Annotated in this window: 55 protein-coding genes; 26 read left to right on the top strand and 29 right to left on the bottom strand. The window is 46.1% G+C overall.

Annotated features, from left to right (window positions below; translation table 11 throughout):
- The first annotated feature begins 333 nt into the window (after positions 1–333).
- Complete coding sequence (locus tag KNP67_RS13880) at positions 334–942, top strand: helix-turn-helix domain-containing protein (RefSeq protein ID WP_214756839.1); 609 nt, start codon at positions 334–336, stop codon at positions 940–942.
- A gap of 77 nt (positions 943–1,019) precedes the next feature.
- Here KNP67_RS13880 and KNP67_RS13885 read toward each other — a convergent pair whose 3' ends face one another.
- The 3 genes from KNP67_RS13885 to KNP67_RS13895 all read right to left on the bottom strand — a co-directional run bounded on the left by KNP67_RS13885 (position 1,020) and on the right by KNP67_RS13895 (position 2,803).
- Positions 1,020–1,961 (bottom strand): DNA/RNA non-specific endonuclease, encoded by a 942-nt coding sequence (locus KNP67_RS13885; protein ID WP_214756841.1) that lies wholly within the window; start codon positions 1,959–1,961, stop codon positions 1,020–1,022.
- A gap of 56 nt (positions 1,962–2,017) precedes the next feature.
- The gene (locus KNP67_RS13890) at positions 2,018–2,398 is read right to left on the bottom strand and encodes a hypothetical protein (RefSeq protein WP_214756843.1); all 381 of its coding nucleotides are present in this window, start codon (positions 2,396–2,398) and stop codon (positions 2,018–2,020) included.
- Positions 2,399–2,521: 123 nt separating this feature from the next.
- Positions 2,522–2,803: a hypothetical protein gene (locus tag KNP67_RS13895; RefSeq protein WP_214686260.1), complete on the bottom strand. Its 282-nt coding sequence runs from the start codon at positions 2,801–2,803 to the stop codon at positions 2,522–2,524.
- A gap of 144 nt (positions 2,804–2,947) precedes the next feature.
- On the opposite strand from KNP67_RS13895, the gene KNP67_RS13900 reads away from it, so the two are divergent.
- From KNP67_RS13900 to mphN, 3 genes are all read left to right on the top strand, one after another.
- Positions 2,948–3,790, top strand: a complete 843-nt coding sequence (locus KNP67_RS13900; RefSeq protein WP_214756844.1) for a ComEC/Rec2 family competence protein — start codon at positions 2,948–2,950, stop codon at positions 3,788–3,790.
- Positions 3,787–4,011, top strand: coding sequence for a DUF3006 domain-containing protein (locus KNP67_RS13905; protein ID WP_214756845.1), 225 nt, complete (start codon positions 3,787–3,789; stop codon positions 4,009–4,011). The genes KNP67_RS13900 and KNP67_RS13905 overlap by 4 nt, the downstream gene beginning before the upstream one ends.
- A gap of 538 nt (positions 4,012–4,549) precedes the next feature.
- A complete protein-coding gene (gene mphN / locus KNP67_RS13910) occupies positions 4,550–5,440 on the top strand; it encodes a macrolide 2'-phosphotransferase MphN (RefSeq protein ID WP_214756846.1) in 891 nt (296 codons plus the stop codon).
- 65 nt (positions 5,441–5,505) lie between these two features.
- Here mphN and KNP67_RS13915 read toward each other — a convergent pair whose 3' ends face one another.
- The 19 genes from KNP67_RS13915 to KNP67_RS14005 all read right to left on the bottom strand — a co-directional run bounded on the left by KNP67_RS13915 (position 5,506) and on the right by KNP67_RS14005 (position 22,142).
- A complete protein-coding gene (locus tag KNP67_RS13915; protein ID WP_214756847.1) occupies positions 5,506–6,942 on the bottom strand; it encodes an ImmA/IrrE family metallo-endopeptidase in 1,437 nt (478 codons plus the stop codon).
- A gap of 4 nt (positions 6,943–6,946) precedes the next feature.
- Entirely contained in the window at positions 6,947–7,234 is a 288-nt protein-coding gene (locus tag KNP67_RS13920; protein WP_214756848.1) for a hypothetical protein, read from the bottom strand.
- Between the two features lie 5 nt (positions 7,235–7,239).
- The gene (locus tag KNP67_RS13925) at positions 7,240–7,689 is read right to left on the bottom strand and encodes a hypothetical protein (protein ID WP_214756849.1); all 450 of its coding nucleotides are present in this window, start codon (positions 7,687–7,689) and stop codon (positions 7,240–7,242) included.
- Between the two features lie 9 nt (positions 7,690–7,698).
- Positions 7,699–8,853: a MobP2 family relaxase gene (gene mobP2 / locus KNP67_RS13930; protein WP_214756851.1), complete on the bottom strand. Its 1,155-nt coding sequence runs from the start codon at positions 8,851–8,853 to the stop codon at positions 7,699–7,701.
- On the bottom strand, positions 8,846–9,097 hold the full coding sequence (locus KNP67_RS13935) for a hypothetical protein (RefSeq protein WP_029596487.1): 252 nt from the start codon (positions 9,095–9,097) through the stop codon (positions 8,846–8,848). The genes mobP2 and KNP67_RS13935 overlap by 8 nt, the downstream gene beginning before the upstream one ends.
- Positions 9,098–9,289: 192 nt before the next feature.
- Positions 9,290–10,129, bottom strand: coding sequence for a hypothetical protein (locus tag KNP67_RS13940; RefSeq protein ID WP_214756852.1), 840 nt, complete (start codon positions 10,127–10,129; stop codon positions 9,290–9,292).
- Positions 10,130–10,708 carry a hypothetical protein gene (locus KNP67_RS13945; protein ID WP_214756853.1) on the bottom strand — a complete coding sequence of 193 codons (579 nt, stop codon included), beginning with the start codon at positions 10,706–10,708 and terminating at the stop codon, positions 10,130–10,132. It lies immediately after the preceding gene.
- A gap of 30 nt (positions 10,709–10,738) precedes the next feature.
- Entirely contained in the window at positions 10,739–11,845 is a 1,107-nt protein-coding gene (locus KNP67_RS13950) for a lysozyme family protein (protein WP_214756854.1), read from the bottom strand.
- A complete protein-coding gene (locus tag KNP67_RS13955; protein WP_214756855.1) occupies positions 11,845–13,797 on the bottom strand; it encodes a VirB4 family type IV secretion system protein in 1,953 nt (650 codons plus the stop codon). Before KNP67_RS13955 ends, KNP67_RS13950 begins: the two co-directional genes overlap by 1 nt.
- Before the next feature lie 17 nt (positions 13,798–13,814).
- Complete coding sequence (locus KNP67_RS13960; protein WP_214756856.1) at positions 13,815–14,435, bottom strand: hypothetical protein; 621 nt, start codon at positions 14,433–14,435, stop codon at positions 13,815–13,817.
- A 1-nt stretch (position 14,436) separates the two neighbouring features.
- Positions 14,437–14,736 (bottom strand): DUF5592 family protein, encoded by a 300-nt coding sequence (locus KNP67_RS13965; protein ID WP_214756857.1) that lies wholly within the window; start codon positions 14,734–14,736, stop codon positions 14,437–14,439.
- A 6-nt stretch (positions 14,737–14,742) separates the two neighbouring features.
- Complete coding sequence (locus KNP67_RS13970) at positions 14,743–16,683, bottom strand: pLS20_p028 family conjugation system transmembrane protein (RefSeq protein ID WP_353048282.1); 1,941 nt, start codon at positions 16,681–16,683, stop codon at positions 14,743–14,745.
- Between the two features lie 15 nt (positions 16,684–16,698).
- A complete protein-coding gene (locus KNP67_RS13975) occupies positions 16,699–17,115 on the bottom strand; it encodes a hypothetical protein (protein ID WP_214756859.1) in 417 nt (138 codons plus the stop codon).
- A gap of 16 nt (positions 17,116–17,131) precedes the next feature.
- The gene (locus KNP67_RS13980) at positions 17,132–17,374 is read right to left on the bottom strand and encodes a hypothetical protein (protein WP_214756860.1); all 243 of its coding nucleotides are present in this window, start codon (positions 17,372–17,374) and stop codon (positions 17,132–17,134) included.
- A gap of 16 nt (positions 17,375–17,390) precedes the next feature.
- Positions 17,391–19,754: a VirD4-like conjugal transfer protein, CD1115 family gene (locus tag KNP67_RS13985; RefSeq protein ID WP_214756861.1), complete on the bottom strand. Its 2,364-nt coding sequence runs from the start codon at positions 19,752–19,754 to the stop codon at positions 17,391–17,393.
- Between the two features lie 14 nt (positions 19,755–19,768).
- Positions 19,769–20,869 (bottom strand): hypothetical protein, encoded by a 1,101-nt coding sequence (locus tag KNP67_RS13990; RefSeq protein WP_214756862.1) that lies wholly within the window; start codon positions 20,867–20,869, stop codon positions 19,769–19,771.
- A 66-nt stretch (positions 20,870–20,935) separates the two neighbouring features.
- Complete coding sequence (locus KNP67_RS13995; protein ID WP_012390467.1) at positions 20,936–21,160, bottom strand: hypothetical protein; 225 nt, start codon at positions 21,158–21,160, stop codon at positions 20,936–20,938.
- 12 nt (positions 21,161–21,172) lie between these two features.
- Positions 21,173–21,355, bottom strand: coding sequence for a hypothetical protein (locus KNP67_RS14000; protein ID WP_051627825.1), 183 nt, complete (start codon positions 21,353–21,355; stop codon positions 21,173–21,175).
- A gap of 298 nt (positions 21,356–21,653) precedes the next feature.
- Positions 21,654–22,142 carry a helix-turn-helix domain-containing protein gene (locus tag KNP67_RS14005; protein ID WP_214756863.1) on the bottom strand — a complete coding sequence of 163 codons (489 nt, stop codon included), beginning with the start codon at positions 22,140–22,142 and terminating at the stop codon, positions 21,654–21,656.
- Between the two features lie 367 nt (positions 22,143–22,509).
- On the opposite strand from KNP67_RS14005, the gene KNP67_RS15600 reads away from it, so the two are divergent.
- From KNP67_RS15600 to KNP67_RS14025, 4 genes are all read left to right on the top strand, one after another.
- Entirely contained in the window at positions 22,510–22,701 is a 192-nt protein-coding gene (locus KNP67_RS15600; RefSeq protein ID WP_353048286.1) for a helix-turn-helix domain-containing protein, read from the top strand.
- Between the two features lie 29 nt (positions 22,702–22,730).
- On the top strand, positions 22,731–24,422 hold the full coding sequence (locus tag KNP67_RS14015; RefSeq protein WP_214756866.1) for a KAP family NTPase: 1,692 nt from the start codon (positions 22,731–22,733) through the stop codon (positions 24,420–24,422).
- Between the two features lie 255 nt (positions 24,423–24,677).
- The gene (locus KNP67_RS14020) at positions 24,678–25,703 is read left to right on the top strand and encodes a tyrosine-type recombinase/integrase (protein WP_214756867.1); all 1,026 of its coding nucleotides are present in this window, start codon (positions 24,678–24,680) and stop codon (positions 25,701–25,703) included.
- A gap of 142 nt (positions 25,704–25,845) precedes the next feature.
- Positions 25,846–26,583, top strand: coding sequence for a hypothetical protein (locus tag KNP67_RS14025; protein WP_214756868.1), 738 nt, complete (start codon positions 25,846–25,848; stop codon positions 26,581–26,583).
- Between the two features lie 28 nt (positions 26,584–26,611).
- Here the strand turns inward: KNP67_RS14025 and KNP67_RS14030 are convergent, their stop codons facing one another.
- The 3 genes from KNP67_RS14030 to KNP67_RS14040 all read right to left on the bottom strand — a co-directional run bounded on the left by KNP67_RS14030 (position 26,612) and on the right by KNP67_RS14040 (position 32,005).
- On the bottom strand, positions 26,612–27,547 hold the full coding sequence (locus tag KNP67_RS14030) for an IS30 family transposase (protein WP_214756869.1): 936 nt from the start codon (positions 27,545–27,547) through the stop codon (positions 26,612–26,614).
- Positions 27,548–29,115: 1,568 nt separating this feature from the next.
- Positions 29,116–30,249, bottom strand: coding sequence for a hypothetical protein (locus KNP67_RS14035; protein WP_214756870.1), 1,134 nt, complete (start codon positions 30,247–30,249; stop codon positions 29,116–29,118).
- Positions 30,227–32,005 (bottom strand): AAA family ATPase, encoded by a 1,779-nt coding sequence (locus KNP67_RS14040; RefSeq protein ID WP_214756871.1) that lies wholly within the window; start codon positions 32,003–32,005, stop codon positions 30,227–30,229. Before KNP67_RS14040 ends, KNP67_RS14035 begins: the two co-directional genes overlap by 23 nt.
- 293 nt (positions 32,006–32,298) lie before the next feature.
- Between KNP67_RS14040 and KNP67_RS14045 the strand changes: the two genes are divergently transcribed.
- A complete protein-coding gene (locus KNP67_RS14045) occupies positions 32,299–33,654 on the top strand; it encodes a hypothetical protein (RefSeq protein WP_214756872.1) in 1,356 nt (451 codons plus the stop codon).
- Between the two features lie 868 nt (positions 33,655–34,522).
- The gene (locus KNP67_RS14050) at positions 34,523–35,590 is read left to right on the top strand and encodes a hypothetical protein (protein ID WP_214756873.1); all 1,068 of its coding nucleotides are present in this window, start codon (positions 34,523–34,525) and stop codon (positions 35,588–35,590) included.
- Positions 35,591–36,075: 485 nt separating this feature from the next.
- Here the strand turns inward: KNP67_RS14050 and istB are convergent, their stop codons facing one another.
- Together istB and istA are read right to left on the bottom strand one after the other, a co-directional pair.
- Complete coding sequence (gene istB / locus KNP67_RS14055) at positions 36,076–36,834, bottom strand: IS21-like element helper ATPase IstB (RefSeq protein ID WP_214756875.1); 759 nt, start codon at positions 36,832–36,834, stop codon at positions 36,076–36,078.
- Positions 36,831–38,372, bottom strand: coding sequence for an IS21 family transposase (gene istA / locus KNP67_RS14060; RefSeq protein WP_214756883.1), 1,542 nt, complete (start codon positions 38,370–38,372; stop codon positions 36,831–36,833). The genes istB and istA overlap by 4 nt, the downstream gene beginning before the upstream one ends.
- A 396-nt stretch (positions 38,373–38,768) precedes the next feature.
- On the opposite strand from istA, the gene KNP67_RS14065 reads away from it, so the two are divergent.
- From KNP67_RS14065 to KNP67_RS14090, 6 genes are all read left to right on the top strand, one after another.
- On the top strand, positions 38,769–39,551 hold the full coding sequence (locus tag KNP67_RS14065; RefSeq protein ID WP_214756876.1) for a ParA family protein: 783 nt from the start codon (positions 38,769–38,771) through the stop codon (positions 39,549–39,551).
- Positions 39,548–40,237: a hypothetical protein gene (locus KNP67_RS14070; protein WP_214756877.1), complete on the top strand. Its 690-nt coding sequence runs from the start codon at positions 39,548–39,550 to the stop codon at positions 40,235–40,237. Before KNP67_RS14065 ends, KNP67_RS14070 begins: the two co-directional genes overlap by 4 nt.
- Positions 40,234–41,010, top strand: coding sequence for a ParA family protein (locus tag KNP67_RS14075; RefSeq protein WP_138858539.1), 777 nt, complete (start codon positions 40,234–40,236; stop codon positions 41,008–41,010). The genes KNP67_RS14070 and KNP67_RS14075 overlap by 4 nt, the downstream gene beginning before the upstream one ends.
- Entirely contained in the window at positions 41,007–41,810 is an 804-nt protein-coding gene (locus tag KNP67_RS14080; RefSeq protein WP_138858538.1) for a hypothetical protein, read from the top strand. The genes KNP67_RS14075 and KNP67_RS14080 overlap by 4 nt, the downstream gene beginning before the upstream one ends.
- An 86-nt stretch (positions 41,811–41,896) precedes the next feature.
- Positions 41,897–42,454: a DUF6036 family nucleotidyltransferase gene (locus KNP67_RS14085; protein WP_114167414.1), complete on the top strand. Its 558-nt coding sequence runs from the start codon at positions 41,897–41,899 to the stop codon at positions 42,452–42,454.
- A 32-nt stretch (positions 42,455–42,486) separates the two neighbouring features.
- Positions 42,487–42,837 carry a hypothetical protein gene (locus tag KNP67_RS14090; protein ID WP_138858537.1) on the top strand — a complete coding sequence of 117 codons (351 nt, stop codon included), beginning with the start codon at positions 42,487–42,489 and terminating at the stop codon, positions 42,835–42,837.
- A gap of 187 nt (positions 42,838–43,024) precedes the next feature.
- Here KNP67_RS14090 and KNP67_RS14095 read toward each other — a convergent pair whose 3' ends face one another.
- Positions 43,025–43,771, bottom strand: a complete 747-nt coding sequence (locus KNP67_RS14095) for a hypothetical protein (RefSeq protein WP_029336170.1) — start codon at positions 43,769–43,771, stop codon at positions 43,025–43,027.
- Positions 43,772–44,228: 457 nt separating this feature from the next.
- Here KNP67_RS14095 and KNP67_RS15605 point away from each other — a divergent pair, with 457 nt between their 5' ends.
- The 8 genes from KNP67_RS15605 to KNP67_RS14135 all read left to right on the top strand — a co-directional run bounded on the left by KNP67_RS15605 (position 44,229) and on the right by KNP67_RS14135 (position 50,583).
- On the top strand, positions 44,229–44,369 hold the full coding sequence (locus KNP67_RS15605) for a thioredoxin domain-containing protein (RefSeq protein WP_353048191.1): 141 nt from the start codon (positions 44,229–44,231) through the stop codon (positions 44,367–44,369).
- Positions 44,370–44,481: 112 nt separating this feature from the next.
- Entirely contained in the window at positions 44,482–44,940 is a 459-nt protein-coding gene (locus KNP67_RS14105) for a CopY/TcrY family copper transport repressor (protein ID WP_029336169.1), read from the top strand.
- Between the two features lie 45 nt (positions 44,941–44,985).
- Positions 44,986–45,201, top strand: a complete 216-nt coding sequence (locus tag KNP67_RS14110; protein WP_029336168.1) for a heavy-metal-associated domain-containing protein — start codon at positions 44,986–44,988, stop codon at positions 45,199–45,201.
- A gap of 18 nt (positions 45,202–45,219) precedes the next feature.
- Positions 45,220–47,679: a heavy metal translocating P-type ATPase gene (locus tag KNP67_RS14115; protein WP_214756879.1), complete on the top strand. Its 2,460-nt coding sequence runs from the start codon at positions 45,220–45,222 to the stop codon at positions 47,677–47,679.
- Positions 47,680–47,693: 14 nt separating this feature from the next.
- Positions 47,694–47,969 carry a glutaredoxin family protein gene (locus KNP67_RS14120; RefSeq protein ID WP_029336165.1) on the top strand — a complete coding sequence of 92 codons (276 nt, stop codon included), beginning with the start codon at positions 47,694–47,696 and terminating at the stop codon, positions 47,967–47,969.
- Positions 47,970–48,111: 142 nt separating this feature from the next.
- Positions 48,112–48,354, top strand: coding sequence for a heavy-metal-associated domain-containing protein (locus tag KNP67_RS14125; protein ID WP_214756880.1), 243 nt, complete (start codon positions 48,112–48,114; stop codon positions 48,352–48,354).
- 50 nt (positions 48,355–48,404) lie between these two features.
- Positions 48,405–49,082, top strand: a complete 678-nt coding sequence (locus KNP67_RS14130; protein ID WP_235420268.1) for a hypothetical protein — start codon at positions 48,405–48,407, stop codon at positions 49,080–49,082.
- A 79-nt stretch (positions 49,083–49,161) separates the two neighbouring features.
- Complete coding sequence (locus KNP67_RS14135) at positions 49,162–50,583, top strand: MATE family efflux transporter (RefSeq protein ID WP_214756881.1); 1,422 nt, start codon at positions 49,162–49,164, stop codon at positions 50,581–50,583.
- 228 nt (positions 50,584–50,811) lie between these two features.
- Here the strand turns inward: KNP67_RS14135 and KNP67_RS15420 are convergent, their stop codons facing one another.
- Positions 50,812–51,039, bottom strand: coding sequence for a PRD domain-containing protein (locus KNP67_RS15420; protein ID WP_270810937.1), 228 nt, complete (start codon positions 51,037–51,039; stop codon positions 50,812–50,814).
- Between the two features lie 60 nt (positions 51,040–51,099).
- Here KNP67_RS15420 and KNP67_RS14145 point away from each other — a divergent pair, with 60 nt between their 5' ends.
- Both KNP67_RS14145 and KNP67_RS14150 read left to right on the top strand, forming a co-directional pair.
- A complete protein-coding gene (locus KNP67_RS14145; RefSeq protein WP_214756882.1) occupies positions 51,100–51,249 on the top strand; it encodes an Lrp/AsnC ligand binding domain-containing protein in 150 nt (49 codons plus the stop codon).
- Positions 51,250–51,311: 62 nt separating this feature from the next.
- Positions 51,312–51,719: HTH domain-containing protein (locus KNP67_RS14150; RefSeq protein WP_353048284.1), on the top strand; the 408-nt coding region annotated here is incomplete at its 3' end.

Genomic DNA, 51,719 nt, shown 5'->3' on the forward strand with positions numbered 1-51,719 from the left:
TGCGTGAGCGTCTAACGCCTTAGGGCGAAGTCGCTCATCGCACCGCTGCCTCCCTGACGGCCCGATAACAAGAGCTGCTGGCTCACCGCCGCATCTCTATGTTCCTGGCCCTTTCTGACGGGAGGCACGGAGCGTAAGGGCAACGTCAAAAGCAAAAGCGTGGGCGCGTCTAACGCCACGCGATGTACACCATTCGGCTGAATGGTGTTTTTGTTTGGAAGTCATTCACCGATTTCTGATTAATTTGAAGTGGATTAACGTAACGGATTACTTTAATACAATGTTTATGGTATTATTTAATAAAACCATCATTGTGTTAAAGGGAGTTCTATTATGTATACGATTGACGAAGCATTTGAAATCTTATCAAAGAACAAGCTCACGACCCACAAGGAGACGGTCCGCAACTGGGTACGAAAAGGCGTGATCCAGGCAGAACCGCTCGAGTCGCGTAAAAAAGGCTATCGGATTAGTGAGGAGGCGCTCGAACAGTTCATCAAAGAACGGATGCCTGAAGGATGGGAGCTGTATCCAGAGTCGATGACAGGAGATTCACGAGATGTCGTCAAGAATGAAGAAGAGGCCCCGTATCACGTGGAAGTCGATGTAGAAGCGATTAAAGAGCGAGCCCGCGAGGAGATGTGGTACGAGCTGCTCGGCAAATTCGTCTTCGAGGACTATTTTGTCCTGAAGAAATCAGAGGTCAAGGCTGCCGTCGAGCATAAGCGCTATTCAAAAGAGTTCGAAGCCGAGGTGTGGGAACGTTGCTCGAAGCATACGTGGGGTCACGCGACACCTCGAGTCCCGTACCTGCTCGATTACTTCATGTTCGAAGGAGAGCGGATTCCCTTCAACAAAGATTTCGTGGGAAGAGAGGAACAGATCATCCACGCGTTGATTGAGAAAATTCGGCTTAATAAAGTGAATCGAAAACGTAAATGAACATAAAAAAAGACATTCTCTTAAAAATAGAGAATGTCTTTTTATACAATCATCATTGTTTTAATTTTTGGTTGAAATCATTCCCCGACCATTCCGTCGTTGTCGTTATCACGCATATAGGGGTAGAGCCAATGGTCGCTCATGATCGGCATCGTGAAACCGGCGTCTTTCGCTTCCTGGATCGTCACCTGACCGTTTCCATTCGTATCTACGCTCGAGACATCGCCTGTGGCCTCAGGTGTAGCTGCGGGTTCCGGTTCACTTTCTGTGAGGCCGAGTGCTTCGTTCACTTCATCCGGGTTCACGTTGTCGAAGGAATCGGTGACGACATTTCCTTTGACCGTATAGGTGTATTGGTAGTGTGACGGAATATGAGTTTTCGTATCCGGATAGGTGATGATCGCCTCGAAGTCGGTCGCGCCACCTGCCTTACGGATCACATCCTCCATATAAGCCTGGTCCCCGTAGCGGTTGAGCGTGCTATCCTGTGGTGTGATGTTGTAGGCGTTCGAGACGCCCCCGAGCGAGTCGGCGATGACATGACCCTCGTCGAGATCACTGTGTTCGACGCCTGGGACCTTCGCCTCGTCATGATAGTAACGGCCATCCGAGGTCACATCCTCCGAATCATCATCCTGCAAGATGATCTGATCGGCGATGACACGAATCAATTGACCATGTTCGTTCGTGAACGCCCAATACTCGCGATCTCCATATCCGATATCGACGACGACGTTCGCCTCACGGTACCCGGACAAATCCCCACCATCAACATTGATCAGTTTATAGCCGGAGAATTGATTGTTATCCGAATTTGTGACCGTTTCTTCGGCTGTTGCAGGCTCTTCTGCAGTCGTCTCCGTATTTGAGTCGTCTGTGCTCGTTTCGGTCGTCTCGACGACTTCTTCTGTTTGAGTAGCAGGCTCCTCTGCTTTCTCATTTGTAGAAGGGGTGTTTTCACTGGTACAACCGGCCATCAGCAGGATGGCCAAAGGCAAGGCTAAGTAGGTAAATTTCATTTTGTTCTCCTTATAGCATGTATATATGTAGATGAGTCAATATGATCGATGTTCAATTATATCCTCCGCATGTTTAGGATGCGCCAATCCTTCACGTTTTGTTCGTCCATATGTTGAGTGACGCGTTCGATCATTCCAAATCGTTCGCGCTGACAAAAGTTGTAGGCTTCTTCCGGTAATGGCAGTTCGACCTCAATTGTGACTTTTACTTTTTTTCTTCGTTTGTTGAATCGACCGAGCAAATGATGTTCCAGCTTCGTGATGAACGCGTCGTCGCCAACACCCTCTTCTGACTTCAGTACGCCGGTTATCTCAGTACTGATTCCATCAAGGTGGTGTTTGATTTCAAACGGTGTCGCATCCAAGTACTCGCAAAGGTGATCAAAGCGTAGTATCTCTGTACTGTGATATTGCTGGATCCATTCTTGAAGTCGCATAAGGAGAACCCCTTTTTAGTTCAAGTGTACCTCGTAGGGTTGTAATAAACAGTGACGAAGTCGTGTACAGCGTGTGTAAGGTGCCGCACATGAGACCTGTTCGATTTCATATTCTGTCCTTCCTTAAAAACGGACTTTGTTCCGGATCTTCATCTCTTCCAACTTTGCCTTTTTCACATCAGGATCAGTGGTGAACCTATAGCTGCTTCCCTCATGGATCCAGGTCTCATCAAGAATGATGCCATTCATAATGTGACGATACGGCATTGCGGTGCATAACGTGTATCCCTTCAGATAGTGTGTAGCTTCCTGAATGGAGACACACTCCTTTAATTCTACCCCGTCTTTAAAAATCAGGACCGGTTTATTCGTCTTGTTTATTGCGATTGGTTTTCGTAAATCCATTTCTCTCACTCCTCCTATCAATTACACCTTGCCTATTTATGTATACGGTCAACCACAGGAATAAGAAGCTATTTAACAAATACCGGATTATAATAAAGGTGTGTTGGATAATTTTACAATAATTATAAAGTGGAGTGATAGAAGATGAATAAATTGATCAAGATTGGGATTGCCGTTCTATTTAGTGGAGCGCTATTGGTGTCGCCATACGGGGAAGCATCAGCCGCTGCGAGCATCAAAGTCCATTACATCGATGTCGGGCAAGGGGACGCCATCTACATCAAGATGCCAAGCGGTGAGGACGTCATCATTGACGGTGGGAACAAAGGTAAAGGGGATGCCATCGTCGCCTATCTCAAAAAACAAAAAGTCGACGATATCGAAGTATTGATCTCGACGCATCCGGATGCGGATCATATCGGTGGATTGGACGAAATTTTAGATGCCTACCGTGTCGAGAACGTCTACGCACCAAAAGTGAAACACACAACCCAAGCCTACAAAGACTTCCTTCAAGCCGTGAAACGGGAAGGGAAGACCATCAAAACGGCACAGGCTGGCGTGAAACTGCCGATCAAAGGTGTCAGTGCGAAGTTTGTGGGTCCGGTCAAATCCTACTCGAACAGTGACTTGAACAACTGGAGTGCAGTCCTTCATGTCACGTACAAGAAGAACACGTTCTTGTTCACAGGGGACGCGGAACACGTTTCTGAGAAGGACATGATGGCCAAGAAGCAGACGCTCCGTGCAGATGTCTTGAAGGTGGGGCATCACGGTGCCAAGACGTCGACGAGCAGCACGTTCCTGAATACGGTCAAACCGAAGCATGCCGTCATCAGTGTCGGGAAGAACAACTACGGGCACCCGACGTCCGAAGTGGTGACGAACTTAAAACGCCAAAAAGCGAACACGCTTCGTACAGACAAAAATGGCACGATCATTATCACAGGAAACGGCTCGAGTTACGCCGTGAAGAAATCAAAATGAAGCGACGCAGAGGGATCATCGACCGGTTTGAAGGAGATCTGGCTGTCGTCGAATTCGGAGAAGTGATGGAAGACATTCCAAAGGCACGACTTCCAGACACGGTTCAACCTGGTGACGTGCTTTGGTTTTATGAAGATGGGAAAGTTGAAGTGGACGCCAAGGAACGCAAACGATTATCGAGTGATATCGATGAGTTGATGGATGAGCTTTGGGAAGATTAAAAACGAGTATCAATTATTCATGATTGTATTTTTAAAACTTACAAATCAGTATTTTTTAATAAAGACAAATCGGCAAATAATTTTTATCTAAATATAAAGCTCGATTGACATTGAATAAAAACTGATATAAAGTCAACAGCATAATATTCACTAGGAGGATTGTTAAGAATGATGCACGCCGGGAGATTACGCCACCACACTTTGAACAATGGCTAATTGAATATGTTCAAAGGCTCTGTTTTCATAAAACAGAGTAAATGGGAGTAGTCTGCACATTTTTATCAATCTTTGACGAAGAAACCACACACTTACAAACATAGCAGATTTACAACTCTTTTTGTCGTGTCCTTTTATTTTTGATAATGGACGCTTCTTGGTTGTAGCTCATTTACTCTTGATCACAGACACCATTTTGTCTGTGATTTTTTTATGACTTCATTTAGTTAAGTCTAATTAGAAAAGATTGAAATGAAAAAGTATTAAAAATGCATACATTTCACTTGCTTATCGCACAACATAAAAATTGGAGGAACAAATCATGAACGAATTTAAACGGCTTGCAAAAAATAAAGGATTAGATGTGTTAGAGAATAGCATTGTGGTAAATGAATCGGGTGTTGATTTTCAGGTTGCTTATGCAAAAGATACGCTTGGTAGCAAGTGGATACTAAGAATTCCTCGAAGATTAGATTCGATGAGGAGCGCCTTGAAAGAAAAGAGGGCACTGGAAATTATGGAAGAACATGTGAGTTTTCAAGTTCCAAATTGGTCAATTTTTGATGATGAACTAATTGCGTATAAGCAATTAGATGGTGTTCCGGTTGCAACAATTGATGTAGAGCAACAAGATTACATCTGGAGTTTTGACAAAGAGAATACACCACAATCTTACTATCAGTCATTAGGTAAAGTGTTGGCAGAACTACACACATTACCACATCGACACTTCAAAGAAATCGGTATCAAAACTCTATATGCTAGAGATTTAAACAGTTCAATGAAGATACGGATGGAGAAGGTGAGACAGAAGTATCATGTGAATTCAGAGCTATGGGAGCGTTGGCAAGAATGGTTGGCGAATGATTCGCTATGGCCATCGCATGTAGGTGTAAGCCACGGGGATTTACACCCTGGCCACATACTAATAAATAAGAATTTTGAGGTCTCTGGTTTGATAGATTGGACAGAAATTAGTATTGCGGACACATCTGTGGATTTTCTATCACATCTATTACTGTTTGGTAAGGATGGTTTGACAAAGTTACTCGATGCTTACGACAATGCAGGCGGAAGAACATGGTCAAGAATGGACGAGCATATAATTGAGTTGTTAACAACCAGCGCAATAACTGTAGCTGAATTCGCAGAGATATCTGACCTACAAGATATGCGTGAAACAGCTGCTCATATGCTTGCACAAAATGTATGAGGTAAAAATGGCAGCCTCTGAAATTGAAAAGGGTATGAATTTTTAAATCATCATACCCACGAATGTCACCAGAGTCTTTCGAGGTTAAACAATGAAATTCTTGAAAGGGACTTTTGTTCTTCATCTAACAACACGTCATGCCAGTGATTTTCAAGCGATTTCAGGACCGGTCTCTCCAAACGATTGGTTTTTTCAAGATGGTGTAAAGGATGTACGGCACTTTCCGGGATGAAGTGACCACTGACCAATGGTTGATTCGGTAATGCGATTGTATAAGCCACAAGCTGATCTTCACTGAAGTCATGATTATTGGCGATGCCGAACTGCTGAAACCCGAGACCCCTACCATGAATATACATGAGCGGCTCATCGACGCGATCCACCTTCAGGTTCGTCTCGAGGGCCGCTTTTGCGTTCAGATAGGGCTCTACTTCCTCGGGGAACACATTTTGTACGGCATGCATCTGTTCATAGAGATTGAGATCAGTATTTTTCCACCCCATGCGGTGATTCATCTGGTTGATATACTCGAGTGGACTCTGTTCCTTTTCTTGCTCCAAAGTATTCACCATCTCGAGATGAGACTCGAGATGGTCGAGGAAAGTGGCGGATGTCTGATGGACCTCCTGCAACAATTGTTCCTTGTCGAGGAGTTCCTTGTCTTTCGTCCAGCCGGCCAAGTAAGACAGTGAAAAGTCGTCTGTCGGGAATCCGAGTTGATGTGAGACGACATAGGCGACCATCTCGGCCTGGAACTCCTTCTCGGGTGCCGTGAGCGGTTGATCGCGTTCAAAATCCCGCTCCTGGTTGTGTAGCTCTGCATGAGCGAGCTCGTGGATCAGGACGCTGATATCCTCGATCGATGTGTTCCGCGGGTTCAAGGCGATCGCATGTAGTTCCGGATAGTAACAGCCCTTCGCCGTCCCGATCTCGTCGAGGGGTTCCTCCAATAGTGTCACATTCCGGGCATCCGCGAGCGTCGTCAAGGCGTCACGGATGTCTTGTTCGTTCTCGAGCCCGCCGTCCCGGTGATACCGTTTGAAGATGTCCGAGACCTCGATTCCTTTTTCACGCGCATCGGTCTGCGTGTACTCGAACACGTGACCAATCTTGAAGTACATCATCTTGCGTGACGGAATGCGTCCTTGTTTCACACCGTCTTTGACTGGCTTCGGTGCCTTGCTGAGCGGTACCCATTCGTCCTTATGCAGGGCGTACGTCACCGGGTTCGGGACGAACACTTTGATGCCACGCTCACCTTTTTGGACCTGCGCGCCTTGCTTCTCCCAGAACGGATAAGAACCGACCGCGACCGCGCCAGGGAACTGTGACTCGATTAAGACCGCGTTCCGCATCGAGTATTGATGGAACTTGCCGAGGAACTGGAGATGCTCCCGGATTTTCTCCGGACTCTCAAAGTAGCTGTCGATCTGTTTTCCCATCTGTTCGGTCAAGGCCTCGAGCTCGGCCTTTCGTTCTTCGTTCGTCTTGATGTTGGCCATCGTGTCAGACTCCTTCCTTCAACAAGTCGGTGTCAGATTCATCACTATCCGCAAATTCGTCCAGTTCACGCTCGAGTTGTGGCGACGTTTCCGGTATGTCGAGTAACAGCTGTGTCCGCTCGAAATTGACGGGAAGCAAGACGATCTCGTCTTGCGCGACGGCGGTCAAAAGTTGGTGCTCGGAAACGGACACCGGCATGTCGTATCGCTTTCCATAGATGAGGACCGTGACGGTATCCGATTGAAGCGTCAACAGTTGTCCCATCGTGAAGGGACGGTCAAGTGGTCGCATAAGATTCATCCTCTCTCGAAAGTTAATGTGTCCTTCTTCTGTTTTTGGTGTTCGATGCGTTCCTGGACGGTACGTTCCGCCGTCTCGAGAAACGTCGGTTTGAACTGGTCCGTCGTCATGATGTCCTCGATGCCCTCGGTCTGCATCAGCGCCTGCAGAAGCTCTGTCAGGATCTGCCCGTGGCGATCGGAACGGTTCGCGGCGAGTCGGATCCGCTCGAGTTCCGTCGACACCTGCTTGTTCATTAACTCCTCGATATGACTTGTAACCTGCGTGCTGATCGAGCGGGTGAGGAACTGCATGTCCCACTTCTCGTGGGCCAGTTGTCTATGCTCGTCTGCGATATGGTCGATGACCTGACCGAGGTGGCCGAAGCGTTTGTCGTCGGCGAACTCTTCCAAATACGCGACCGTCTCCGGCTTCAATCGAAGACGGATCTGTCTCAACTCTTCCATCGTCCTCCCTCACTTTCCATATTCGATGTCTCGTTCCAACTGTTCGAAAGCACGTTGATTCTTCAAGTGTTCGAACTCGTCGTTCATATGCCGCTCGATCCGGTAGAGTGATTCGTTGAATATTTTTTGTTGGTTGAATGCGCGTCGGACCGGATGTTTTGGGGCTCCTTTTTTCTCCAATATCACCTGTTCTTTTGACAAGTCGCGCATCTCTGAGAGGATGGCATTCCCCATCCGGGTGTAGAGGTCCTGTCGTTTCGTCGTCCGGTAATGCTCGGCTTTCTCCGTGTCGCCGTAGCTGCGACGATGGAACGCTACCTCCTGCTCGAGTCGCGCGTTGAAGGCTTGAAACTCTGATTTGAAGTGAATGTCGATATAACTGTCGGTCAGACGATTGAGCGATTCACGGAGCGGTTGCATCCCGTTCATGTTGTAGCGCCATTGACGTTTGTCTTCCGGCAACCGCTCATAGATGTCCTTGAACTGACGGACGAGCTCCGGATGCAGGACACGGTTCGGGAGCGTTTGGATCTTCCGGTTCCGTTTATGGGCGATCAGTTCGTCTCTTATGAACGCGTTCAGTTTCTCCTGTTCTTTCGTCCGGTCGGCGAGGGAATGGATGACCTTCGACTTCATCAGCTCGATTGATTTCGGTTTGCGTTTGCCGCGCTCGCGTATATGGCTCGTCTCGACGATGGCGACATGTACGTGAATGTTGTCGGTGTTGTAATGCACGGCACCGGTCCAGTAGGCGTGGACCATCTTTTCTTTTTGGAGCATTGCCTCGACCGCGTTCCGCGTCGCCTGGATTAATCGTTTCTCGTCGATGAGGTCGTCGTGGAGAACGCCAGTCTCGCGTAGCCAGGCGTTGTCGAACGAGATGACGTCCTGCCAGAGGATGCTCCCGTTCGCTTGCGCGTGCTTGAAAATGTCGCGGACGGTGCGACGTTTCTCGTCGTTCAATCGATTGTCCTCACGCGTGAACAGGCCGCTCGACTTCGTCTCGTCTTCCATGTAATCGTGGTACGTCTCGAACTGTTCTCGGCTATCTTTTGCGTCGGGACGATTGATGTAGTCGAGGTACGTCGTGTAACGACGCGACTTTTTTTTCGTGCCCGGTACCTTGAACTTCGACTTGATGACGACACCGGGTGTCTCACGCATCCTGCATCACCTCGTTCAACAAACGGGTCACTTCGGCGAGCTCGTCCGCACTCCGTTTCAGGTGGAGCGTGTTCGCCTCGAGCTGTCGTTCCAGTCGCTCGACCTGCGTCGATTGGATACCGTTCGCGCACCAGGAGGCGAGCAGTTCTTTCAAGTATTGTTGCCGGGAGCGATTGTGTTCCTTCGCCCATTCATCGATCTGCTTCACGATGACGGGGTCGATGTCGCGGAGTAACAGATCCATTTGCCTGACCACCTTTCTGGAGGCTGTATATTGCCAATGTCCTAAAAGTTCGTTCAAAGAGCATAAGGGAAAACTGCTATCACTTGTCGTGATAGCCCAGGCAGAGCCTGGGGTTTCCGTGATATCACCAAAAGTCCGAAAGTGGCACGAAATGTTCCAGTAAAACCAGCGATTTGGCACGAAATGTGCCACTTAAATCGATAGTTCCCGGAGCCGGACGCGCAATTTGTCGTGCTTTTCTTCGAGCGCTACGACCGACTGTTCGAGCTTTTCAAGTTCTAGTGTGAGCTCGTCACGCTTCCGGCCGAGGTCGAAAATCTCGTTCTCCTGTTCGACCTGTTCGTCGAGCGAGAGGTAGGGAAGTTCGTCTTCGAGTTCCTCTTTGTCACGGTCGAGTCGCTCGATCTGTTGCCGCTGCGCTTCGACCGACTGCTGCGCCATGTCCAACTGTTTCTCGGTCTCCGCGAGCTCATCCTCGACGAATAGTCTCGTGAAAGTTGTCTCGTCAGATGAATCGTGGCTCGCATGTTCGATGGTCCGACGGTCGGCGTAGAGTGACGTCAAAAGACTGTTCTCCCGTTCCTCAGGTGTGAGTTCATCGATTGATTGTGACTCGTCCACCCCATAGATTCGGAGGGCGAGTTGGTCGAAGTCTCTCGGCACGTCCTTCAATTCGAGCACGTATTGGTCGTTCCGTTCGTAGAGTAAATCAACTTCCTTCTCGGAATCCGGACGTGCCTTGTAGACATAGCGGAAGAGATGATCATTCGTGTTACCTGGTACTTCATCGAGCGAGAGTCGGACGCGCATCGTCCGATTTTCCGTGTCATAACTCCAGGCATGGAGCGTCACGATTTCCCCGTTCGAGAGCCGGATTAGCTCGTTGATCGGCGTTTCATTGACCGGTGATTCTTCGGCGAAGAAGAACGACGAGGTACCGAAGAAGAGGAAGCCGATGACAAAGAATACGCCGAGTCCGAGGTAGAAACGGGAGACGTTCTGGGTGAGGCGTCGTCGCGTTTGTCGCCGCATCTAGATTCCTCCTTTTGGTGTCAGGTCTTCCATCTCGGTGACAATCAAACGTCCGTCGATGGACTCGAACATCAGGGCCAACAGTTCTTGCGTCGTCTCTTCATAACCCGTCTCGGTGATCAACAGATGCTGTTCGAACCGTACGAGGCAATCTTCTCCGGAGACAGAAGGGAACACCTCAATGTCGCGGACGGTCGTCTCGAACGTGCCGACGTCGCTCCCATCAGCGGCGAAGAGTGTGGCCGCGAGTTCCTCCGACATGACGTCCTTCGACTGTCGTTTCTGGGTCGTGTAACTGTCCTTCGTGATGGTGAAGGCGTACTCGACGAAGCGCGTCGCGCGTGTCGTCAGCTCCTCCATTCGTTCCGTCTCCTTCGAAGCGACGACTTGTTCGGTGTCCGCTGACGACTCTTCAGAGGTTGCCGATTCAAGGGAAGTGACGCTCTCATTTTTCGTCTGATTCGTGTCTGAAGTACTCGTGACAGCCGTCACTTGTTGATAGAAAAAGGCGTTCGCCGCGAGTGAAATGAGAAGCAGTACCCCGAACAGGTACGCAAGGTGACGTGCGGTGAAGTTCATTCTTCTTCCTCCTTTCCATACATCCAGGATTCAAAATCCGAAGACCGGGACGGGGTCGATATGACCGGACCATTCGCTCGTCTTGATCTCGAAATGCAGATGGTTCCCGCTCGATCGGCCTGTCGTGCCGCAGTACCCGAGCGCCTGCCCAGCGTCGATCTGTTGTCCCGTCTGGACGCCGAGACGACTCAGGTGCGCGTACGCCGTGATGTAGTTGCCGTGTCGGATTTGGACGAGATTGCCGTACGGTCCGCGGTTCCCGCTATAGATGACGGTGCCGCTCTTGACCGCGTGGATCGTGTCGGACGGGGTGCAACTGAAATCGATCCCGGTGTGGTTGTCCCGTTGTCCGAAGACGACGCGCCACCCGAAACGCGATGTCACGTTGAGCGGGATGGCGAGCGGGGAACGTAACCCCGACATCAGTTCTTTCGTGATGACCCCGTCGGCGACGGCGACCGGCGCGAGGTATTTCAACACCGCGTCGACGTATTCGATGTCCCCATAACAGGCACCGTGCTGGACCGCGCTCGGACGATGACAGCGGTAGGTGCCGGTGTGTTTCACGCGTTGGTACATCATTTGGGAGAACGAGATGGCGAGCTCTTTCGAGTACCGTCCTCCGTTCTCCTGGACATACTCGATAAAGCCGCCGCCGAAGTTGTAACTCTGTAGCGTGAGCTGCACGTCACGGTTCGCCCGTTCGAAGACGGAGGCGAAATGTTCGACGCCGTAGACGATGCTCTCCTCGGGGGAGGTGATGCATCCGATGCGTCCACACTTCGATTCGCTCGCCTGCATCGGGTCGTTCCCGCGTCCGCCGCTCTCCTGCATCATGAGCGCGAGTACGAGGTTCGTCTGTTCGGTCAGTCCGTGCTTCGACAGTTCCGATTCGACCAAGCCCCGATATTTGAGCACCTGGTCGCTTACCTGTAGACCTCCTGCGGTATTGAACGGGACGTCGGTCGGTTGTTCGTTCTGGACACCCGTGAGCGTGTCGATGATTCCGACGATGAGGATGACCAGGAACAAGACGAGTGCCGCGATGCCGAGCAGGATGAGTCGCCACTTGAGTGTCGCGAGCTGCCATTTCGCTGTGACGGCGAAGCGGGCCGTCCGTTTCGCGGTCGCCCACATCAGGCACCTCCACCGAACAGCGCGAGTTCCTCGGGCGCGACGTCGACGTCAAAGATGAGGTTCTGCACGCCCGAGATGCTGAGGACGACGCGTCCCGTCTCGAGCGAGGGGATGATGCGCATCTCGGAATTTGAGAGTTGGCCATCAAACACCGTCTGGATGATTGGGATGCTCTCCGCGTCCTGTTCGCCGATGATCTTGTATTGCGTAAGCTGGAAGAGCGACTTGACGTTCTCCGCGTTCTCGGACTTCGATCCGGCCGGCACGAAGTCGGTGATCAGATGCGACACGAAGAAGATGCCGCCGAAATACTTGCGCGCCTCGCGCATGCAGCGTTGCAGATACAGGATGGCCGGTTGCGCGATGTCACGCGTGTTGATCAAGTGGTGCGCCTCATCGATGACGATGAGGTACTTGCACGCTTCTTCGGTCCGGAGCACGCCCTGGTTATAGGCTTTCAGTTGACTCGAGCCGTTGGCGATCATCCCGTCCCACAGCATATTCATCAGTGAGAACACCTGCGCCTGGAACACCTCGTCCTTGAGGCTCGTCAGGTTTCGGAGCGGGAACGAGACGATGAGCTCCTCGTCGAACCGGTCGATCGAGGAGTGTCCGTCGAAGATGTTGCCGTAGTTATGGACGAGGTTCGTGACGGCGAGCTCGATGTTCTCGAGGCGGCGCACCCGGTTCGGACTGATGGCATCCTTAATCGACGTGCGCGTGTCATCCGTGTAGAGCTCGCGACGCACGAGAGTTAAGAAGTCCGAGAACGTCGGGTACCGGTTCGCCGGATGCGTCGTGATCGGCAGTTCGCCCTGTTCGTCCCAGAGTCCGTGCCGAACGTACAAGTCCCGGAGCAGGATCTCGAACTCGTTCGTTTCTTCCTGTGTCGCCGCCGGGTTGATGTAGTGATAGAACACGGCCATCTTCGACAGATGCTGCATGAACGAGAGTGCATCGTTGGCACTGCCGTCGTTATTCGTCACCGTCTTATAGACATGGAGCGGATTGATGAGCCCGGCCGACCCGTCGAGCGCGATTTCTTTCCCGCCGAGCTGCCGCACCAGGTCGGAGAACTCGCCCGTGACGTCGAGGATGCGGATCTTGTTTCCCTTGATCGCCTGGTCGAGCACCGTCTTCTTGAGAAGTGTCGATTTCCCGGATCCCATCTTGCCGATCATGAGCGCGTTGTAGAACTTGCGTTGCTTGTCCTTGTGGAACAGGTCAAAGATGACGCTACCGTTCGTGTCAGTCGTCCCGTAATACGTGCCGGTCGCGTCCTGGAGCGACGTGAAGTGGAACGGATAGCCGCCGGCGATGGAGAGGGACGGGATCTCTTTCCCACGGCGCCGGTTCGGGAGCTTTTGTTGTTGATCATAGCTCGTGAACAGGCTCTGCCATTCCCATTCCTGTTCGTTCAGGAAGATCGTCGAACGGAAGTTTCGGGCCTCGAGCTCTTCCATCACTTCCTGCACCTTCACCTCGAGCGCGTCGAGCGTCTTCGCCTTTACATAGAGGCGGAGGTGCAGATATTTCATCGTCTCGCCCTGGGTGATCTGTTCGTAGAGCTCGTTCAGCTCCTTATACGTCTCCCGGGCGTCGATGCGGTCGATGTTGTCCTTCGCGTTCTCAAAGCGTGTGTTCTGTTCGGCCATCGATTTGTTGATGGTCTGGATGATTTCACGCTTGTCGGCCGTCCCGATGTCGAGCGTCGTCAAAACGCCCGGCATGTTCAGAATCGGTTCGAGCCAGTAGTCATAGACGAGCGACTGATATTTGTAGACATGGAGGCAAGACAGATAGCCGTCCCCGAGCCGGACGAAGTTGGCGTCGAACTTAATGCCGCCCTGTGGTTGGATCTTGGCGATGACGTCGGGATTGTAACCTTTCTCGATCTTGACGGTCTCCGGGTCCGATTGTTTGGATAACTTGTCACGCAGGCGCTGCCACATGCGCGTCACTCCTTTCTTCAGGCGTCGAGTTGCGGTTTCGTGTTCGGGTTGTTCAGCTGATAGAGCACATGGACTTTCTGGTCGAGCGTCAGCTCGCGCATCGGGTTCGAGCGGCGGAGCAGTTTATAGAGGTGTGTCTTCCGTTCGCGTAGCGTCCGCTCGTCGTCGGCATAAAAAAAGAGGAGATAATCGCGATTGGTGCGATGCTCCTCGAGGTATTCGAGCTCCTGCTTTTTCTTCAACAAGAAGGGCAGGTAGGCCGGTGTCTGATTTTGTCGAATCTGTCGTTCGATGCTGATCTTTTGCCGATCGAGACTGAGCGGCGTGTTCAGTGGTACGACCTTGAGCGGGTGCGTGTATGCCTGCAAAAGATAAGCGAGCGAGAACACGTCATGGTCTTTTTCCTCCTCATTCAGTGAATAGATGTCTTTCGAGGTGAGCTGGACCATGTCGAGATAGGTCCCGTCCCGCATCTCGAACATTTCAGTGCCGGTGATGTCGACGACCGGCATCAGTTCGGCGACCGTTGGTTTGACGACGACCTTGTCTTTGAGCTTCCGTTTCTCGACCACGTCCTGTTCGTCGAGCCAGGTGCCTGTGCGTCTCGGTTCCCTTAGCGTGTCTTCAATGAAAGCCATCTCACTCACGTCCTTTCGTCTGCGCATCGAGCGCGAGATAGGTGTCTTTGCGTTTGACGAGCGCGTAGTAGAGCGCATGGACCATCCGCTTCTGCGGGTTCGTGGCCGGCCGGAGTACCATGAACAGCCCGAAGATGATGAGGAAGACCGTGAACGGGATGTGTAGCACGGACGGGATGAACTGGAGCGTCACGAGCCGGAGCACGATGAGCCCGACGAGGAACAGGAAGTCATGCAAATAGAGCATCTTGTTGATCTTGAGCTCGGTCGTGACCTCGTTCGGGATCCGGTATTTGCGCATGGGTCATCACTCCTTTTTCTTCATGTTGTCAGGTTTCGGTGGCGAGGTCGGATAGATCCGTCGCGACTCTTCCTGGTGCCGGCTATGATGGTGCGTCTGATTCTCACGCACCTGTTCGATGACCTCGGTCTCGACGTCGAGCGCGGTCTCCTGATGGATGGTCCGGCGGGCGCGTCCTTGGCGTTTCTCTGTTGCCGAATCATTCGAATTCGTCGCAGATGACGAAGACGAGGATGAGTTGCTTGAATGTGATGCTTCATGAGGTATCGCTGACGTCGCATCGTTTCTGGCTACCAAATCGCTTTGACCGGACGCATTATCAATCGTACGAGTGACCGGTTCGATAGTCGATGAAGCATGACTCGGAGAATGCCTAGAGCTCGACTGATCGTGAATCGACTCCGGACTTTGCGTCTTCGATGACGTTGGTTGATGGTCATTTCCACGTTCAGTATTTGATTCAGGGTTCATCGCATGAATCAATTCGGGAGACGTTCGGCCCGACGCTTCGTTGACATGTGGAGAGCCATTTGCTTCCAACTCGGATTCTTGACCCTTGTTTGGTTGCGAACCATTTGTGGGTTTGTCCGAATCGATTTTTGTGCGATTGGCAGTTTGACTGACTTGACTAATCCCGTCTGAATCAATTTGTTTCTCGTTATCCGCACGCTGTGAAGCTTGGGCTACCACACTAAGCGGTGAGGCGTTATGCGGCATGGTGTTTGAATCCATCCGTGTAGTAGCGGCCTCATGGAGCGATGGCATCTTGGGTGCGCCTTGTGTGGCACGCGCGACCTTCGAGACGGCGTGGGCACCTGCCGAAGTCACGCCTTTCCCGGCGGCATAGGCGCCGAGGGCGACACCCCAGCCCCGTTTGAGCCCCGCATCAATCCCGAATAGCCGCTCGACCATGTTCGGCCCGTCAATCAATGCGACCGAGAAGGCGATGAGGGCAATCAGATAGGCGAAACCGTCCAATGACTCTGCGAGATAGGCGGTCCCGATCGTGTACAGTTTGATGGAGACGAAGATCAGGATGATCACAAGGAACGTGTTCAAAATGCTCTGGATGACCTTCTTCGTCTTTTGGCCACTGTGCAGGTCGGCCGGTGCGACGAGAATTGCCAGGACATAGTTGAAGGCAAGCTCGAACGAGAGACGCGCCAGTTTATAAGCAATGGAAAACAACGTGAAGCCCATGATCCCGAGCGTCACGAAGATGGTCAACCAGTTCGGCTGATAGCGGTAATAATACTGGTTGTTCCACTCGACGCCACTTTGATCTAGTTTGCCGAGACTTGTCTCTCTTCCATTCCATAGAATATAAGACTCAGCCAACTTGTTTCCGGTTGCCGATAAGTCGTAGTTGTTCTTGTCGAAAATCTCGTTGATCCGGATGTTATCAATTAACTCAGTCGGAATGGCATTTAATGATTCGCCTGTAGCAGCATTAAAGTTCTTCGAATCGTGCTCAATCAAATCATGTACATTTCGTTTTAAGATACTCTCAGATAATGAGGCTTCTCCGTCGTAAAGTGAATCTGTTCCGATTTCTGCGATTGCTTCATCAGAGAACTCCTGAATTCGGCTCATAGTTGGTGAAAGTAAACCTAAGATCAATAGTGTGATGAACAGGTTGATCAAAAAACTCTCACGCTCAAATTTCTTTTGGAAAATCAACAAGTATCCAGTAAACAAGAAGCTTCCTGCTAAAAGAACATACAAAAAAGGTTGAATCGTAAGAACGAATTCAACCACTTGTTCATTATTGAAGAATGTATTGGTTAATAGGATTTGATCCGTGATTGATTCAAGGCCGTCAATCAAGACTGACAGTCCTCTGACCAGAATCCATCCCATTGAGCGCAGTGCGTCATTGACCATACTACTTATTTGGAGTACATCTTCGTATTCCTGTAATTTGGTGATTAAATCGGAATCAGCCATTGAAAGACCCCCAATCTACTGAGTCCTAGTAAAGAAGTCCGCTAACTGTTGTTCGTAATTGTCCGCTGTTAACATTCCAACATTGATTTCATCTGTGACGTTTCCACCTTGAATAGAGTATAGAACGGCACCTTTTAGTTCGTCAGTGTATTCAAAGTTACCACGATCGACAAGTGTCTCGCCATCTGGCTGAAACGTATTATAGAGCGTGACTTGTTGGCTTTCTTCGTTCGCTACCTCTTTTACGAATTCAACGAACTCTTCGAATTCACCATCTTCTTCTTTTACAATCAGCAAATAATCATCCACTTCGGCTGTCATGACCTTCTCAACGTGTTCAATATCACGTTGAACCAAAGCCTCATTGGCATTTGAGCAAGCTCCAAGTAAAAACAAGCTGATTCCTAAAGTACCCACAAGTAGTTTCCTCATAACGTTTACCCCTCCGTCAGACGATTTTCCCCTTTAGTAGATCCGCAATCTTCAGGTTGACGCGGAAGTCGAACTTATCTATTAGTGTAACAGTTTTTGGGGTGTCTGAGGTGTCGTCCTGATAGACGGTCAGAAAGCCGTCGGTCGTCTGGATGTTGAGCACGTCGCCCCGTTCGAGGCGGACGCGCTGCGTCTCGATAATCCTCGCGATGACACGCAATTCGTTCTGGATTCGCTTCTCTCTCGCACTCTCGGCCATGGGTTTGGCCTCCTCTCTACGGTGTGCCTTGCTTCAGTTTCTCAAGTCGTTTCGCGATCATCGTGCTCAAAAAGCTCTTCTGGCTGTCGGTGACGTCGTAAACTCCTAGGTTCAGGTTCGTCTCGAACTCGGGGAGGGAGATCCCGCCGACTTCATGTCCTTCGAACATCGAGCGGAGGATGCTGTCCTGCAACACATCACGTACCGTCAAAGACTTGTCTTCCTGATTCGATGGCGCGTTGGTATCCACCTCGTCTTCTTTCTTCGCGAAACGGACGCGGATCTGTTCGAAGTCGAGACTGGCGTGGTGGCAGGGGATGTCGATGTCATGCAGGGAGCGGTCCGTGTCGAAGTCGTCCGCCAGGTATTCGTAACGATATTTCATCGCCGTCTTGCCACTCAGGAAGATCGGATACGACTGGATACGTCGTTTCTTCGTGTCCTGACGCTTGATGACACGGATGATGAGCATCTCGCCCTCTTTGAGTCCCATGACCTCGGTCGCTGTCATGAGCCGACGGCCGTCCACGTTCTCCGTCTTCGATTTCTTGAGCGAGAGCGTCTGCCCGGACCGCGATTTCGTGACGATGGTCGCCTCACCGAGCTTCTTCGAGATCAGTTCGGCGGTCGACTCGTCCGCGGTCAACAGATAGTGCGTGTTCCCACAGTTGCCGTCAATCGTCTTCCAATCCTCTCCGTATAGGTTCTCGAGTTGGGAATAGGCCTGGATGACGAGGTTGAAGCGCATGTTCCGACCGAGGCAGACCGTGATGATGTTGGCCATACCCTCGATCGGCGGCATGTTGCCGAACTCATCGAGTAAGAAGACGACCTGACGTTCGCATTTACCCTGTTTTGTCTGCGAGGCGACCCGGGCGAGCGCCGTGTAAACCTGTTTGATGTAGAGCGACGCGATTACGTTGAAGGTCGGGTCATAGTCCGGGACGATGAGAAACACCGCCACGGGACGCATATGGTACATCACTTCGCGGATCTGTATCATCCCACCTATTGCGTAACGGAACCGTCCACTCTCCTCGTCATGCGCTTCCAGCTTGATCGTCGAAGTGCTTGAATCGATTGTGATCTGAACGACGTCTCCAGTTTGAAGCCTCGACGTGTGATATACGATGAAGCTGCCGTCGTCGTCCGTCGTGAGCGCATGGGTCGTCCCGTCGGGGAATCTGACCGTGAGCCGTGTCAAAGGCTCACTCCGTCCGCTGATCCAGCGGTTGAATCCGATGCGTCGCATGTCGAGCGAGTTCATCGACGTCAGCTTCCCGGTCCCGTTCAACGTGAAGATGCCGAGCTTCGCATTCGTATTGGCCAAGATACTTGCTCGTGTCTGGCCACCGGAGAAGTGGAGCGTCGCGAACTGAAGCCGGGCCGGGTGGTTCTCCGGGAAGCGCTGAAAGAACTCGTCCAGTGCGGAGATTTCCTGTCCTTGTCGCGTCACCACCGTCCGTGATCCTAAATCCGAGAGCATGAGCGCGACGTTGTACATGTTGATCTTCTCCGGTGTGTCCTTCGCCTCCTCACAGAGGCCGAGGATGAGCGCCGTACATAGGTCAATCGACGAGTTGGCCCAGAACGGGTCCCGTGCCTTCGGGTCATGGTACAACATGAAGGCGACCGAACGTGCATACTGCTGGGCGAGCGAGTAGTTCTCTTCTAAAAACGCGTCAATTGTCAGCTGTAACAGGTTGTACGACATCGATTGGAGCGGGTTCATCAGGTTTAACACCTCGACCTGATAGCCGCGTTGTTCGAGCGTCTCCTTCGAAGCGGCGAAAAGCTCACCTTTCGGGTCGTTGATGATCAGGCTGGCCTGGTCACTTGCCCGGCTGTACAGATCGATCGTCGAGAAGACGAACGTCTCGCCTTTGCCGGATCGGGTCGTCCCGATGACGAGGTTGTTGACGGGCGAGTCATCGATGAACAGCTCGTTCTTGACCCGTCCGACGGGGACACCGCCCAATCCGTCATACCGTTTCTTCCGGTCGGGGACGCGACGGTACTGTTGCTTCAATTCATCGAATGAGGTGAAGCGGGCGCTCCCTTTCTGATTTTCTCGCAGATCCCGGAAGTTCAGCCATACCTTGCCGAACACGACCAGTCCGATGAACAGACTGAACGCCATCAGTCCGACCAAGACGATCGAAGAAGGAAGACGCACCTCCAAGAACAAGGTGGGTGAGAGCGTCGGAATCGTCGCCCCGGCCAACAGCCCGTCTTGTAATATCGGGGTCATGATTTGTCGAATGATGTTGTAGCCCCCGTTCAGCAGATAAAAAATCCCGACCGGAAGCACCATTAGGCAGAACAGGACGAGGAAGATCAGACGTATCGGGAATCGTGGTGACAGAGACTGAGTTCTCAATTATTTCACCTACCTTAATCTGAATAAAGAATCGTTTCTAGGTTAACTTCTTCAGCAGCGATAGCGGCTTGAATCTTCTCACGGGCCGAGGTGTCCTTGCTAGAAGTATTCTTAAGTTTTTCGTTCAGTCCGTCGATGGTGGACGTGATATCTTGATAGTTGTCGACTTTTTCTTGTACGGCAGAGTCGTTCGTTTTGGACGCCCATTCCTTCGCGGACTCAATATCTCCTAGATAGAGATAGGCGGTCACTTTCGCCGAGATGCGGAGCGCGGTCCACTCCACGTCTTTCGTATTGGCCACGGTCTCATGGTTCCGTTCCAGTACTGCGATATCGAACGCGCCCTCATCGGTGGGATGTGACGCTTGGAAGTCCTGGAGCCGTTCCAATCTCTCCTTATCGGATAGTTCGAGTCCGGCTAACTTCGTTTCGATCAGGATGGGGTCATCCGTGAGCTCGAGCGCTTTCTGGTCTTCTCGTTCTGCGAGATAGAGGTCGACCAATAGGGAATCCTCTTCCTCGGACCGGTCTTTTCGTTCCAGTAAATCGATTAGTGAGGATTCCTGACCTTGGAGCGCCTGGTCGTAAGCATCTAGCCACACCTGTTCGCCCCCGGTTACCTGCTCAGCGTGCGCCTCTTTATCGATGAACCATTGGGTGGCAGTGAACAACGATGTGAAGAGAATTCCAGCCGTGGCCGCCCCGTAGATGAGGCGGCGTTGCAGGCGGGTCAGCCGTGACTGATAGGTCGACGAGACAGTTGTGATTGGTTTAACGGACTGGCGCTTATAGTCGTCCGGTGTCTCGGCCTCGATCTCGTCGAGGAGCCACATCTTCTTCGCGTTATCCTCTTTCTTCGTCCGAATTCGTTGCACGCGGTCCTTCACTTGATGGTACAGGTTCGGATAGGTGCCTTCAGTTCCGAACGTGAACGTCCCCCGATACAGCAGTTCGTCTTTCTGGTCGAACAGCCGGAAGTCACCGGAACAGCTCGTCCCTTCCTCGCTACGCGCCTGGTGCAGGTCATGGGTTGCGATGACCGCCTCGGCGAAGGTGAGCCGTTCATAGTTCTGGATCCGTGTGTCCGGCACGTCGGTGAATCGTACAAACAGCATCTCGTTCCTCCTCTCGTTTCAAGCAACAAAAAAAGCCTTCCGATTGGAACGCCGTGTGCGTGTGCATTAGAATTTGATGTTCTGGTCGACCATCTCGGCGAGCGTGAACGCGCCCATGACGATGATCAGACCGACGGCGCCCCCGACGAGCCAGCCGACAGCCTTCGAGCGGCCCCGGTCCCCGCCGAAGATGAAGTAGAAGCCCCCGATGGCGAAGGCGATGGCCGCGGCGATGACGGCGAGTCCTTGGAAGAACTGAAGCAAGCTGAGCCCTGTCTCATTGAGTCCCATGTCGTTCCCTCCTTAGTCCTGATGCGCCGGCGACTTGAAGCTGAGCTTCGCCTCGAGCGCCTCCATGATGAGTTCCTGGTTGTCCTGGATGACTTGTTGATGCTGTTCGTCGAGCCACTCCTCATAGTCCTTCCCACGGATGCGTAAGAGTTTCTCGGCGAAGCTACGGTTCTGTTTCTGTTCTTTTGATGCCACAGTACACACTTCCTTCCCTTGATCTCTTGATGTGCAGCAGCACATCATTAAGGACAGTCGGATTCGGTGCGGTGGGTTTCTAGCCGTTCCCCCACGAACTCCGCTCCTCATGAATCTAAGGAGCTGTACAGGGTTTTTCGATGACCCGGAACGATGTGGTGACCTTGTGGCGAGTTTTAGGCGACTCTCGCCGAACCATCTGTGCGTAGATCCCGCCCACCCGGTCACTGGTGAGGGACACGCCGGTATGTGATTGGAGGAGACCATCCTTAAGGATGTGCTGCTGCGTCGATGTCGATTACTGTCGGACTCTCTTTCGTTTCTGGACGTGGATGAGCTCGTCATCCGGGTTCTTGCGCTTGGCGAGGACGTGGGCGTCATAGACGACCGTTCGGATTCGATAGTAGAGTTGCGTCAGCTGGACCGCCTCGCCGCTCGCCTTTTCAATCCCGATGAAGCCGTGCAGTTCATAGGTCTTCCCATCGAACGTGCGGACCGAATCGGCCTGCGGCAGTTCCTTGAGGTCGAAACGGCGGCGCTCGAGCTTGGTGACGGAACGCTTCGCTCCGTATCCGAAGTCGATGGCGTCCCATGGGACCGTCGCGAGCGTATGTCCGAACGCGCGGGCCAGATGATCGATGTCTGCGATCGACGGCACCGAACGGTTCTGTTCATATTGGCTGATGGCGGGCTGTGAGATTTCTCCGAGTGTCTTCTCTGATAGTTCGACCTGTGACCAGCCCGAGAGCCGGCGGTTCTCCTTCAACCACTCCCCGAATCGATACATAAGCCTTCCCCTTTCTGTAAACCAGAGCGGCGACCAAACAGATGTTTCCTTTTGTTGGTTCCAATATAGCAGGATTAAGTTTAAAAATCATCAGTTTTCTGATATGTCAGAAATTTTACAATTGACGATTCTTGTCGAATCCGCTCTACATGAAGGTTTATGGGCAACAGAAACTCAATATTATTTGAGTTGTCGCACAACTGTAAAAAAATAACGCTTTGAGTATAGAAAATAATGACAAGTATTTTGATTTCAAGAGATTGTGGTAGGGTAGAGGAGTAGAAGGGTTCGTAAAGAATAAGGAGATAAGAGAGTACTTAGATCGTGGGGTGAGTAAATGGAGTTGAATGAGGCAATTGTCGAGCGCATGAAGGAGCTCGCGGCTGAACATAATATGACGATCCATCAAATCATCCAAAAAGGTGGATTGAATCAGGCAACGATTTCTGAACTGATGAATGGACGAACAAAGCATCCTAAAGTGAGTACAATACAGAAATTTTGTGATGGATTAGACATATCTCTCAACACTTTTTTTAATAGTGATCGCTTTTTATAAATTATGTCTACAAGGAGATTGGAATATCTATGAAAGCTAATGAGCTCTTAAATGTCTTAAAAGAATTAAACACGGATATTACGTACAATAGAGTATTCATAACAGGGCCTTGGGGGATAGGAAAAAGTAAATACATTCAAGATTTCGTAGACATTCATCCTGAAGTGTCATATCTCTCTTTATTTGGAAAGAAAAACATTCAAGAAATTACTGAAGAATTATATTTAGGCATTTTAAAACACGATAAATACGGAGAAGCAAAAACGTTATCTCGAAAAATCAGAAAGTCTTTATCAAGTCTCAATATTGGACCTACAGGTGTACCTGTATCAATAGCAGTACCTTTGATTGGTGATGTTTATGAGGCTCTAAGTAAGAAACTAGAATTAGATAAGAATTTTTTTATTATTTTTGACGATCTTGAAAGAAAACACGATAATTTGGATTTAAAAGAAGTTTTCGGATTGATAGACAGGTTGTCTAAATTCAAAAATGTAAAAATCATTTTAGTAGCAGATGAAGAAAATTTTTTAGATCAAGATAATGATACATTCCAAAAATTTCATGAGAAATCTATAGATAAAATTTATAAAATTACAGCATATGCAACAGATGCTCCTCAAGCAATCTTTCAGCCACCTATATGGGAAGCCATAGGTGAAATCGAAGAAATTAAAAATATTAAGAATTTAAGAATACTCATAAAAATAAAAAATTTTATAGAAGATGTTAACAATCAAATTAGTAAGTTAGATCTTTCACTGAACGAAAACTTCTCTTTCCATGATTTATATCGCATTTGTGCAGGAATCATAATATTTGTTGTGGACTTAAACAAGTCAATGCCAAGAATTAAAGAAAACAGCAATTTAAACCCAGTTCTTATGAATTCGTATGATGACACTCAAGATGGTCATGTCAATTACATTGGCAATCAAATATTAAACCGTTCTTTTGAAAATGCTTTATTTCAAAATTTAATTAAACCCTTATTAGTTTTCTACGAAACTGGTGAATGGGATGACAATTTAACAGAGTCGACTAGGTCTATAATCAATTACAAAGAAAAGCCGGTTAATTTCTTTTCCTCAGAAGCTGAACTTCGTGAAGTGATAGAAAACAGTAAAATTAATCTTACAAATTTTGATTCAACTAAAGACCTTCATCAGTTAATTACAGAAATAAGCATAGCGATTGAATGGTCAGTAATTTTGGCGGAAGATTACGGGTTTACTAACGAAGAAATTATGATTTTCATTTCGCCGTATCTGACCGAAAGAGTAAAGGTTGAAACACCATTGAGAGAATCTAAGATTGATCATATGTCTATAGGAGTATCGAATTCAAAAAGTCAGGAGCTAATTCGTTTAATAAATAATGAAATTGAAGCAATTTATGCAGACTTAATATTTAAGAGTTTAGAGGAATGTATTGATTCAAAAAATTATCAATGGAACCTATTTGATTGTCTCATTCAAGTTTTTCATAGTTCTAAAAACAGAGAGCACTATCGAGAAGTAGTTATTGAAAGTGAATACTTCTTTCCTATTCCTGATGCTAAAATTTCCGAAGCTCATTGGACCTGGTGCCATAAGGTTAAACACACCATGAACTCGTTAAACTTAGGTGAAAATTTTAGTGATTACTTGAATGAATTAATTACTATTGAGCAAAGTCCACTTACTCGTCATCGACTAAAAATTTTACTTGGAAATTCATGAATAATAGAATGCTGATTAACTTGTAATTAATTAGCATTCTTACGAATTACTAACTTGTGATAATATAAGATTATCACAAGTTACTAGAACTAAATTTTATTCGAGACATTTAAAGTAATACATTTATATGTAATTAATTAAGCTAATTACATAAGTATTTATAATAAAAATACTTATGTATTACTTGTTTTTATTGAGTATTTTATAAAACACGTATTTTGAGTTTGAGAATATATAGTGAAAAGAGGGAGAAGCATGGATCTTGAGAAAAAGCAGCAGGCGTTCGAAGTAGCGTTGCGAGAACTGACCGGTGCGAATCCAAAATTGACCGAGGCATTAAGGAAGGACCATATCGATCTAAAAACGTTGACTGACATCGAAATCATCGAATTGTTTTGGGCGACTGAACTCTTCCCGATCTATGCGGACAAGAGCCAGCACACGCGACGCGCATATAAACTGGACCTCGAGTTCATCCTTAATTTTGTGATGACGAAGACAAACGGGTTAAAAGACCTGACCGTGCTCGACATCCATCGCTACCTATTCGAGGTGAACGAACAGTATGCCCCACGCACGGCGCAGCGGAAGAACCATATGCTCAAACGTCTCCTGACTTACCTCCACGTCAATCAGTATCATCTACATAATCTGGCCTTCCATGTGAAGAACCAACAGCGTGCGGAGATGCTCCGGCGTGAGGTCGATTTCGACGAGATCGAACGGATCGCCGAATCGTTTCGCTATACCGTCAAGCGGGCACAAAAAAAGGAGCTCATGGAGCTCCGCAATGAAACCATTGGATATTTGTTGTTAACGACCGGAATGCGTGCTTCAGAACTTCTTTCCGTAAAATTCAATAACGTGAAGCGGAATCAACATACATTCTACATTGAAGTGAAAGGAAAACGTGATAAATGGCGTCGAATCCCACTCACCGAGAAAACGAGTCATCTGATCAATCGACTACAAACACTCATGATAATTGAAGAGGAAGATTCGCCTTATATCGCTTTCAGTACCAAAAAGTCAGGAAAGGCTATGACATACGAAGCGCTACGTTTAATGACTCATAAAGCTGTGGAGTTCGTAGCAGCAGGGAATAGCAATCCCCCGCACTGGTTCCGCCGTGCGTATATCACTAAACTCCTTGCTGATGGCAATCCACTGATTGAAGTTATGCAATTAGTTGGTCACGAATCAATCAATACAACAAATCAATATTTGCAATCTTTAAACCAACTCTCAAGGTTGTCAAACTTTGAGCAACCGTTTGATTAATGAAAATTATTATTCGCATTTTTGTAAAACAGAATGTCATAGGTTAAGATAAAACTCTAATTCCCCACTCGATTATGAGTAAACTTATATCATAGAATGAAACTTAACTACATTAAGTAAATTTGATAAGGGGTCTATGAACTTGAGAAATTATTATGACGTCGCAAACAATTTAAAAGAAGTATTTAATTCAGAATCACGAAAGGAAAATACTTTAAACCTCCTCAAGGAAAATGATGATCTTTTTTGGGAATACTTAAACTTGTTACATTTGAGTGCTAACCAAATTTATCTAGATGAACAACCAGGAATGTCCTTACTAATTTTAACTACCAAGTTCGTTAATCATACCGCAACAGCTTATGAAGCACTCTTAAATTCTATGGTTGATGAGTTTTTTATATTGTTTCGTCAGAGTTGTGAAGTCAAGTGGTTAGCTCAATACTTTATAAAAAAACCTGAAAAAGAACATGCATGGCTGTCCGCTGAAAAAAACTATGTGCCCCCACGTGAAGTTCGAAAATCAATTGACGAGAATGATAGAATAAAAGAATTATACTCGTATTTAAGTAGTGGAGCACATCCCAAAACTGAATCAATTTCTCACATACTTAAAGATTACTTTGTAATTGGAGGAAATTATGATGAGAAATTCACGTATTACGCTTTTTTAATCATGGTTAAAACCATCGATGAGTTTATACTTGAGTTATTTGATATTATTTGTAAACAAAACGGGTTCAGTTTAGACGAGTTAAAAGTGAACGACTCAGAAAACCTTGAAGAAAATGAAGAGTTATTTATTTTAGCAATAGGACAATTTTCAATTCTATCTCAAAAACTAGACACATACGAAAAACTTGTGATGCAAATCGTTTAAAGATGTATTATTAGTATGTGACGGTTTGTCAAATTAAGCGCAACACTTCCTCGGTGAAGACCTCGTGTGCGGTTTTCCAGTTCAGGCACTTCCTCGGTCGCCCGTTGATCTTGGCGAGCGCGTCCGCGAGTTCGTCATGCGTGACCTTCGCGAAGTCCGTTCCTTTCGGGAAGAACTCGCGGAGGAGCCCGTTGGCGTTCTCGTTGCTCCCCCGTTGCCACGACGAGTACGGGTCGGCGAAATACACCGGCACGCCGAGCGACGCCTGAATGCGCTCGTGACCGCTGAACTCCTTGCCCCGGTCCGTCGTCGCCGTCTCGAACGTGCCGCCCGGGAAGGCGCCGTGCACCGCATGGATCGCCCCCTCCATCGAGGCCGCGGTGCGGTCGGTGATCGGCAGGGCGAGATAGAACCGGCTCTTTCGCTCGACGAACGTCGCGACGCACGCCCTCGATTTCCCTCGTCCGGAGACGACGGTGTCGAGCTCCCAATGCCCGAACGTCTCGCGTGTGCGCACCTCCCGAGGCCGGTCCGAGATGGTCAGCCCGACGTTGATGCGCCCGCGCGTCTCGACCGGCTTCCGGCGCTTGCCCTTCTGGCGGAGCACGGTCACGGGCACGTCGATTAATCCCGCATAGATCCAGCGGTAGATGGTCGAGAAGGCGATCTTCCCGTCGAAGAGCCGCCCCACGATTTGTTCCGGGGACCAGGTCGCACGCAGCCTCTCGACGATCGTCCGGCGCATACGGTCGTCGAGCTTCGTCTTGGCGCCGCAGTTCCCCTTCGACTTGGTGTATCGCTCCTGCGCGCGTTCGGCTGTGTAGCCGGGGTTCCTCCTGATCTCCCGCGAGACGGTCGAGGGCTGCCGCCCGAGCCGTCTCGCGATGGACCGGATGGACATCCCGAGCTCCAGATAGGTCTCTATTTTCACGCGTTCGGCTATGGTAAGATGGGTGTAGCTCATAGCGATTCCTCCGTCTGAATGTTTGTGTGGTAACTTCATTCTACACGAGGCCGTCGCTATGGGCTTTTTGCGTTCACGTTCAGGTGTTGCACTTAATTTTATAATTCATCATGTTTTAAAAAAATCAATGAAATATAGATTGGCAAAAATTAAGAAGTATCTAAAATTGTGGAGCCATTTTTTTAAGTTAAGTCTAAAAGATATTGACAATTTCATTTTAAATTAACACTAAAAAGTTATACACGATTATTTCATTTAAACCGACTGAACGAACTAAATTCGTATTCGAAATACCCGATCATCTCGAAATACCTAACACAAAGAAATTTGGAATTGTTGATTTTTAAGAATTTGGTATTGCAGAGACAGAGAACCACTAATGCAGACATCTGAGCCAGTCAGTTTGAAGGAAAAGGCTGTCAACTAGGATTGTATAAGATCTTATACAATCCTATCTAGAATCGCATCTGCAATTTGTACCTGTCCCTAGCTTAGAATGCACTCTTAGATTGCGAACTGAGAACAGAAGGTGGTCGAGGAGCGCTTCAGCCTTGACTATATGCCTTCTAAGATTTTCTTTGCACCAGCTCGGTGTGGAGCTAATTTTCGAAGGTGAGAAGGTCAATCGTCTTTTACTTATAAATCAGTTTTTTATTCAGTCTTAGTTCAAGATAGTATTCAATATGTTCAATCAACGTGGAAAGAGCGGACAACGTCTCCTGTTTGATGAACCTCTCGAGTTTGTTCGATCGGTGTCTCGCATATTTAATGGTCGACCGAAAGATTGAAACAATCATCGTAATCTAATCCGGCGTACTCCTTTCTTTCTCTGCTATAGTTCATATTGTTCTACCATCCCGATTATTTTCATCCCGGTCAACTTTCTTAACGTCTACTGGTTGATTCTGTTCTATCACCTTCAAAACATTTTGCTCCACGAGTGAACCCATCTTCTTCCTTTGAGCTACTCGGCATCTCGATGACAATTGAACCCCATGTCGCCTTTTCTTTTGCCGGTCCAATATTCCCTTATAGACACTGGTGATAGGCAGCGACGCGACCTTGAGTTAAATTTTCGGCTACTACCTCCACCTATTCGTTCGCATGTTTCTCGTTCAAGTTCCGAATGACGGATAGGAAGCCCAGCGCCCTTTTCATCACGTTGTTCTCGAGGATGTACGTCACGAACTTTTCCATATTGGTACCTATGGTACGCGCCCATATCCGGTTCTTCTACGGATTATGGTTGAGTATAGAGACGATGGTGGCCGGACATATGGTCGGTGTTCATTGCGAAGTGTCCGTCGATCCCTTCAGCCTTGTATCGAAGCGATTCTTCGTGATCCCGATTTTAAGGATGTCTGCAACCGATGACTCACAACGTCATAATCCTTTTTCCAATAGACTTTGAGTTACATGGTAGTCGGTGTATGTCACTATCAGATACCAAATATGGCATTTGGAGGTGCATAAATCAGAGAAGGTGAAATCTCGTAACCGTAATCAAGATTCGATAAAACTCTACTTACTAATTTTTAAACAAAGTTTCTATTTCAACTTATTTCGTACTATTTTGTCGTGTATTTTAAAATATCCAACTTTAATTTTCCATATTGTGTATTCGAGAAATCAGAAGCATTAGGATCAAATCCCAAGAAGAGGTTATATATCTCTTCTTTAGTGAATTCTTTCATTAATTCAATGTATAAAGGTGGGATATTTTCACTAGTCAAAGCTTTAGATTTAAAATAAATACCTTTTGCCACGTCTACTATATTTTCATGATTATACCTTTTAGTCAGCTCGAAAATTTTAATAGAATTAGAAATTTTCAACTCTTTATTTTGATCAATTTGCTCTTTGAATCTGAATAATATTTCTAAACTACTATCAGAAAAATCAACTGGGGGTGTTTCGAAATTGAATACAGCGTTTTCATCAAAACCCTCTATATATGGATTAATAATTCCACCGGCATAGGTACCTTTTAATGTCCTATTGCAATTTAAGCAACTTGGAATGAAATTGCTAAAGGTCAGAGAAAATAATGGGAAATGCGACTTTAACAAGAAATGATCTAAATCTGCTAGAATTGTCCTATCCAAATCATGAATGTTATTTTCGTTACAGTAAGGACATACTTTTAACTTCATCGCTCTTATTAATTCAACTCTAAATGGAGACATATGTTTATAGTCGAAAATGTCTTTACAACTGTTATTAAAGTCTAAAAAAACTTTAAATAAATCTTCTTTTAAAAATTTTTCAAAATCTTCATTGGTAGAAGTATGAATATTGAAATTGGATAGATTACATAGCAACGCAATTTGTGGAATATAGACATCAATATGCTTATTCTCTACAAGTGCCCAAAAATCGTACAATTTCTTTAAATAATTTTGTTTTTCTTCAGATCCTTCTTTTATTTTAAGACCTTCGTCATAAAGATCTCTAACTTTAAAGTACTCTAAAATATAGTATTTATTCTCAATTTCACTATCACCAATCGAATAATTTATTACATCTTCGATAGTTTGAGACAATGATAAACACTTCGATTTATAAAAACATTTACTGCTTTTCATCCAGTTTTTTAATATATTTTTATTTATCGCTATATCTTTTTTTATTTTTATAATTAATTTTTCTTTTAATTCATCAATTTTGGTATCATCGAATTCATTTTTGTTTATCTTTATCACTTCTATTTAAACCCTCCTTTATAAGATTTTTTAAGAATACATCATCAATTTTTTCGATTATATCTTTTGATTCCAATGTTCCATAATTCTCTTTTGCCTGATTAATCTTCTTGGTTGCAAACTCTCCTACCGGCGCACTCATAAAGAATGTACTTGAAATAAGATCATAAATGTTAGCAGCAAAGCCAAATTCAGGGTTTTGTATTTTGATATTTCCTTTTTGAGTTTTGTTAAAAGTATAAATATTCTCTTTTGGAAAGTCAGTAACTATAAAAGGTGAATGAGTTGAAATAATAATTTGAACACTTCCATTTTTTTTGTTTTTATCAATAAAATCAATTAAGTTGTCTAACAACTTTCTTGACCATTCTGGATGTAAGTTTATGTCAGGCTCATCTAAGATTAATATTAAGTCTTCATTTTTAGAATGTGTAAGGGCATTCAACACTGTAGCAAATAAATCTAAAAAAACTAGTTCCCCTTCACTAAAATTCTCAAATGTAAATTTCACAAAATTAGCATGAAACTCTTGCAAGTAACTAATTTGATTATAATACTCGAGCTCTTGGCCTGGTATTTTCAGATAATTTTTATCTCCAAAAAATTCTTCCGGTAAACTTTTGAATAACTCATAAACATCATTCATGTTCACACGCAAATTATTTCCCTTAATTTTTTTATTAAAATGATTTAATAGTGATAATAGGTAATCGATTTTTTCATTGATTATTCTTCCTGTAAAATTTAACTCATAATAATTATTAATACCTACATTCAAATAATCAGTGTTCAGCATAAAATAATTAGATTTTTCTCTGATTTGTAGTATTTCTTCTAATAGTATGTATTTTTCGTAATCACTTAAAATTTCACTATCCATATTTGTAGCCAAGTGCTTAATTGTTACTTTTTCTAGTAGCCTTAAAATAAAATATTCTTTCCTAAAATCAGCCTTTCCAAAAAATCTATCTTGTTTTTCTCTAGTATAAATTTTAGAAAGTTCAACGTTTTTATTATAATATTCTGTACTTAAAAATAAGAAATTATTCATGTCATGATCAATTTCGTTTAAATTTGCCTGATATATAAAAGCCAGGTATCTAGGATTATTTAAGTACTTAATTTTCTGTTCGACTCTTATTACTCGGTTTAAGTTTTCAACCACACTGAAATTTGATATTAGAGATAACACATCATTAAACTTCGCTTTCGGATAAGAATACTTTAATGCTTTAATATTCCCACCTCTATGAATTTTAGTTTTTTGAGTCCAAGACAACTTCGCTTCACTTCTGACATAATAGGTATTAATTGAATTAAATTTAGTACCTAAATCGATATCAAAACAATCATCATTTTTTTTAAATGCAAAATTTTTCATACCTTTTTCAGCATTCTTGAAATTTCTTATTTCTTTTACCATTGTGCCTGAAAAATAGTAACTATTTTCACGGTCTAATTGATAAACCATAAAATATTTACCCCTAGGAAAATGACTATTTTTTGTTTTTTCGTTAAGTCCTAATAAATCTAAAATACTTGTTTTCCCTACCCCATTCTTCCCTACTAATAAAGTACAACTATTGACCTTATTCCCCCAAAAATTCATTCTTTTATCCATAGCTTCATCGTTCAATTTATCAATACTCAATACATTTTCTTCAAATTTAATTTTATGACTACCGCTAAAGTTAACCTCTTGATTTATTATCTTTCGTCCAATATTTTTAACGTAAACATACATTAATTTAGGCATCATTATAGTCCTTTCATTTTTTACTATTTTTCGATTATCACTATTTTATATCATTAAATAAGAATTAATATATAGTTTATAGCCAATTATATTTACTACGCTTTCTCAATTTAAAAAGTATGCGCCGGCGCATACTTTACGGTATTTGAAATAAATTAAACGTTCTGTATTATATGAAATATGCTATATTTAGTGAAGAAGAGGTGATTAACATGGAGAACCACTCATCCTCCAATAGCCGCTCTCAACAAATCATTATTTCTCAAGCGGTTAATACGATAAAGCAACATGGTATGGAGGAGATCCTCCATAGTGTATCCATATTTGATATCAATGAATTCGTCGCATCGCTCTATCAAGAGCACTATGCGCTTGAAAACATTGAAAGTGCCTATAAAAAGATTCGCTATTATTCCTTTATGAAATTAAAACGAAGATGGGTGAAAACGGCCGTCCGTAATTATCAGGAGACGCGTGGTTATAATAAAGAACTTCGCGCTAAACATGACATGATTTCAGCTTATGTGAAAGTCGCAGGTCATGAAGGACTCTATAAAGAGTTTCACGTGAAAACGATTGAGGACTACATGAATCTCTGCATCACCGAGATTGAAGAGTGGGCCGAGGATCCGAACCAACTGATTCATACGTATCCCTATTGGTCTCAAAAAACCGTGAATCAAAAGACATCCACGTTGAAAACGGATGTTCTCATGATTTTAGGAGAAGTAGCGAAAGAAATTGATTCGACGCAACGGGTGGCGCATCACTCACCTACACTCGCTGTCGACATCCCGTTTTTCGGCATGTCTGATCGTATCAAAAACAAGACCGATCAACTTGATGAGAAGCTTAATGACGCGACTCAGCTCAACCTGGAGCTTCTGAACTATGACTCAGTTGTTCCGAAATACAAAGAAGGAGTGCCGCAAAATCTCTCCGTCTTGGTCAGTAAAGAGTTCATTCAAGAGTTGAATGGTAAAGTACCTGATCTCGACTCAAAAGACTTCGAGGCCTTCACCGAAATTTTGTCTTACCGTGATATCTCCTTCCAGACAAGTCGTAAAATCATCTTCCCGTTGGTCCAACTGGTTGAAAAGCTCTATGCGAATAAGAGCGGGAAAAGCTATGACCTGACTACGAAGCGACTGATGAAACTCGGCTACTACCGTGTCGCGGGACACAACGATGAAGGGGACTTCTTTATCCGCGGACTCTTCTCTTCCGTTACAATCAAGAATGCGACGACACTTGCAGACAGCCAAGTGATCGTCACCGTGACCGAGGAGGTCTATGACGATCTCCTTAAGCAGCAGATTGTCAGTATCTATGGGGAACAGATTGAACAGTTGAAAGGCAGCTTCGCTTATCACTTAGCGTTCGTACTTCAAAAGGAACGAATGGCTGCCATCCAGACAGGGGAACAAAGTCCGGTACGCCGTCATTGGCGTCAATTTACTTATTCGATTCGCTTCAATAAATCTCGCAAGTCGGAGAACTTACTAGAACTTGAGGCAAACCTTGACCGCATCAAAGAACACGAGTTCATTTTGAAAGACTGGCACCGCTCCGGCGATTACTATTTCTTCACGTTCTATCCGCTCGAATCATGGGAGTTATTGAACCATACAGACACATTACTCCTTTAATTAGAAGCAAATGCTCAAAAGAAGCCTTTTATAAACGGGCTTCTTTTCTTATGTACTGGTCATTCAGCCATTGTTTCACATGGAACATTCATGTATTATCTTATCTTTAGTGCTAGGAAAATGATTCAATATCGGCGATGATCCACTCACGTCACATCAGATTTCTAAGACCACATGCATCCTTCTCATTAACAACCCTTTTCCTAACACTGTGATATAAAGTCAATCGTACTAAAATGACACCTATATATCGTTTGGGAGATAATATCGACAACAAATCATTCTTACACATTCAACTTGGTCGTAAAGCATCGTACTGAAACAACATTATCGCTGAATTTGGTCGCGAATCGTCGTACTGAAACGACACCTCTATCAATTTGGTCGCAAATCATCGTACCGAAACGACATTTTCGCTGTTTTGGTCGCAAACCGTTGTACCAAAACGACATCTTTCACTTTTTTATGGATTTTTAAAAAAATTTAAAGTTGGCATTTCTTAAAAATGGTCGCAAACCATCGTACTGAAACGACATTTTTGATGGTTTTGGTCGCAAACCGTCGTACCGAAACGACACTTTCGTCAATTTGGTCGCAAACCATCGTACTGAAACGACATTTCCTTCTCTTTTACGATGAAAATTCTACTCTTAATAAGCTCATAATGGCTTGATTAAGCCGTTTCTCTTAATTTGGTCGCAAAACGTCGTACTGAAACGACACTTATTTTCCCCGTTAAAATGGCTCAACACCAACGCTTTTTTAAATTTGGTCGCAAATCGTCGTACCGAAACCGCACTTTGACACCACTTGGAAAGAACAAGATACTGAAAATAGCATATTTTAGGATAAGGGAGGTGTAGGAGAGATGATGGAGACGAATCGACATATTTTGGTCGCAAACAAGCTATTGGTCGCAATGAGCGGATTGACGCGTTGGACAAAGCGCGCAGATCACTATCGCTACGAGCAACATCACTATAACATCCCGGCCTGTTTCACAGCCTTCAAATGGACCAAGTCTCGAATTCGTCATATTCTCTCTATTCTCGCCTACGCTGACGATCAAGGGAAGATTGAATTCATCGAAGACCATATGGTCGCGGATTTTGCATGTACGTCGGTCCGCTCCTTACATAACAATTTGAAGATCTTCGAACAGAATGGTCTTATGACGGTCGTCCGTCACTTCCCAGGAGTGATCTCAATCCAATTGACGGATTACCTTGAAAACTATCGTGATTTGTTTGTAGACGGTGCTACGGTCGATTCGAAGACCGGGTATACGTCTGTTTGGCACGGTCTATTGTCCGAACTGATCGCACTCGATAACGTGAATACGTTACGACTCGCGCTACGGACAATCGTTCAAGTCGAAAAAGATGTTCATGTCCAGTCAAATAAACAGGCCATTCTGACCTACGATGAGATCAAAGGATTCCTTCCTAAATACTGTGGCCATAAACTCGCCATCCAAAAGATGATGTCTGGTCTTACATTCCTTCAGGTCTCGCTTGTCGAGGACAGTAAGCGTTTCTTGAACATGGTGAAACAAAATATTTCGCTCAAGAAACGGGTTCAAGACGTGACACGACCGCTCTTACTTGAAGTCCAGCTATCGGCTGCGCAAGACAGTAAGCAGATCAAAGAGAAAGATCGCACTGAAGTTCAGCTCCTTTGGTTCGAATTGCGCAAGCGAGTAGGGGAGTTCTTCGACTTTGACGCACTCAAGGTCACCCGTGACTCACTTTTCTCGATGAGCGATACATTCGGGGCCGAGACGTTCAAACAGGTCATCGAAGAGTTAAAACAAGCATTCCTTCATCACCGTGAGAACTTGGTCCACTCGAGTACCCATAAACTGTTCTTTGAGGAACCGATTTTCTATCTCCATCAACAACTAAAAGAGACCCAGGCAAAAATGGCTATCCTATGATGGTCTTTTAGTCGTGCACTTTTTTGAAAATATATATGAAAACGACTCATTTTTGCAGGTGGTTTCTGTCTGTGTGTTATTCGCAACTGTACCCTTAGACAGTCAATGGGTATCGACTGTCCTATTTTTACTTTTAGGAAAAAAATCAAAACGACTAACCACTTAATCAAGTATTCATCGAAGTAAATTATCTTTTGTTTCTTAAATCTCAAATCTTTATTGAAAGAAAAAAAGCCTTGATGAAAGAAACAGTACTCTCATTGAAGTTTCTCTTTTCACATAAACTGTCAGAGTGACTGGTATGACTAGGTTTGGAAGTGCTCTACCTTTTCTAATTCTATTAATCTTTATTTAACTCTCTATAATCTATTTATATTTCTTAAACTCAGAAGAATACGGTTTGTATATCTTCTTCTATTATTTAAAGTCAGATCCAACTATTGTAGACGTCAAGTTGATTTTGACACTTTTTGCTCGTTTGCCTTTTACACTTCTGCCGAAAACAATGATTTCCGGTTCCTCATCCGATGACTGTCGTCATCACTATGTATGATTTCGACGCGATGGAGTAAACGGTCCAGTATCGCAGTCGTGATGCCCTGGTCCCCAATCAATTCGCCCCATTGATCGGGACTTTTGTTCGAGGTCAGGATGATCGAGCTGCGCTCATAAAGGTGGTTGACGAGATGGAAGAAGAGATTGGCTTCCCGTTGGTCCATGGCCATATACATCAGGTCATCGATGATGATCAGGTCCGAATCTCGCAACCTTTTCAACTGGATCTTCGACTTACTTGAGAACTCTTCACTTTTTAACAGTTGGACGAGTTCGCCCATCTTGACGAAGTATACTTTGAACCCGTGGTTGACCGCCTCGATTCCCAGCCCCACAGCCAAAAACGTCTTTCCGACGCCCGGAGGGCCCAAGAGGATCAGGTTGTACTGTTGTTCGAGCCAGTTGAGCTGTTTCAACTGCTTCAGCTGTCGGGCGGTTAGTGCGGTCTGTTCCTCCAAATTGAACTCCGAGAGGGATTTGATGAACGGGAATCGGGCCCACTTCATTCGTCTCTCCAAACTTTTAGCGTCTCGTTTGGCGCGTTCATGGTTCGTGATGGCACTTAGAAATTCGATATACGTCCAGGAGGCCATTTCGGCCTCTCTCAAAATCTGTGGGAGGGCGTCAGCCGTCTCGGCGAGACGAAGTTGCCGAAAATCCTGTTGTAACTCGGAAACGCTTTGACTCATTTTGCCGTCACCCCTTTCAGGATGTCGGTGTAGGCTTGGATCGGCCTCGTTGCGACTTGTATCCCGGATTTCTTCGGACGTTCGGTATCGGGTTTTGGATCACACCCATCGTCCGAGAGGATCGCGAGATAGTGGACCACGTCTCGGAAATCGTTGGCGCTGAACAGACTCTCTTGCGAACACTTTTCCAGTGCCGTCGTTAAGTGATTGGGGTACATGGTCGCGACGTCCCTGATGATGTTGAACTGGTCACGTCGGTATCTCGGGTAACGCCTTGAGAGCTCACCCAGATAATCGGACGCGGCCTCTCTGTCCTCGAAATAGGCGAGGACTTGTTGCTTCAGTTCTTCGATTCCTTTGGAACGATCCCGAAGGTGGTCACGGTTTTGAATCAGTTTTCCGCTCTCTTTGCTGATCCGGTGGTCTGCGATCACGTTCCCCTCGGGAGACTCGCGGATCAATAATCGATCCTGATCGGTCACCTCGACGAATACCACCTTTTTCTTGGCCGATGAGTAGGTCCCGATTGGGACGGTGTAGCGGTTTGAGCGATAACGGATTGTGTTGTCCTTGCCGACGTTCCTTGCTATACTTTCCATATGGATACTTTCGAAAGAGAGTAGCGATAAGACCGGTTGTAAGTGTTGTTTTTCGACGGAGAACACTTCAGCTGGTCTTTTTTTCGTTGTCTGATGGACGTTATGATTTCCTGTCCTCTCCAACCATCTCATGGAACGGTCGTTCCAATCCTCGATATGCCGGTACACTCGGCTGTCCGCAAAATTCCGTTTGATGTACTTCACGACGTTCTCAATCATCCCCTTCGACTCCGGGTCGGCCCTGCGACATAGATGGATCCTGAACTTCCGTTCGTTCACATAGGCTTGAAACTCATTGGTCAATAGGACGTCACCTGCGTTCTCGTTGATTGCGATGAGGTGATCCTGGTCGTAGACGATTTCAGAAGGGCGCCCACCATAGAAGTGGAACGCATTTTCATGGCAGTGAATGGTGTCCTTGGTGGTGAACGGACGTTCTCTCCATTCCACATACTTCATCCGAGAGTGCGCAAGTACGAACGCGATGAAATAAAGCTTTATCGTTTTCCCGTCTTTAGTCCGTTGTCTGGTCTCACCCCAGTCCACCTGTACTTGCTTGCCCATCGGTTGTTCAGGGATGGCCTCGTAATGGCGGACGATCCTTTTCTTTTCAATCTGATAGACTTCTCGGATTTCCTTCACGTATGTCCTGACCGTGCTCGACCCGACCGAGAGGTCGGGATATCTTTCAAGTAACCAGTCATGTACTTGTGCGCTGCTCAAATGCGGATACTCCTCCAACCATGCAACGATCCAGTCCCGGTAGGCATCGAGCTTCTTCTTTCGTGAACAGGCTTTATCGTCAAATTCATGTAGGGCATCTTCATATGTCATCTTCAGATACTTATATACCGTTGGTCTCGATATTTTTAGTGCTGTGGCGATTTGAGCCACTTTCATGTTTTCCTGATACATTTGATGAATCTTGATGTGTAACACTAACTTTTCCTCCAAATCCATTCCCTCCAGATAAAATAGCCTCAACTAATCTATCGGAGTTCTGTTCTGATTTTTCGGCAATAGTGTAAAATCGTATCGAGCAAAAACTGTCAATTTTATTCTAGCGTTCACAACTATATAATGTATTTCTTCTTTAAGAGATTTAGGAATCCAATCTGTTCTTGTTCAATCAATTTCTGACAAGGCTACTCATAAACAAATGTATACAATTCGACGTCGAAACGTATACATGATCTATCGGCTAGTAAACATCGTATACAACGACTTATTTTTAGTGTATACAAATTAAATTGATATTTATTCGGTTTATACTCGTTTTTATGTTGTAAGGAAAATAAGATTGTGACATGATATGAAAGAGAAAGGGGAGAGAAGATGAACATACTCACGTTTTACATATCGAAAGGTGGGTCAGGCAAGACGACCTGTTCTTTGAATATGGCTTACGCATTGGGTGAGCTGGCGCAACGAGTCCTCATCATTGATTTGGATCCCCAAGGCTCGCTCAGTAAGTTGATGTTAAAAGAATCCGACACGATTAAGTACATGACGATGTTTGATGTACATACACGGAATCTCGATATCCGAGAAGTCCTGTTTGATGATGAAACGTATCACGTGAGTCTTCTCCCCTCGAATGAACGAAATGCGAGGTTAATCAATCTGATCTCCGAGCAAGATAAGCTCTTTCTATTAAAGGACATGATTGCACCGCTCAAGGATGAGTTTGATTGGATTATCCTAGATTCGGTTCCATCGATCAATGAACTCTCAAAAGTTGTGCTTTCGACATCAAATATGACGGTCATCCCGTTCATGCCGAAGAAGCTCGTGTTCGACCAACTTGCGAGTACGGTCCGGACGGTCCAAAAAGTGAAGAAGTTCTACAACCCAGACCTCGTCATCACAGGTATTCTTCCTGTCGCGATGGATGCCTCTTTAAAGGCGGATAAAGAGTATCACGAAGCGATGGAAGTCATCGCGAAGGAAGAGTCACTAGACATCCTTCCGATGATCAAGCGATCCACCTTCATCGAGAAAGCTGCCGATAGTGGAAAGAGTGTCATCCAGTACCGCTCCAAAGAAGCGAAGGTACTCGCTGAACCGTTTCGACTATTGGCCAAACAAGTCGTCGAACAAGCAGGTGAGATATCATGAAGGCACGGAACCGCAATATTCATAAAATCAAACCGAGTGAGCAGCACCCGTATCAAAGCGGGTTGACGAATATCAGCTCGCTCGTGCAAAAACTTCCGGTCTCTAAAGAAGTCGAGGACCTCGTTCATGAAATCAATGAGCTCTCAAAAGTTCAAACGATTTCAGTGTTCGAGATCGGAAAGCGGCTCGTCATCGCCCGTTCTGAGATGCACGACAAAAAAGAATGGATGGGGTTCCTCGAGGCTGTATCGATGTCGAGTTCGCTTGCATCCCGATATATCAAAACCTATGAGACGTTACATCCACTTGAAGCATCACTTGCGAGCTTGCCGGCTTCCAAACTGTTTGAATTGATGTATCTCGACAACGTCGAAGAGGTAGTCGAACAGGGACTCTATATTGATGGAGAGTCACGAAGCGTTGACGAGTTGACGGTCAAACAGATTCGAGCGGCGCGTAAGAGCACTGAGTCTGTGCAACAGGTCAAAGTCAGCCCGTTTCAAAAAACAAAGAAACCATCTGCCGTCCTTTCAGCACGAATCCCGTCCGACCTGTCCGATCAGTTCCAACAGTATGCACATGCCCAAAACCGGAGTGTGAGTGAGCTGTTGACGGAAATCATCGAGCGGACCGTGAACGACAATATCATCGACGTCACAGACGAGAAGCGAGGAGACGAATCATGAAGAAAATCGCATTGTACAATCGAAAGGGCGGCGTCGGGAAGTCGACGACGACCATCAACTTGGCGCATGCTTATGCTCGTGACGGATTACGTGTCCTCGTCATCGACGCGGACGATCAGGCGTCTTCGACGAATGGACTCGGTCTCACGAACGATTACGAAGGAAAAGTCTTACTCGATTGTCTACTAGAAGAGAATGACCCATTCTACACACCAATCGAACAGGTCATTGTGACATGCGAGTATGAGACAGGTACCGTCTATCTTGTGCCAACCAGACGTTCGGCCTCACCCAGTGACTTAACGAGTCAAATCGGATATGAATATCGCCTCAGCGAAGAACTCGCCAAAATCGACGAATTGTTTGACATCTGTCTCATCGATTGCCCAGGATCGACTTCAGCGCTTAACCCTTATGCTCGCTGCGCACTCGTCGCGCAGGACCGCATCGTGATGCCTGTACAGATGCAGAAGTTCTCAATGGATGCCGTCTACTCGGCTCCAGAAGAGCTTGAAGAGATGAAGCGCTTCCGGGAAGACATCCATATCGCTGCCTTCATCCCGACGATGGTGAGTGCTCGCTCGAAAGGGGATGTCACGACAGTCGAAGAACTTGAAGAACTTGGGAAAGAAGTCGGTATTCCGGTTTTGACGACGATTCCTTATGCGGTGAAGGTTCAGACACTACAACGAGAGTCTCGTCCTGTCATTGATCACAAGAGCCCGGCAACCGATGCCTATTTACAACTTGCTGAGGAGGTATTGTCGTTATGACACGCAACCGAAAGAAACATACACCGAAGATTTCTACATTCAGTGCCAACCTTCCGGTGAATCAGAATCAACAAACGACGGATAGCCGTACGGAACAAGTCGATGCCGTGAAAGAATTCTCGGCGACGACGACCGTGTCGAACCCTTATCAGGCCCTGCCGGCGACGGGGTTGTCACGTATCATCACCAAGAAGCTCCCTGAGGATATGGACGGAATCGTTCAATATTACAACCACATCGATGCGATTCAAGCGACTAGCTTTGTCGAAAAGTGTCGTATACTTGCACACGCAAATAGTCTGTTCCGTGATCCTGAGACGAAGAAAGAGTTTAAACAAGAAGAAGGAAATTGGAAAGACTTCTTAGCCAAAATTGGCATGTCACATTCTCAAGTGAATCGATTTGTCTCATTTTGGAATACGTTTGGTCCGAACATCTTAGAGAAGACGCTCGAGCAAGATTTCAGTGCAACGAAGCTTGCTGAGTTGTTGTCGTGGCCAGAAGATCCGAAGCTCGCGCTACTCGAGAATAAGAAGTACTACACAGCTTCAGGAGACAAGACGGTGTACGAGATGACACGTGAAGAACTCCGTGAAGTGAAACGGATGTTGATCGAACGTCAGGAACAACGCGTGCTCGAAGTCGAAACTAAATCTGTGAAACCCATGCGTGTACAGATTCGCTTTGCTGATCTGACAGATCCTTTATACGTCGGATTAACGCAAGCCGCGCAAAAAGAACATGTGTCAGAAGATGAGATTATCCGGCGGGCTCTCAGTGCCTATTTAAATACGAATTAAATTGAGAGAAGCGAAATACATCATGGCCCACGAAGATTCTTAACATACCGAATCAGAGTGGGTCATTTTCATCAGGAGGGACATACATGACTTACTCTAATCAATACAAGGACGTGGAAAGTATCATCGATACCTTGCTCGTGCTTGATACGTTTTGCGCCTCAAGAAACATCGAAGTCGAGTTTGTTGTGGTTGGCGCCTCGGGGATCCTTCTCTTCATTGAAATGATGAATAAAGATGCCGAGTATCGTCCGACGCGAGATATTGACATTCGCGTGACGGAGGGCGTTGTGACACCTGAATTAAAAGAGGCACTTCATGAATATGAAATTGAAATTGTCGAAGGGGTCATTCAGTTCCCACCCCGTGAAGACTTTAGAGAAAATGAATTCCGTCATAAGATCGAAGGTCTATTCGAGGCGATTGATGTGTATGTCCCTGACATTGAACTATTAGCATGTACCAAGATCTTCTCCTCTCGCCAAAAGGACTTAGAGGATCTCGAAAAGACGAACCTATTGGAACTTTGCGATAAAGACAAACTTCTCGAACTTGTAGAGGAATATAAAGCGAACATGACGTGGGACGATCCATTTTGTAACGTGCACGACTTGAGTCGAATTTTTCAGGAAAAGGGTATATAATAAATCAAAAGAAGAGTAGAGGAGGGTGACCGATGACGGACAGTAATCATGTACTTCTGCAAAGCGAGCTAGCGGATGAACTGAATCGTATGCAGGCAGGTGGGACAAGCTATCGCTTAGAGACGGCTCAATTGGCTCTGGCATTAAGTCGTCATGTATCGGTCCCTGAATCGCTACGTGACCGAGAAATGGCTCGCCAGTATGTTCGATCTTCACTGCTTGATTTACAGGACGACCGGGCAGAGGATGTGGCAAAAATGCTTAGTATGGCAGCACGGCGCGCCTACAACACTCCTGAAAGTACGTTCTCGGTAGATATGAAAGTGAAATTAGAAGAAAAGCGTAATCGATTCAAGAAGCGTGGATTGCGGGTGAAATCTTAATTGGACCAAGTCGAGTCATTTTTATACTCTCATGAGGTTATGATTCTACGTGTGAATGAAGCATCTTTGGTCAAGTCATTGAACATGTATCAGACGATTTCTTCAAACCGTTAAATACTTTGTTTGTAATAAACATAAGGGTACTAGATTCAGTCACTGGTTGACTCAATCTAGTACCCTTTTCGTATCATTGTTTATTTTGTTGGGTGCTCCGCTCACGCAGGACCGCGAGCTCGACCTGTTCCTGTAACCGGTTCTCGAATGTCTCTTTCTCTCGACGGAGGAGCTGGACTTCTAAGTGCAGTTTCTGGTTCTCTTCTTCAAGCTGGTCAAGACGGCGTGTACGAGCTTTTAAGTCGTCGACAGCGTCCATAAGACTTTGATTTTGCCGATAGAGCTGGCTACGTTCATCTTCTAGCTTTTTCATGTCTCCTTCTAGATGAAAAACTGTTTTTTTCTGCTCTTTTAGTTCTTCTTTGTTAGACACACGTTCTGTTTCCAATGCGTCTTCAACGATTCTCTTTTCAGCGATTAGTTGGTTGATTTGATCTTGTAATTGAGTGAGTGCAATTTCATGTGACGACACCTTTCGCTCATACTCCTCTTGGAGTCGTTCAGCTTCTGCAATTACGCTTTGTTCAAGGTCATGAATGGTATTTTTATATCGCGCGTTGATTCGCTCATGTTCTTTTTGTTGCGTTTCTAGTCGAGTGGCTCGTTCATTGAACAGGGCAAGCACTTGATTCAGTGCTGCTTCGAGTGATTCGTTCTCCTTGACGACTAAGGGGTCCGGTGACTGTTTATCGGCCAATGATATTAATTGCTCGAATAATTGGTTGGTTGATATTTGACGTTGCTCCATTAAACGCTGAATATGTTCTTTCACTTCTTGTGACACGCGGAATGACGTCACCTTGGTCTCGTTTGATTCCAATTCTAATCCCTCATTTGGTTATTATTTTGTATACAGCATATGTAGTTCCTATATTTAAATCATTTAAATACAAGTTGTTATAAATAAGAGTCACTCATAAACTGGCACTTTGTGGTGTAGGAAGGTATACATTTCGACGTCGAAATGTATACCTTCCTACACTTTTTACTTATGAGAATGTCTCAATAGTAAGCTAGTAGTCGAATCATCTATTTAATCCTAGCGACTAAGCAACAAAACGCTTAAGACAATTCCTACTTTGTTTTATTACATCATATAAGAGATGACAGTAGTTAACAATTTAAAGCTGTATGAGGTCAAAAAAAAACATACAAAATGGACACGAATATATAGATTGACAAATAACGTTTACATTCGTGAACTCAAATCGATTACAAATGTAAACGAAAAGAGAGGAGAAAAAATGCTTTCGAAATTTCAATTATCTGATTTGCAAATGGTTAATCACTCTACGCAGCCTGTAGTCTTAAAGTTCACCACCGATTGGTGCCCGGGATGCCGTCAGCTCGCACTACTATTTGAAAGCGTTGCTGAAGGATATCCAGATGCGTTTTCTAGACAAGAATATAGCCAATGAAGACTGAATAGCGAACCCAAAAACATAATGGTTGACAGTCGACGTTTACGATTGTAAACTGAAAACAAATAAAACGTTTACGATTGTAAACTTAAAATTGGAGGTTAGACAAATGGCTGAACATGTCGAAAAACAAATCACGGATTCAGAATGGGAAGTCATGCGTGTCGTTTGGGCCCAAAAGCACGTGACCAGTAAAGAAATCATCGAGGTATTGGAAAAGAAGATGAGCTGGAAGCCTGCGACGACGAAGACATTCATTGGAAGGCTCGTGAAAAAAGGGATGCTCTCAACCGAGGCCGAGGGGAAGAAATTCATCTACTCCGCGAACGTCGTTGAAGGTGACGTCATCAGAGAGACGTTACACGATCTACTCGATCATATCTGTGACAGGGATGTCGGTAACACAATCGGAACGATGATCACACAGGCGACACTGAGTGTACAGGATATCGAGAATCTCAAAAAAATCCTTGAGATGAAGGAAAGTGAAGCGGTGGAGGACATTCCATGCACCTGTACCCCGGGTCAATGCAGATGTCAGGACCATTCCTGTGGATCCAGACATTGAGTTTGAAATGATGTCATGAAGGTAGTGAATAGGAGGAGATTCAAGATGAAAAAAACGATTTTAACGATTAAAGGTATGTCATGCGCTCATTGTGTCAACAAAGTCGAGTCAGCACTTGAAGGTCTGAATGGGGTTGAAAGTGCGAAAGTCAACTTAAAGAAAGGCATTGCAAAAGTGAAGTACGATGAAACACGACTAGATGTGAATGAATTTAAAGAAGTTGTGGGCGAGGTCGGTTACGAAGTCGAATCAGCCCAATAATAATGGAGGTAAGACGATATGGAGAGTAAGACATTTGCCGTGGAAGGGATGACCTGTGCGTCCTGCGTTCAGACAGTTGAAAAAGCAACAAAAAAATTGCCTGGCGTAGTGACCTCCAACGTCAACCTAGCGACTGGGAAATTGAGCATTCATTACGATGAGACGAAAATCTCGCCGCTGGATATTCAGACGACCGTCGAGAAGGCTGGCTACAAGGCCTCAACCGAGACCGAGCAAAGATCATTTGTCATCACAGGGATGACTTGTGCCTCGTGTGTGCAGACGATTGAGAAGGCCACGAGGAAAATGGTGGGTGTGACTGAGTCGAATGTGAACTTGGCGACAGAAAAATTAGTTATTCGATATGATCCTCAGCTGGTGACTGTATCAGATGTCATCCGAGTGGTGGCAAACGCCGGATATGAGGCAAGAGAAGATCAAGAATCAGCGGATAGTCAAGATACCGAGAAAGAAAAGAAACTGAAAAAAATTCAATCGATGTGGAACCGATTTGTAGGGTCGGCGATTTTCACGATTCCATTACTCTATGTGGCGATGGGGCATATGATCGGCCTACCCCTACCGATGGCATTGCATCCAACGATGAACCCAGAATTGTTCGCTGTCTTGCAGCTCATGATGACCATCCCAGTGATGTTATTCGGATGGAAATTCTTCTCCGTCGGATTTAAGACATTGTTCCGAGGGCATCCGAATATGTATTCACTTGTCGCCCTAGGGACGAGCGCAGCCTTCTTCTATAGCGTCGGTGCCACCATGGCTATCCTCTCAGGTTATGAGGGATACGTGAATAGCCTCTACTATGAGACAGCCGCAGTCATTCTCACGCTGATCACATTAGGTAAATATCTTGAAGTCCGGTCGATGGGTAAAACATCCGAAGCGATTGAAAAATTGATGGGACTGGCACCTAAGACGGCAAAGGTCGTCCGCAACGGACAAGAGTTAGAAGTATCAATCGACGAAGTCATCGTCGGCGACACGATTATCGTAAAGCCTGGTGAGAAGATTCCGGTGGATGGCGTGGTTCTATCAGGTAATACGTCTGTAGACGAATCCATGCTGACCGGTGAAAGTATCCCTGTTGAAAAAAATGTGGGTGCTCAAGTCATCGGTGCCAGCATCAACAAGAACGGGATCATCCAATACCGAGCCACGAAAGTCGGTAAGGATACAGCGCTATCTCAAATCATCAAATTGGTCGAGGATGCACAGGGCTCTCGAGCTCCTATCGCAAAACTGGCCGATATCATCTCCGGATACTTTGTACCGATTGTCATCGTCGTCGCGATCCTTTCAGGAATTGCATGGTATTTAGGCGGTCAGACCGGCCTCTTCGCCTTGACGATCACGATTTCAGTACTGGTCATCGCCTGCCCTTGTGCACTAGGTTTGGCCACACCAACAGCAATCATGGTGGGTACGGGCAAAGGTGCTGAGAATGGTGTGTTGATCAAGAGTGGCGGCGCCTTGGAGACGACCCATAAAGTCCAGACGATCGTGTTCGACAAGACAGGGACGATCACTGAAGGAAAACCGAAAGTGACAGATATCGTGACAGTGAATGGACATCAAGAAGATGAGTTGTTACGCTTGACAGCTTCCGCTGAAAAAGGGTCTGAACATCCATTGGGCGAAGCAATCGTAAGAGCGGCAGAGGACAGAATGATGCGTGTCATGGATATCGATCGTTTTGAAGCCATCCCAGGGCACGGGATCGAAGTCCTGATCGACGGAAAAGTCTTGCTTGCCGGAAACAGAAAATTGATGAAAGACCGCGGCATCTCACTGGATGTCCTTGAAGGCGCTTCAGACAAACTCGCACACCAAGGCAAGACGCCGATGTATATCGCGATTGACCAACAAATCGCAGGGATCATCGCTGTCGCAGACACCGTCAAAGAAAACAGTCGTAAAGCCATTCAGAAACTTCAACGAATGGGTATCGAAGTAGCCATGATCACCGGAGACAACAAAGGTACGGCCATGGCGATTGCGAGACAGGTCGGGATCGATCGGGTACTGAGTGAAGTGTTACCTGAAGATAAAGCGAACGAAGTGAAGAAGTTACAGGCCGAAGGGAAGAAGGTCGCAATGGTCGGTGATGGAATCAATGACGCACCAGCCTTGGCCCAAGCAGACATCGGAATCGCGATCGGTTCGGGTACTGACGTTGCGATCGAATCTGCAGACATCGTCTTGATGCGAAGCGATTTGATGGATGTACCTACAGCTGTCGAATTGAGCAAGTCAACCATCCGCAATATTAAACAGAACCTGTTTTGGGCATTTGCCTATAATGTCATGTGTATCCCGTTTGCGATGGGGATTGTTTATCTACTTGGTGGGCCCTTATTGAACCCGATTCTTGCTGGAGCGGCCATGAGTTTAAGCTCAGTCTCGGTCCTGGTGAACGCACTCCGTTTGAAACGATTCCAGCCTTCGATGATCAAATAAAAGGAGGAATTGGGATGGATAGAGATTTACAGCTCGAACTTTACACGCGTCCGACGTGTTCAGATTGTCAGGATGCCAAAAAATACTTAAAAACAATCTCAGTCTCTTATGTGAACAAAGATGTGGGTGTGAACCTTGACCTTGAACAAGAAATGGTAGCGATATCAGGGAATCGAATCGTACCACTGTTTGTCTTCTACAAAAAAGGGATGCTCAGAAAAAGAAGAGTAGTGAAGTACTTTGTTGGCTTCGAGAACAACAAAGAAGAGATTCTAACATTGCTACGATAAGCAACGATAGCTCACTCTCAGAACCTGTTGAAAGCGTGTCGCGCAATGAGGGACACGAACATAAGGTGGCGAGGGTGTAAAAAAATCGATACTTTTACACCCTACCCATGTATGGTAATTAAATAATCAGGAGGAACATATAATGAAAAAATCAACATTTCAGGTAGCGGATATGTCTTGTGGATCTTGTATCAATAAGATTGAAGGACACGTTGGAAAGTTAGCGGGTATTGAATCAGTGAAGGTCAATCTTTCGGCGGGAGAGGTGGACGTGACGTTCGATGAAAGCCAACTCACACTTTCTGAGATTGAAACCGCAATTCAAGAGACTGGCTACGAGGTAACGGAGGCGACCGTTAAAATCGGTTGTTCTTGCTGCAAGTAATGGAGGTCGAGTGACGGTGCGATCAAGGACTACACAAAGGAGTGTTAAACGTGAAAGACCATGGACATCATCATATGAAGAACTTGACGGGAAATGAAGTGTCTGTAGAAGCTAAATATGAATTCGGGAAAATCAGTATCGAGTTAAAGGATCAACATCAGCAAGCCCCGGAACTCGAAGTCAGCCATGAAAAGGAATTCCATTTGATTCTCGTGAACGAAGACCTAACTGAGTACCGACACCTCCATCCGTTTAAAAAGGGTGAGGGTCGATTCGAGCAACCCGTCCAACTTGAGGCAGGGGCGTATAAACTCTTCGTGGATATTCAGCCTAAGGGACTGGCATATCAAGTGAAGCCGGTTCACTTACAGATTGATCATCAGTCCTCTTCCTCTATCGAATCGTCACTTAAAGTGGATGAGCGTCTGACGAAGACGATCGAAGGTCATACCGTCGAGCTGTCGATTGACTCTTTAAAAGCGCATGTCCCGACTGTCTTCAGCTATGACACCAAAGAAAGTAACCCGGAGCCATACCTTGGAGCACTTGGTCATGTCGTCATCTTGGATGAAGCCGGAGAACAGTTTATCCATGTGCATCCTTCTTCTCATGATACGACGGAATTTGAGACGGTCTTCCATAAACCTGGCCTATACAAGGTCTGGGCCGAATTCCAGTTCCATGGGACTGTGCACACCTATCCTTTCGTCATTCGTGTCTCAGATTGACCATGAGCGACCCATGGTTCCTCGTTGGGTCGCTTTCCTGTAATCGTTGTAAGCATAATTTTCGAAGGAGAGGACTCAGATGATAGAAAGTGAGCGGCTGGACACTCATGGTGATCTAAAAACCAAGATGAAATTCATCCTTCTACTCGCGTTACCAGCGGTTGCCGAGAATTTTTTCCAAACGTTGCTCGGATTTGTCGATACGCTGTTCGTCTCAAGAATCGGCCTAGCAGAAGTGTCAGCGGTAGGAGTGACGAATGCCATCCTCGCCATCTACTTTGCTGTCTTTATGGCAATCGGTGTGGCAGTAAACGTTTATGTCGCCAATAACTTAGGCGCAGAACGAATCGAGCGCGCGAGACATATCGCGCAGCAGGCCATCGTCCTATCTGTCGTGGTCGGGGTGACCTTTGGGGTCGTGACGCTATTTTTCGCTGAGCCTCTCCTGCGGTTGATGGGGGTGGAGAATGACGTTTTAGAAGCTGGTAGCACCTACTTCAAAATTGTCGGGATCCCATCGATCGTGATGGCATTGATGTTTGTGCTCAGTAGTATCTTACGAGGTGCGGGAGATACAAAATCACCGATGAAGGTGAGCATCGTCATCAATGTCGTCAATATTGTGCTCGACTATATGTTGATTTTCGGTTTTTGGATCATCCCCGAACTTGGTCTCGTCGGAGCGGCACTCGCGACCGTCATCGCCCGGCTCGTCGGGACGCTCTTATTGATGAACTATATTCGTAAGACGGAAGTGATCGCCTTCAGGAAAGATTTCTGGAGACCGGATCTCGAACACCAGTTGGAGCTCGTGAACCTTGGAAGCCCGGCGGCTATCGAGCGATTGGTCATGAGAGCCGGACAGATCGTGTATTTCGGATTCATCGTGGTACTCGGGACGAACACCTTCGCCGCGCATCAAATTGCAGGGAATCTAGAGGTGTTCTCTTATATGTTGGCATATGGTTTCGCGACAGCAACAACCATTCTCGTCGGTCGCAACATCGGAGCGGGAGACCACGAGACCGCCAAAGAATATGCCAGATTGAGCACGTTCATGGCGATGGGCTTCATGTCCTTATTCGGGGTCGTCTTATTCTTCTTCGGAGGATGGGCAGGTTCACTTTTCACCGACGATCCCCAAGTCATCAAAGACATCGATGTCGCGTTAAAAATAGCAGCGGTCTTCCAGCCTTTCCTAGCAGTCGTCCTTGTATTGACCGGTGGATTCCAAGGAGCGAACAATACGAAGTTTCCAATGTATCTGACCACGATCGGTATGTGGGTGATCCGGACTGGGGCAGTATATGTATTGGCGATTCAGATGCAGATGGGCATTGCAGGAGTGTGGATCGCCATCGGTCTAGACATCATCTTTAAGGCGATCGTCCTTTGGATTCAATTCAGCCGAGGGCGTTGGATTGTAGCGGAATCCGAACCACAGAAACCCTGTCATCCCCAAACCAAGCATGAAGACGTGCGATGTATAAATAATTACTAACACTGGGCTAGAAATTGTAGGAAAGAGCAAAGTTGTTCTTTCCTTTTATCTTTTCTGAAAAAGTTATTAAAGGAGCCCGTCACGCCGACCTAAAGAAATCGAATCAGTGGTGAAAAACACACATATGTCATGCGGCCTATAGCTACTCGATTATAAAAAATGGATATTTTTTTGTTCAGTATAGAAAAAACCTGGTCTTCGTCAAAAAGAACCAGGTATTTAAGAAAGTTATTGTTTATTCAAATCCATATTAGTTGTCAGTCGATGAATATGAACGGCTAGATAAGCTAGTTCCTCATTAGGAATTGTCACACCGTGCAACTGTTTAAGGTAGTCCCGTACTTTGAATGAACCATTCATGGCCTTTGGGTAGATGTTCGCAATCTGTTCAAATAGTTGATCGGATTCTTCATTCAATATTTTTCCAGCATAAAAGCGTTCAGCGAAATATTTCACATGTGTGATGAATCATGAATAACGAATATCTTCTTCATCGGTTTCAATATTGTAAGCATTATGAAAACGTCCAATCATGAGAAGTTTATTCAATTTCTAAACGAGCGCCAAGAAGTAGTGGAAGCCCATCGTGTATCAGGAGAAGGATGTTGCCATCTAAAAATAAAAGTGACATCTCAGGTAAACTGTACCCTGAGTAGTAGACACTAAAAAAGTCTACTGCTCAGGGTTTTTGTGTACACTGGACTAAATCATATTGGGAGTGAATTCGAGTGTCGAAGAAGATGTTTACGTCAAAAGAAATAGATGCGCTAGCCGCAAATCCTTACGTTAAATCTGTGAGCCCGAAAGGGATCACGTATACAGATGAGTTCAAGGAACTCTTTATAGCACAGACGTTGGAAGGGAAGTTCCCTGTGGAAATCTTCCGGGGATGTGGATTCGATGTGGAGGTACTCGGTGAACGGCGTATGAGTTCTTGTAAAAATCGCTGGACACGGGCTTACCGAAAAGATGGGGTAATGGGGCTACGCGATACACGATCAAGTAATTCAGGAAGGTGGAGAGATAGAGAACTGTCTACAGAAGAACGGTACGCGAAGCTCGAGGCCGAAAACAAGCTGTTGAAAGCAGAGGTCGAACTATTAAAGGAGATCCGCCTGGCGGAAGGGAGAGGAAAG

Origin of the sequence: Exiguobacterium sp. s157, from assembly GCF_018618205.1 — a bacterium.
GTDB classification, from domain to species: domain Bacteria; phylum Bacillota; class Bacilli; order Exiguobacteriales; family Exiguobacteriaceae; genus Exiguobacterium; species Exiguobacterium chiriqhucha.

What these genes read in the sequence shown, in the direction of transcription:
- KNP67_RS13880 (WP_214756839.1), top strand. Translation starts at nt 334, where the DNA reads ATGTATACGATTGACGAAGCATTTGAAATCTTATCAAAGAACAAGCTC.
- KNP67_RS13885 (WP_214756841.1), bottom strand. Translation starts at nt 1,961, where the DNA reads ATGAAATTTACCTACTTAGCCTTGCCTTTGGCCATCCTGCTGATGGCC.
- KNP67_RS13890 (WP_214756843.1), bottom strand. Translation starts at nt 2,398, where the DNA reads ATGCGACTTCAAGAATGGATCCAGCAATATCACAGTACAGAGATACTA.
- KNP67_RS13895 (WP_214686260.1), bottom strand. Translation starts at nt 2,803, where the DNA reads ATGGATTTACGAAAACCAATCGCAATAAACAAGACGAATAAACCGGTC.
- KNP67_RS13900 (WP_214756844.1), top strand. Translation starts at nt 2,948, where the DNA reads ATGAATAAATTGATCAAGATTGGGATTGCCGTTCTATTTAGTGGAGCG.
- KNP67_RS13905 (WP_214756845.1), top strand. Translation starts at nt 3,787, where the DNA reads ATGAAGCGACGCAGAGGGATCATCGACCGGTTTGAAGGAGATCTGGCT.
- mphN (WP_214756846.1), top strand. Translation starts at nt 4,550, where the DNA reads ATGAACGAATTTAAACGGCTTGCAAAAAATAAAGGATTAGATGTGTTA.
- KNP67_RS13915 (WP_214756847.1), bottom strand. Translation starts at nt 6,942, where the DNA reads ATGGCCAACATCAAGACGAACGAAGAACGAAAGGCCGAGCTCGAGGCC.
- KNP67_RS13920 (WP_214756848.1), bottom strand. Translation starts at nt 7,234, where the DNA reads ATGCGACCACTTGACCGTCCCTTCACGATGGGACAACTGTTGACGCTT.
- KNP67_RS13925 (WP_214756849.1), bottom strand. Translation starts at nt 7,689, where the DNA reads ATGGAAGAGTTGAGACAGATCCGTCTTCGATTGAAGCCGGAGACGGTC.
- mobP2 (WP_214756851.1), bottom strand. Translation starts at nt 8,853, where the DNA reads ATGCGTGAGACACCCGGTGTCGTCATCAAGTCGAAGTTCAAGGTACCG.
- KNP67_RS13935 (WP_029596487.1), bottom strand. Translation starts at nt 9,097, where the DNA reads ATGGATCTGTTACTCCGCGACATCGACCCCGTCATCGTGAAGCAGATC.
- KNP67_RS13940 (WP_214756852.1), bottom strand. Translation starts at nt 10,129, where the DNA reads ATGCGGCGACAAACGCGACGACGCCTCACCCAGAACGTCTCCCGTTTC.
- KNP67_RS13945 (WP_214756853.1), bottom strand. Translation starts at nt 10,708, where the DNA reads ATGAACTTCACCGCACGTCACCTTGCGTACCTGTTCGGGGTACTGCTT.
- KNP67_RS13950 (WP_214756854.1), bottom strand. Translation starts at nt 11,845, where the DNA reads ATGTGGGCGACCGCGAAACGGACGGCCCGCTTCGCCGTCACAGCGAAA.
- KNP67_RS13955 (WP_214756855.1), bottom strand. Translation starts at nt 13,797, where the DNA reads ATGTGGCAGCGCCTGCGTGACAAGTTATCCAAACAATCGGACCCGGAG.
- KNP67_RS13960 (WP_214756856.1), bottom strand. Translation starts at nt 14,435, where the DNA reads ATGGCTTTCATTGAAGACACGCTAAGGGAACCGAGACGCACAGGCACC.
- KNP67_RS13965 (WP_214756857.1), bottom strand. Translation starts at nt 14,736, where the DNA reads ATGCGCAAATACCGGATCCCGAACGAGGTCACGACCGAGCTCAAGATC.
- KNP67_RS13970 (WP_353048282.1), bottom strand. Translation starts at nt 16,683, where the DNA reads ATGGCTGATTCCGATTTAATCACCAAATTACAGGAATACGAAGATGTA.
- KNP67_RS13975 (WP_214756859.1), bottom strand. Translation starts at nt 17,115, where the DNA reads ATGAGGAAACTACTTGTGGGTACTTTAGGAATCAGCTTGTTTTTACTT.
- KNP67_RS13980 (WP_214756860.1), bottom strand. Translation starts at nt 17,374, where the DNA reads ATGGCCGAGAGTGCGAGAGAGAAGCGAATCCAGAACGAATTGCGTGTC.
- KNP67_RS13990 (WP_214756862.1), bottom strand. Translation starts at nt 20,869, where the DNA reads ATGCTGTTTGTACGATTCACCGACGTGCCGGACACACGGATCCAGAAC.
- KNP67_RS13995 (WP_012390467.1), bottom strand. Translation starts at nt 21,160, where the DNA reads ATGGGACTCAATGAGACAGGGCTCAGCTTGCTTCAGTTCTTCCAAGGA.
- KNP67_RS14005 (WP_214756863.1), bottom strand. Translation starts at nt 22,142, where the DNA reads ATGTATCGATTCGGGGAGTGGTTGAAGGAGAACCGCCGGCTCTCGGGC.
- KNP67_RS15600 (WP_353048286.1), top strand. Translation starts at nt 22,510, where the DNA reads ATGAAGGAGCTCGCGGCTGAACATAATATGACGATCCATCAAATCATC.
- KNP67_RS14015 (WP_214756866.1), top strand. Translation starts at nt 22,731, where the DNA reads ATGAAAGCTAATGAGCTCTTAAATGTCTTAAAAGAATTAAACACGGAT.
- KNP67_RS14020 (WP_214756867.1), top strand. Translation starts at nt 24,678, where the DNA reads ATGGATCTTGAGAAAAAGCAGCAGGCGTTCGAAGTAGCGTTGCGAGAA.
- KNP67_RS14030 (WP_214756869.1), bottom strand. Translation starts at nt 27,547, where the DNA reads ATGAGCTACACCCATCTTACCATAGCCGAACGCGTGAAAATAGAGACC.
- KNP67_RS14040 (WP_214756871.1), bottom strand. Translation starts at nt 32,005, where the DNA reads ATGCCTAAATTAATGTATGTTTACGTTAAAAATATTGGACGAAAGATA.
- KNP67_RS14045 (WP_214756872.1), top strand. Translation starts at nt 32,299, where the DNA reads ATGGAGGAGATCCTCCATAGTGTATCCATATTTGATATCAATGAATTC.
- KNP67_RS14050 (WP_214756873.1), top strand. Translation starts at nt 34,523, where the DNA reads ATGATGGAGACGAATCGACATATTTTGGTCGCAAACAAGCTATTGGTC.
- istB (WP_214756875.1), bottom strand. Translation starts at nt 36,834, where the DNA reads ATGAGTCAAAGCGTTTCCGAGTTACAACAGGATTTTCGGCAACTTCGT.
- KNP67_RS14065 (WP_214756876.1), top strand. Translation starts at nt 38,769, where the DNA reads ATGAACATACTCACGTTTTACATATCGAAAGGTGGGTCAGGCAAGACG.
- KNP67_RS14070 (WP_214756877.1), top strand. Translation starts at nt 39,548, where the DNA reads ATGAAGGCACGGAACCGCAATATTCATAAAATCAAACCGAGTGAGCAG.
- KNP67_RS14075 (WP_138858539.1), top strand. Translation starts at nt 40,234, where the DNA reads ATGAAGAAAATCGCATTGTACAATCGAAAGGGCGGCGTCGGGAAGTCG.
- KNP67_RS14080 (WP_138858538.1), top strand. Translation starts at nt 41,007, where the DNA reads ATGACACGCAACCGAAAGAAACATACACCGAAGATTTCTACATTCAGT.
- KNP67_RS14085 (WP_114167414.1), top strand. Translation starts at nt 41,897, where the DNA reads ATGACTTACTCTAATCAATACAAGGACGTGGAAAGTATCATCGATACC.
- KNP67_RS14090 (WP_138858537.1), top strand. Translation starts at nt 42,487, where the DNA reads ATGACGGACAGTAATCATGTACTTCTGCAAAGCGAGCTAGCGGATGAA.
- KNP67_RS15605 (WP_353048191.1), top strand. Translation starts at nt 44,229, where the DNA reads ATGGTTAATCACTCTACGCAGCCTGTAGTCTTAAAGTTCACCACCGAT.
- KNP67_RS14105 (WP_029336169.1), top strand. Translation starts at nt 44,482, where the DNA reads ATGGCTGAACATGTCGAAAAACAAATCACGGATTCAGAATGGGAAGTC.
- KNP67_RS14110 (WP_029336168.1), top strand. Translation starts at nt 44,986, where the DNA reads ATGAAAAAAACGATTTTAACGATTAAAGGTATGTCATGCGCTCATTGT.
- KNP67_RS14115 (WP_214756879.1), top strand. Translation starts at nt 45,220, where the DNA reads ATGGAGAGTAAGACATTTGCCGTGGAAGGGATGACCTGTGCGTCCTGC.
- KNP67_RS14120 (WP_029336165.1), top strand. Translation starts at nt 47,694, where the DNA reads ATGGATAGAGATTTACAGCTCGAACTTTACACGCGTCCGACGTGTTCA.
- KNP67_RS14125 (WP_214756880.1), top strand. Translation starts at nt 48,112, where the DNA reads ATGAAAAAATCAACATTTCAGGTAGCGGATATGTCTTGTGGATCTTGT.
- KNP67_RS14135 (WP_214756881.1), top strand. Translation starts at nt 49,162, where the DNA reads ATGATAGAAAGTGAGCGGCTGGACACTCATGGTGATCTAAAAACCAAG.
- KNP67_RS14145 (WP_214756882.1), top strand. Translation starts at nt 51,100, where the DNA reads ATGAAAACGTCCAATCATGAGAAGTTTATTCAATTTCTAAACGAGCGC.